Source organism: Streptomyces sporangiiformans (assembly GCF_005768555.2).
Taxonomy (GTDB): Bacteria; Actinomycetota; Actinomycetes; order Streptomycetales; family Streptomycetaceae; genus Streptomyces; species Streptomyces sporangiiformans.
The window spans coordinates 113423-169021 of record NZ_VCHX02000083.1 but is presented as its reverse complement, the minus strand read 5'-3'; the positions used below and the strand labels follow the sequence as shown (position 1 = coordinate 169021).

Genomic DNA, 55599 nt, shown 5'->3' with positions numbered 1-55599 from the left:
CTTTCCGGCGGCAGCAGCAGCCAGAGCGCCTCCTGGTCGGGGGTCAGCGCGGGCACGTACACCGTCATCGTGGTCTGTGCGAACGGCACGACGGCGGGCACCCAGTCCATCACCGTCTCCCCCACCACGAGCCCCACGATCTCCGCGACGGCCACGCGGTCGCCTTCGCCCTCGCCGACGCGCGGAATCATGGGCGGGGTGGGCGGCTCCTTCAAGGACTTCAGCACGATCACTTATGTGGCAGGCGGAGTCCTGGTCACGACGGGGGTCGTGGCCACGGTCTGGGTCCTGCGCCGCCGGTCCAAGCCTCACCGCCTCTGATGACGCCGGAGGCCCGGCTCCCTGTCGCGGACAGGGAGCCGGGCAACCCGCTCCCTTCAGGGCGGCGGCGTATCAGGAAGCCGGACCCTCCGCGGCCAGCCGGCCGAACTCCTCCAGCGCATGGGTCAGCCACTGGGTCCAGAAGGTCTCCAGGTCGATCCCGGCGCGCAGGATGAGGTGCTGGAGGCGATCCTGCGGCGCGTCTCGTCCCGGTGGGAAGTCCCGCTGCTGGATCTCCTCGTACTCCGCCAACTGCCGCTGATGCAGCTCGAGATGGCGGCGCAGGTCCGCCTCGATACCCTCCGTGCCGACCACCGCCGCGGCGCGCAGGCGCAGCAGCAGCGTGTCGCGCAGGGGCTTCGGGTCCTGGGACGCGGCGGTCCAGCGGGCGAGTTCTGCGCGGCCCGCGGGCAGGACTTCGTAGCTCTTCTTCTGCCCCCGGGCCGGCTGCTGCGACGGGAGGGCCCGGATGTAGCCCTCGGCCTCCAGTTTGCCCAGCTCGCGATAGATCTGCTGATGCGTCGCCGACCAGAAGTAGCCGATCGACTTGTCGAAACGCCGGGTCAGGTCAAGGCCCGACGACGGCTTTTCGAGCAGGGCGGTGAGGATCGCGTGCGGGAGTGACATGGAGTCATCCTAGGTACGCCGGCGAGGGCACACTCGTGCCGCCGAAGAGCGTGCGTTCGTGGACCGGAGGACCGCTACGGGGCGGCTACAGAGCCGCCGCCAGCTCCGTGCCCTGCTTTATGGCGCGCTTGGCGTCCAGCTCTGCGGCCACGTCCGCGCCGCCGATGAGGTGCACGCTGCGGCCCGCGGCGCGCAGTTCGTCGTACAGGTCGCGGCGTGGCTCCTGTCCGGTGCAGAGCACGATGGTGTCGACCGGCAGGACGGTGCTCCGCCCGTCGACGGTGACGTGCAGGCCCGCGTCGTCGATCCGGTCGTACTGGACGCCCGGGACCATGGTGACCCCGCGGTGCTTGAGTTCTGCTCGGTGGATCCAGCCGGTGGTCTTGCCGAGCCCGGCGCCGACCTTGGACGGCTTGCGTTGCAGCAGGTGGACGGAGCGCGGCGGGGCCGGCCGCTCGGGCGCGGCGAGGCCGCCGGGTGCCCGGTAGTCCATGTCGACGCCCCACTGCCGGAAGTACGTCGCCGGGTCCTCGCTGGCCTTGTCGCCGCTGTCGGTCAGGTACTCGGCGACGTCGAAGCCGATACCGCCCGCACCGAGGATCGCGACGCGGTCGCCGACCGGGGCCCCGTCGCGCAGCACGTCGAGGTAGCCGACGACGCTCGGGTGGTCGGCACCGGGGATCTCGGGGACGCGCGGGGTGACACCGGTGGCGACGACGATCTCGTCGTGGCCTGCGACGTCGTCGGCCGTGACCCGCGTGTTCAACCGCACGTCCACACCGTGCAGTTCGAGCTGTGTGCGGAAGTAGCGCAGCGTCTCGTCGAACTCCTGCTTGCCGGGGACCTTGCGGGCCACGTTCAGCTGGCCGCCGATCTCGCTCGCGGCGTCGTAGAGCGTGACGTCGTGGCCGCGCTCGGCGGCGGAGACGGCGCAGGCGAGTCCGGCCGGGCCCGCGCCGACGACGGCGACGCGCAGTCGCCGCCGCGTCGGCATGAGGACCAGTTCGGTCTCGTGGCAGGCGCGCGGGTTGACCAGACAGGAGGTGATCTTGCCGCTGAAGGTGTGATCGAGGCAGGCCTGGTTGCAGCCGATGCAGGTGTTGATGGCCTCGGGCCGCCCGTCCCGCGCCTTGCTGACGAAGTCGGGGTCGGCGAGCATCGGGCGGGCCAGCGACACCATGTCGGCGTACCCCTCGGCGAGCAACTGCTCGGCCAGTTCAGGGGTGTTGATGCGGTTGGTCGTCACCAGCGGGATCGAGACGGCGCCCATGACCTTCTTGGTCACCCAGGCGTACGCGCCGCGCGGCACGGAGGTCGCGATCGTGGGGATCCGCGCCTCGTGCCACCCGATTCCGGTGTTGATGATCGTCGCCCCGGCGGCCTCGACGGCCTTGGCGAGTGTGATCACCTCGTCGAGCGAGGAGCCACCGGGCACCAGGTCCAGCATGGACAGCCGGTAGATGATGACGAAGTCCTCGCCGACCGCTTCGCGTACGCGCCGGACGATCTCGACGGGGAAACGCATGCGGTTCTCGTACGAGCCGCCCCAGCCGTCCTCGCGGTGGTTGGTCCTGGCCGCGATGAACTCGTTGATCAGATAGCCCTCGGAGCCCATGATCTCGACGCCGTCGTAGCCCGCCTGCCGGGCGAGGCGGGCGGCTCGGGCGTAGTCGTCGATCGTCCGCTCGACCTCCTCGCCGGTGAGGGCGTGCGGGACGTGGGGGCTGATCGGGGCCTGGAGGGCGCTGGGGGCGACGAGGTCGGCGTGGTAGGCGTACCGCCCGAAGTGCAGGATCTGCATCGCGATCCGGCCGCCCTCGCGATGTACGGCGTCCGTGATGGCGGTGTGCTGCTCGGCCTCCGCCTCGGTGGTGAGCTTGGCGCCGCCCTCGTAGGGCCGTCCCGCCTCGTTGGGCGCGATGCCGCCGGTGACGATGAGTCCCACTCCGCCGCGCGCCCGGGCGGCGTAGAACTCCGCCATGCGTTCGAAGCCGCGCTCGGCCTCTTCGAGGCCTACGTGCATGGAACCCATGAGCACGCGGTTGGGCAGCGTGGTGAAGCCCAGGTCGAGCGGGTTCATCAGGTGCGGGTAACGGCTCATGGGCCCCTCCGTGCGCGGTGTCGTCACGTCTGTTGTAGACGAGGAGCCGAGCTTTATGCAACTAGTTGCACAATGATGGAGGGGGCGATGTGACCAGGGCCTCGTTCTGTGCCTTGTTCTCTGCCTCGTTCTGCGCCTCGTTCTGTGACCAGGGCTTCGTTCCGATGACGACCGTGCTGTACAGCTCCTCGGAGACGGCGAGGCGCGGGACCAGGCCGCCGTCGGCGAAGGCCTGGCGGGCGGCCGGCGCCTGGCGTTCGCTCGTCTCGACCAGGAGGACGCCGCCGGGGGTCAGCCACCGTGCGGCTTCGGCAGTCACCCGGCGCAGGATGTCGAGGCCGTCCCCTCCCCCGTCGAGCGCGCCGAGGGGCTCGTGATCGCGGGCTTCCGGAGGCAGGAGGCCGACCTCCTCGGTGGGGACGTACGGCACGTTGGCGGCCAGGACGTCGACGCGGCCGCGCAGGGCGCTCGGCAGCGGCGCGAAGAGGTCGCCCTCATAGACGTGGGCCTCGCCGACGTTCCGGCGTGCGCAGCGCACCGCGGCCGGGTCGATGTCCGCGGCGTGCAGTTCGGCGCCGGGGAGGGACGCTGCGAGCGCGGCGCCCACAGCACCCGAGCCGCAGCAGAGGTCCACGACGAGCGGGGCCTCGCGGGCGAGTGCGACGGCCTGCTGAACCAGGAACTCGGTACGACGGCGGGGCACGAAGACGCCGGGTTCCACCGCGATGCGCAGACCGCAGAACTCGGCCCAGCCCAGGACGTGTTCGAGGGGCAGGCCCGCGGCGCGGCGGTCCACCATGGCGGTGAGTTCGGCCGGAGTACGGGCGGTGGAGACGATCAGCCGCGCCTCGTCCTCGGCGAACACACAGCCCGCGGACCGGAGCGCGGCGACGACGACATCTGGAATGTCCGGAACATCAGAACAGAGCATGGAAGCCGAGAGCCTTTCGGAACCCGAAGGGCACTCTCCGGGTCACCTGGCGACGGCGACACCTCGAGGCGAGAGCACCCGAACTGACACAGCGGTAATGGGGCTCACCTCCTCGGTCCATGCGGGGCTGGGGCGGTCCGCGCCAGCCGGACGGCAACATTACACGGTGGCAGGCACCGTCACGCAGGGCCTGTCGAACCTGATGCGCCGGACAGGCCCTGGTCCCACCGGATGCCCGACGGACCGCCCCACCACAGCCTCAGCCGACGACCTCGATCACGATCTTCCCGCGTGCGTGGCCGTCCTCCACGGTCCGCAACGCCTCCGCGGCGCGGGCCAAGGGGAACGTCTGGGTGACCAACGGGTTCAACTTGCCGTCGACCACGAGTCGTGCCACCTCGTCGAGGATCGCGGCGGTACGGGCCCGGGCGACCGCGGCGCCTCCGAGTCGGCCCACGATGTCCTTGCCGCCCGCGGTGATCAACTTCGTGCGGTCGGCGAGGAGTTCCGCCGCGGCTTCGAGCACCTCGCCGCCGATCAGGTCGTAGACCGCGTCCACGCCGTCCGGTGCCGCGGCCCTTACGCCCGCCACGAAGTCCGGTCCCGAGGGCACGTGCACGGCTCCGAGCGACTCGACGAAGTCCTTCTTGCCCGCGCTCGCCGTCCCCACGACCTTCAGCCCGAAGGCGCGCGCGATCTGGGCGGCCGCCACTCCCACGCCACCGCCCACGCCCGTGATCAGCAGGGTCGCGCCGGCCGGCAGGTCGAGTTGGCGGATGCCGTCGTACGCGGTCGCCGCCGCGACCGGCAGGGCGGCCGCGTCCGTGAAGGAGATCTCCTCGGGCTTGTGGGCGGTCACCGCGACGGGCAGCAGCGCGTACGCGGCGTATCCGCCCGCGACCGGGTTGCCGAAGACCTCGTCGCCGACCGCGAAACCGGTGACCCCCTCGCCGACCTCCTCCACCACCCCGGCCGCCTCGTTGCCGAACACCGCGGGCAGCTCGCGCGCGACCTGGCCCGGGCGGGCGTAGCCGCTGCGCTGCTTCCAGTCGACCGGGTTCACGCCCGCCGCCCGTACGGCGACCAGCAGTTCGCCGGGCCCGGGACTCGGCCGTTCCTGGTCGACAAGGGCCTCGGTCTCCGGGCCGCCGAACCGCGTGAAGACGTACGCCTTGGGCATCTGCTTCCTCACTCTCCTGAACTGTCGCCGGCCGTGGGGCCGTCCGGGCAGACCACACAGACCCGGCACCAGCTTCCAAGGAAGATCGCCGGGCGGCTATTCCCCGCACCGGGGCAGGTACCGTGGAACGCGTACACAGCGATCAAGGGCCGCTGCCCGCGGCCTGGAGGCACCCACCCGTATGCATGTCACCCGAGGCTTCACCGGCCGTCCGCGCGTCTCCAACGCGGGGCTGCCGCCCGGCCAGTACGACGCGGGCGACGACTGGCCGGTCCTGTCCGCCGAGGTCACGCCCGAACTGGCGCCCGCGGACTGGACGTTCACCGTCGACGGGCTGGTGGCGGAGCCGCGCAGCTGGTCCTGGGACGAGGCACACGCGCTGCCCGCTTCCGCGTACGAGGGCGACATCCACTGTGTGACGAGCTGGTCGAAGTTCGGGGTGCGCTTCGGGGGTGTCTCGGTGGACGCGTTCCTCGATCTCGTACGCCCTGCCCCGGAGGCGACGCACGCCGTCGCGTACGCGCACACCGGCTACACGACGAACCTGCCGCTGGCCGATCTGACCGGTGGGCGGGCCTGGATCGTCTGGGAGTACGGCGACGAGCCACTGCCCGCCGAGCACGGCGGTCCGGCGCGGCTGATCGTGCCGCACCTGTACTTCTGGAAGAGCGCCAAGTGGATCGCGGGCCTGAGGATCCTCGACCACGACGAGCCGGGCTTCTGGGAGCAGAACGGCTACCACCACCGCGGCAACCCCTGGGAAGAGCAGCGCTACTCCGGTGACTGAGACCGAGCCGACCAAGACCTTCACGCCCCCGACCCGGTTCGCCGTGCCCGGCCGGATCGCTGTGAACACGGACACGGCGACCACCTGGCAGCGTGCCACGCTCACCGAGATCCGCCGCGAGACTCCTCGCGCGGCCACCTTCCGGTTCGCCGTGCCCGGCTGGCACGGTCATGTGCCCGGCCAGCACCTGATGCTGCGGCTCACGGCGGAGGACGGCTACGTCGCCCAGCGGCACTACTCGGTCGCGTCGCCGCCCGACGACGCCGGGCACATCGAGCTCACCCTGGACCATGTCGAGGGCGGCGAGGTCTCCGGCTGGTTCCACACGGTCGCGAAGCCGGGCGACACGGTCGAGGTGCGCGGGCCGCACAGCGGTTTCTTCGCCTGGACCGGGGACCGGCCCGCCCTGCTCGTCGGCGCGGGCTCCGGCGTCGTACCGCTGATGTCGATGCTCCGCCACCATCGCGCGCGCGAGCTGTCCGTTCCGCTGCGCCTGCTCGTCTCGGCGCGTGGCCCCGAGGACTTGATCTACGCGTCGGAGTACGGCGCCGAGACCACACCCGTGTTCACCCGCAGCGCTCCCCGGGGCGTACCCGTGGGGCGCCTGTCGGCCGCGCAGGTGGCCACGCTCCTGGCCGACCGGCCGGAGCGCGGGTGGGAAGCCTACGTGTGCGGCTCCAACGGGTTCGCCGAGCACGCCTCACGACTGCTGGTCGCCGCAGGTCAGCCGGTGGACCGTATCCGGATCGAACGCTTCGGCTGACCAGCGGCCCCGCCCGGGAGGACACCACCCCCGGGAATCGGACACATCTCACCCGAGTCCCTCCGCCCCTGCGGGGAACTCGGGCGGCGTACGAAGGCTGACTGCCCGGTCCGGCGCGGCACGACGAACGACGCCGGCCGGGGACGAGCGATGAGGAGGCAGGGGCATGGTCACGCGGATCCGCGGCCGGCGCCGGCGACGCAATCCACTGCGCCGCCGCTGCGACGTGGTGAAGGCGTGGACGACCTTTGTCGTCGCCGTGCTGCTGTGCGTCGGCGCCCCGCTGGCGGGGCTTGCCACGGGGCGGCACGTGTACGACGGAGCGAGGGCCGCGGCCGAGGAGCAGCGGGCCGAACGCCATCGGGTGTCGGCCGAGGTCACCGAGCACGCGTCGACCGCGGTGCCCACTTCTGAGGGCGACAAACAGCCCACCTCCCAGGTCACCGTGCGCTGGGCCGAACCCGGCGAGCGGCCGCGCACCGGCGAGGCTCTGGTTCCGGCCGGCACACGCGCCGGCGAGCGGACCGATGTCTGGCTGGACGCCCGTGGCCGGATCGTCGCGGCCCCGGCGGACAGCACCGTGATCTGGCAGCGCACGGTGGCGGCGGGTGCGTGCGCGGCCGGCGGCACCGCGGCCGTCGTCCTGGCCGCGCACTTCGTGGTCGGCCGTGTGGCCCTCCGGCACCGCATGGCCGAGTGGGAAGCCGAGTGGGCGCGTACGGGACCCGAGTGGCAGCGGCGCTGGGCTTGAGCTGCCCACCCGCCCGGATAAGGCCTGGCGGCCCGCCGACACCGCCCGTACCGTGTGATCATCCGCATCCTTGACCTTGATCCGTAAAGGCGGTCATTCATGGCCTTGTTCGACCTGCCCCTGGACCAGCTCCGGAGCTACCGCAGCGCGTCCGTCGAGCCCGAGGACTTCGACGCCTTCTGGGCCAAGACCCTGCAGGGGACGCGCGAGCATGAGCTGGACGCACGGTTCGAGCCGGTCGAGACACACCTGAAGACCGTGAAGGTGTACGACGTCACGTTCGCCGGGTTCGGCGGTCACCCGGTGAAGGGCTGGCTGACTCTGCCTGCCGGGTCGGACACGCCGCGCCCCGCCGTCGTCGAGTTCATAGGGTACGGAGGTGGACGCGGCCTGCCGCACACCCATCTGCTGTGGGCCTCGGCAGGCTTCGCGCATTTCGTGATGGACACCCGCGGTCAGGGCAGTGCCTGGGGTGGTGGCGGCGGGACACCGGATCCGGTGGGCAGTTCGCCCGCGTATCCCGGGTTCATGACCCGTGGTGTCGACGACCCCGAGGGCTACTACTACCGGCGTGTGTTCACCGACGGGGTACGGGCCGTGGAGGCGGCCCGGTCGCATCCGCTGGTCGACGCCTCGCGCACCGCGGCGATCGGCTCCAGCCAGGGCGGCGGCATCGCGATCGCCGTCGGCGGTCTCGTACCCGACCTGGCGGCGGTCGCCCCGGACGTGCCGTTCCTGTGCGACTTCCCGCGCGCGACGACGCTGACGGACCGGGACCCGTACCGGGAGATCGGCAACTACCTCAAGACGCACCGGGGCCGCACCGAGCAGGTGCGGCGCACGCTCTCCTACTTCGACGGCGTGCACTTCGCGGCGCGCGGCCGGGCGCCCGCCCTGTTCTCGGCGGCCCTGGAGGACCAGACCTGCCCGCCGTCGACGGTGTTCGCCGCGTTCAACGCGTGGCCGCACGACGACAAGGAGATCGAGGTCTACGAGTTCAACGACCATGAGGGCGGGGGCCCTTACCAGGAGGCGGCCAAGCTCAGCTGGCTGCCCTCGCGTCTTTGACGGAGAACTCGATGGAGACCAGCGAGGCGGCCGAACGGTTCGTACGGGTCTGGGAGCGGGCCTGGGCGGAGCACGACGTGGACGCGCTGCTGGCGCTGTACGCGGACGCCTGCGTCCACCGGTCGATGCCGTTCCGCGAGCCGCATCGCGGACGTGCCGAGCTCGCCGAGTACCTGCGCTGGTCCTTCGCGGACGAGCGGGTCGTCGAGGTGCGGTTCGGTCCACCGGTGATCGGCGGGCACGGCCTCGCGGTCGCCGAGTTCCGGGTCCTCGCCCAGGAGGGCGAGGACCCCTCGACGCTGGCCGGCTGTGTCTTCGTACGCTTCGACACGGCCGGTCTGGCCGTGGAGACCCGCGATTACTGGCACACCGTCTCCGGCCATCAGGAGCCCACCGGTTCGCTGTTCCTCGAATGACCCGTATCCGGCGACTTCCAACCGGCCCGACCAGTCGGTATGTTCAGGGAGGCCGGACCGATCTTCCGCGGACCCGGTCTTTCCGGCGACGACGGAGGGCCCATGTCCCAGGTTCTAGGCCACTGCGAAGCACGCTTCGAGGCGGTGCGGAACGCGTTCGAGGAGAACTTCCGCGACCGCGGTGAGCTGGGCGCGGCGGTGACCGTCACCCTCGGCGGCGCGACGGTGGTGGACCTGTGGGGCGGCTGGGCGGACGCTGCTCGCACCCGCGCCTGGGAGCGGGACACGCTGGCCAACGTGTGGTCGACGTCGAAGGGCCCGACGGCGTTGTGCGCGCACATTCTGGCCGACCGCGGGCTGCTGGACCTCGACGCGCCCGTTGCCGCGTACTGGCCGGAGTTCGCGGCCGCCGGCAAGGAATCCGTCCTCGTACGGCATCTGCTGTCGCATCGGGCGGGCCTGTGCGGACTGCGGGAACCGCACTCGATCGAGCAGCTCTACGACTGGGAGCTGACCACGAAGCGGCTTGCGCAGACGGAGCCGTGGTGGGAGCCCGGGACGGTGTCCGGGTATCACGTGCTGACGTACGGCTTCCTCGTCGGTGAAGTGGTGCGGCGCGTCTCGGGGTTGCTGCCGGGCGCGTTCCTGGAGCGGGAGGTCACCGGGCCGCTCGGTATCGACTTCCGCCTCGGACTGCCGGAGAGGGAGGCCGGGCGGGCGGCCGAGCTGGTGCATCCGCCGGCTGCGGACAGCAGCGAACAGGCCGCGATCTTCGCCCAGTTGACGCCCGCGGCACTGGCCGCCCTGGCCAATCCTCCCATCGGTGTGGACGAGGCCCACACCGCGCAGTGGCGTGCCGCCGAGATCCCGGCCGCCAACGGGCACGCCACGGCACGCGCGGTCGCCGCTCTGTACGGGATCTTCGCCGGGCGGGGGTCGTACGGCTCGCACCGCGTCCTTTCGCCGGAGGCCGCCGAGCGGGTCCGCGAAGGGCAGGGCGTCTGCCGGGATCTGGTCCTCGGTGCCGGCTTCCAGCACGACACGGAGATCGGGCTCGGCCTCTGGCTCAGCGGCCCGGGCGGCTCGTACGGCCCCAACCCGAGAGCTTTCGGGCACGACGGCTACGGCGGTTCCTGCGGACTCGCCGACCCGGAAGCGGGCGTCTCCCTGGGCTACGTCCCCAACCGCATGGGCTCACACATCGCCGACGACCCGCGGAAGATGGTGCTCATAGAGGCCCTGTACAGCGCCCTTTGACGCGGTCGCCCTCATTCGTCCGGTCCGTCAAGGGCTTTCCGAGCTTGATGGGGCGGAGGGTGGCCGTCTTGACCGCCGGCACTTGAAGTACCACATGTCGCCGGCGTCAGCTCTGTCGATACAGAATTCCGCTCGCAAAAATTTCTTTCGCCTTGACCAGCCCATGTTGGCGGGTGAACCATGGGTGACGGGTCTTTCGACGGGGTGGCGGGTGATCGGCATAAGGACGGCGGATGACTGCAGGCCCATTTCAGCAAATCCGGCTCGATGACGGTTCGACCACTGATCTGTTCATTCTGCGCTACGGCGCGAACGGGCAGCTTCTCAGTCCACAGACGGCTGAGATTCTAAGGAACAGTCTGGTCGACTCCAGTGACGTCTTCATCTTCTCGCACGGTTGGAACAACACCTTTTCCACGGCACTTGAACGCTATCGTGGATTCATTCTGGGCTATCAGGAACAGCGCCGAAAGTTCGGAATTCGCGCTGCGGCGGGATATCGGCCGACACTGGTCGGAGTGGTGTGGCCGTCGACAAGTTACGTCATGCCGTGGGAGATGGGCCCGAAAATTTCTGGGGCCCCAGATGCGAGTAGCGCGGAAGTGAACCTCGACGAGGAACTGTTGCGCTTTGTGACGGACGCCGTCGACCCGGAGACCGGTGGGCGGTTGTCGCGCCTGATTGACGGCCGTGCGGCGCTCGATCGGGGTGAGGCCCGTCAGGCGGCACAGATCACGCTGAACGTGTTGTGGTCCGAAACGGACCCGGACGCAGGCACAGCACCGCCGGAGACAGAGGAGTTCCTCACCACCTGGGCCCAGTTGGATGGCCGTGACACTCCCTCACGCATCGGCGTGGACAACTTCGGCACCGTCCGAGCCCCGAACGCGCAATCAGAGGCTGGGGTGGCGGGCGGCTACTCGTTCGATCCGCGCGGCCTGCTTCGCGCGGCCACGGTGTGGAAGATGAAGAACCGCGCCGGCGTGGTCGGGGTGACGGGGGTGGGTCCGCTCATCCAGCACATCCTGCGACACAGCGGCGCGCGGCTGCATCTGATCGGGCATTCGTTCGGTGCCCGAGTGGTGCTGGCCGCACTGGCGTCGCAGGCTCCGTCTCGTCCGGCGCATTCGATGCTGCTGCTTCAGGCCGCCGTCAACCGCTGGTGTTTCGCACAGGACGTCGCTGGAACTGGCCGAAGCGGAGGCTATCGGCCGGTGCTGGAGCGGGTGGAGAAGCCAGTGCTCACCACCTTCTCGTCGTACGACGGGCCGCTGACGCACTTCTTCCATCTCGCCCTGCGCGGCAGGCACCTCGGAGAGCCGTCGACCGCCGCGGTCGGCGATCCACACCTGTACGGAGCCCTTGGCGGATTCGGTCCCGCTGGGCTCGGTGACCTTTCGAGCACCGAGCCGGCAGCCATTCCCGGCGCGCAGGGTTACGACTTCGACGGCGGCCGTCGCGTCATCGTCATCGACGGCGGAACGCGGATCGAGGGGAAACCGGCGATCTCCGGGCATGGCGATATCAGCAACGCCACCACATGGTGGGCTCTGCACTGTCTGACCAGAACCGACTGATTCCTGTGATGTATGCGCTTGGGGGACGTCCATGGCCGAGAGACTCATACGAGATTGGCAACTGGGCGTGCTCCGGGTGCGCTTGGACCTGTCGGAGCGGGAGCCCGCCGTTGACGTCCAGTTGGTGAGTTACCCCCATGGGACAGGCGACATCATGTGGCATGGTCGTTTTTCCCCCCACGCGTTCGGGCTCGGCCACGGCGCTGAGGCCCCAACCGCGCTGAAGGTGCCGAGGTCGTTGGTCGGAGCCGTCGCGCACGAATGGAACCGGCTTCACCACACGGCCGCTCTGTGGCTTCGGCTGGTGCCACCGTACGGCTATCTCGGCGCGGCGCCCTGGGAGGAGGAACTGGCTCGCGCGACCCGTACGCCCCTGATGCGGGTGCCGGACCGGCTTCCGGCGGCAGCGGACCCAGGGAGGGTGTGGAGCCTGGCGATCGCCGTCAACGCGGCGCCGGAATCTGTCTGGTCGGCGCCGTATGTGGAAAGTTTCCTGGATGCCCTCCACCGTTCGGTCCGTTATATCCGTGCTCGAATCGACGTCCACGTCTTCGCCGACGCCACCACCTACGAGAAGCTCAGGGAGCTGCTTCCCCGCGCGGAGGCCGAGGGAGATCCACAGATTCATCTGCACGACCCGAGCGGTGCGTGGCAGGCCCATGAGGAACGCACCGAACGGGGCGTGCCGCAGTTCCGTCCGCGACGGGGCGCGCGGGGCCGAGCACCTTCCCCTCAGAACGGCTTGGTGTGGGCGGACTGGATCGCGGAAGGACTGGACGGCCGCGCCGTGAGGGCACTGCACGTGATCACCGACGCCGTGTTCGACGGGGATCGCCCGCTGCTGAGGCTGAGTCCGGATCCTGGCATACGGACCGGCCCGTCCCACTGCACGTACGTGACGGGAGACCGCGTACGGCTGCTGGCCGACACGATCGGTGCCTCCGTTCTGTCCTTCGGATCTCCCCCGGACAATCCGGGGGATGCCGCCACGCGCGTCCTGGCCGACGGAATCGGCCTGCAGCGATCGGGGCCGACCTTCTACAGTTCCCTGACGCTGGATCCCGAGGGCCTACATCTCGCTCACGCCCACGCCTTCGTGGCTGACCCCCGAGGACGGACGCCGATTCCGCGATATCCGTCTCTGTTCGCGTACCTGCAACCCGAACACGTGGAGGGCCCCTTGCGGAGGCCCTGGATCGGGTTCGACGGCCCCGTTCAACCGTGGCTGGCCGCTGACGCAGCGCCGACGGACGACGAGGCCATGGATCGCGCGCTGATGGCTCAGGCTCCCGATGTGTCGCCCGGGAACGCCGTGAGAGCGTATTACGCGTCATCGGAGTCAGTGCCGGGCTGGGTGGCCGCGTCCGAGCGGTACATCGACGCCCAAGTCGCTCGCCTGGTGCAGACCTCCTCCCCGCCGGACGTCGCCCCCGCCGCGAAGCAGTCGTACGACCTGGGCACCGCGGAGGCGCTCAGCGAACTGCGTGACCTCGTCGCCCGCCACGTGAGGCCGTCATGAAACGTACGGTTGTCGGCTTCGAACCTCTCGGCGATCAGACGGTTCTCAAACTCGTCGATGCGCCGACAGACATCCCCGGCATCGGAGAAAACGCCATCGCCCGGCTCACGATGCCCGATGGCACACTCGTCGAGCGGGGACGGGCACTTTTGGAGCAGTTGAGCCTTCATCCCCCCGTCAAGGCGGGACTCGGCGCGGCTCTTTCCCTGCCGCTGACCGCCGAACCAGCCCCGCTGTACTTTCACGTCCTCGCCGCCTGTGCGGACGAGCTGCCCTGGGAACAGCTCTATGACGACACCCACGGCTTCTGCGCTCTTGACCGCCGATGGCCGATCGGACGGATCGCCAAACGGCGCCGTCCGGTCAAGGCACGGGCGTTCGTCCCGCCGCTACGCATAGTCGCCGTCTTGTCAGCGGCCGGCCGGTCAGGAGTACCGCAACTCAACGCGCTGCTCGACGCTCTTGGATCCGAAGACGCCCGGGCGATCGACGTTCATGTGCACGTCATCAGCGGTGAACAGGCCGTACTGGATACCGCGAACGCCGCGGGGCGGGCGAATGTCAGCGCGGAACTGATCGCCCCGACCTCACCGGAACTCGCCCGGCAGATCTCGCAGGCCAAGCCTCACATCCTCCATCTGCTCTGCCACGGCGGGGCCGTTGCCGGGGTGCGGACTCTGGCATTCGCGACGCTGCCCGACTTCGACGCCGAGGACGACACGGGGTCGCTGCGTCTCAAGGTGGCTGACCTGGTGTCCGCCCTCCTGTCCTGCGACCCCTGGCTCGTCGTTCTGAGTGCCTGCGAGACGGCCGAGGCCACGGATTCCCTGGCACTGGCGCACGAGATCGTGTGCCATGGGATACCCGCCGCGGTCGGAATGCGACGTCTGGTGGACCTCACCGACACCAACCGCTTTTGCGAGGCCATGTATCCGGAGGTACTGGCCGCCGTGAGAGGTGCCGTCGGCCCCAGCCAGGTGCCGGAAGTGCGCGAGATCGACTGGGCGACGAGCTTGACCGCGCCGCGCGTCTCCATGGGCGGGGCTCATCCGTCGGAGGCGGACTCATGGTCCGACCCCGTGCTGTATGTCCAGGACGATCCGCTGCGGGTCTATCCGGGTTCTCCCTCACTGTCGACTGTCGACTACTCCCGCCTTCGCGCTCATCTGGACTTCTGGGAGGGCTACCTCGCCACTCTCGACCCACTGGCCGTCGAACCAGCCGTACTCGAGCATGTCGGAGCCCGGATAGCGGAACTCCGTAGTCAGCTGCCCCGGGAGAGCGGATGACCCTTCCGGAAACGCTCCGGCTCAATGCGTGGACCGGCGACCGTGCGGCGTCCGGCGGACTGGATGACCAGGCGGCGAAGTGGGGTGCCCGAAGGCAGGGTCTTCCGCACCCTCAGGCACCTTTGCCGTTCCAGCCGCCGGTCGACCTGGCTCGATGGGATCACCCAGACGTCGGCTACGGCATTCTGCTCCCCGACAGCGACGAAAGCGGACTGTCCTGCGCGGCAAAGGCCGCCGGCGAGGACGCCCCGGAAGCGGTGCGCGCCCTGATCGCGGCACGGCCGGGAAGCGTGATCCTGCGATGGCGACCGGAACTGAAGGACCGTTTTGTTCGCCGCTACTTCCCGGACGGGTCGTCGCAGGACCCCACCGTGGGGCTGTCGAGTTTCGGTGTGGGCAAGGGACGTCTGCCCAAGTACGTGCTGATCGTCGGAGGGCCGGACGTCGTCCCGTGGTCGGTGCAGTACGCCCTGGGCACCAGGCATGCCGTCGGCCGCCTCCCGCTGAGTGGTGACGAGCTGTGCTCCTATGTGGCGGCCATGCTGTCCGACTGGTCACGTCCCGACGCCACCTTGGACCACCGGCGAGCCCTGATGTGGACTGTCGACCACGGGGGTTCGGACATCACGAGCGAGATGCGCACGGTGATTTCGAAACCGCTCGCCGACGCCCTGACGCCTCCTCCCCTGTCGGCTCTGTGCCATCTGAGCGCCGCCGAAGCCACCGGTGCCGCACTCCTGCGCGAGTTGATCACAACCCGCCCCGGTCTCCTGGTCACATCCAGCCACGGTCGCACGGGGCCGCTGGACGACGACGCCCAGATGAGAGCCACGTTGGGGCTTCCCGTCGACGCCGACCACACTCCGATCCCCCTGACCGAGTTCTGCGAGGCGATGCCCGGCGGCGCTGTCTGGTACGCCCAGGCGTGCTGCTCGGCGGGCAGCGACAGCCATAGTCACTACTCCGGCCTGCTACGCCCCGGGACTTCGGCTCACGTGACGGTGCTGGCCGTAGCAGCTCTGGGTGAGACCGTCGCCCCGGCCGCGGTTCGGTTGCTCGGTCGACCCGATCCTGTGCGTGCTGTCTTCGGCCATGTGGAACCAACCTTCGACTGGACACTGCGTGTGGCGGAGACCGGCCAGGGGCTGGGGGGACGCATTGTCTCCGCGCTGTCGTCTCAGCTCTATGCGGGACGACCGCTGGGTCTGGCGTTCGGAGAGTACCGAGCGGATGTGGGGGAGCTGCACTCCCAGTGGGCCAACCACTACATCCAGCTGGCCAAAGGCAACACTGAGGTTCGCGAGTCGATGACCCGGCTGAGGCTTACGGCGCTGGACCGTCAAAGCTTGGTCCTGCTCGGTGACCCCACGGTCACGCTGCCTCCCGTCTCCTTCTCCTGACGCGCCGACAGCTCCCGGCGTCGCGTTCTCTGCTGCCTGACCTGGACGTCCCTCTCGACCGACCGCTCCACCTGCCGGACCGTGGCCAAGCGTCAACTGGCTAGACTACGCAGCCTCGTGCACGTGATCGTGCCACGCCGAGAACGCCCGTTCCCGAAGGGTTACGACGCTTGATAGCCATCGAAGAGGTCAGCAAGCGGTACGCCGACGGCACGGTGGCCGTCGATTGCCTGTCCCTGCAGATACCGAACCACTCCATCACCGTGCTCGTCGGGCCTTCGGGGTGCGGCAAGACCACCACCCTGCGCATGATCAACCGCATGATCGAACCCAGCAGCGGCACGATCCGGGTCGATGGCGAGGACATCCAGCACAAGCCGGTCAACGCCCTGCGCCGTTCCATGGGTTACGTCATCCAGAACGCCGGGCTCTTCCAGCACCGGACCATCCTCGACAACATCGCCACGGTGCCGCGGCTGCTCGGCTGGTCCAAGCAGCGCGCCCGGGACCGGGCGGCCGAGCTCATGGAACGGGTCGGCCTCGATCCGGTCATGGCCCGCCGCTATCCGTATCAGCTCTCCGGAGGCCAGCAGCAGCGGGTCGGGGTGGCCCGCGCTCTGGCGGCGGACCCACCGATCCTGCTGATGGACGAGCCGTTCTCCGCGGTCGACCCGGTCGTCCGCCGCGGCCTCCAGGAGGAGTTGCTGCGCATTCAGGGCGAACTCGGCAAGGCGATCGTGTTCGTCACCCACGACATGGACGAGGCCATCACGGTCGGCGACCGTATCGCGGTGATGCGCACCGGCGGCAAGCTCGCACAGTTCGCCGCCCCCGACGAACTGCTGTCGTCGCCCGCCGATCAGTTCGTGGAGGAGTTCCTGGGCGGCGACCGGGGCATCCGCGGTCTGTCGTTCCTGTCCACGCGCGACCTCGAACTCGACCGCTCCCGGGTCTTCCCGGTGGGCACCGACCGGAAGCAACTCGCCCAGAGCACCGGCCCGCAGCCACACGTCCTGATCACCGACGCCGACGGCAAGCCGCTGGGCTGGGCCGACCCCTCGGTGTGGGACGGTGACGTCGAGGCCCTGACGCCGTACGGGCAGAGCTTCGAGGTGGGCCGTGACTCACTGCGCATCGCCCTGGACCGGGCGGTCCTGTCGCCCACCGGTCATGCGGTCGCCGTGGACGGTGCGGGCCGGGTGCTGGGCACGGCGGGCCAGGAGAGGGTCGGCGCGGCGATACGCGCGGCGAGGCAGCGGCGGGCCGCGGAGTCCCCGGACGACCCGTCCGAGGACTCCGCGCAGGTGAAGGCCGTCCGATGAACGGGTTCTTCGACATCCCCAGCGACCTGCAGAGCAGCTATCTCGGTCTGGTCTCCACGCACCTGCAGGAGGCCCTGATCCCGGTGTTCGTCGGTTTCGCGCTGGCGCTGCCGATCGGTCTGCTGTGCGTGCGCGTCAGGTGGCTCTACCCGCCGGTGCTGTGGATCACCACGGTGCTGTACGCCATCCCGTCGCTGGCCTTCTTCGTGGTGCTCATCGACTACACCGGGCTGAGCCGGCTCACCGTGATGATCCCGCTGACCCTGTACAGCCTGGTGATCCTCGTCCCGTCGGTCGTCGACGGCGTCCGGTCGGTTCCCGAGGAGACGAACGCCGCCGCCGCGGCGATGGGCATCGGCCTCGTACGCCGCTATGTCCAGGTCCAACTGCCCATCGCCGTACCCGCGATCATCGCGGGGCTGCGGGTGGCCGCCGCCTCCAGCATCAGCCTGGTCAGCGTCGGCGCGCTGATCGGCAACCAGGGCGCGCTCGGCAATCTGCTGACCACCGCGATGCTCTACCAGCGCCCCGCGCTCGCCGTGAACTCGGTGGTCACCACCGCCGTCCTCGCGGTGCTGGTCGACGCCCTGCTCGTGCTGTTGCGCAAGCTGCTCACCCCCTGGCAGCCGCCCTCCGACCGCAAGGTCCGGCGCACGGCCGCGCGTGCCGCCGATGCCCCCGGGGCGACCCGCACCTCCCCTACGGCGGGCGCCGCCCGCGCACCGGAGCACGTCTCGTGAACGTACTGAACTTCATCGAGTCCTTCTTCACCAACAGCGCGCACTGGCGCGGCTACGACGGAATCCCGCAGCGCGTGTGGGAGCACATTCAGTACTCCGTCGCGGCCCTCTCGATCGCCGCGGCCGTCGGACTGCCCATCGGGCTGGTGACCGGGCACACCGGCAGGGGCGGCAACGCGCTGGCCTTCGTGTCGGCGGCGGCCCGGGCCCTGCCGACCTTCGGGCTGCTGGTGCTGATGTTCGTCTGGCTCGGGCTGGGCGTGCTGCCCGTGATGGTCCCGCTCGTGGTGCTGGCGATCCCGCCCATCCTCATCACCACCTACGAGGCGGTGCGCACCGTGGACCCCTCCCCCGTCGACGCCGCCCGAGGTATGGGCATGTCCGAGGGGAAGATCCTGCTCCAGGTCGAGGTTCCGGCGGCGCTGCAGCTGATCCTCAGCGGCCTGCGCTCGGCGGCGATCCAGATCGTGTCCACGGCGACGATCGCCGCCTATGTGAGCCTGGGCGGGGTCGGCCGCTACATCGTCGACGGCCTGTACCAGCGGAACTACGAGAAGGTGGTCGGCGGAGCCACCCTCACAGCGGTCCTAGCGCTGCTGGTCCTCGTGGTGTTCTGGGCCGTGGGCCGCGGGGCCGTGTCCCCGGGCGTGCGCAGGCGGCGGGCTGCGTGACGTGGGATTTCAGGCACGTTGCGAACACGTGGGACTGCCGCACTTGTCTCAACAGGTGATCTATTCCCCTTGACGGCTCGTTCCCGGGCTCGCTTGGATCGTTGTCCGTGTCTACCGGGCACTCTCCGCCGAACCCAGTCTGGATGAGCAACGTGACCATCGCCAGCAGCAGCACCCGAACGTCCGCAACGTACGCTGTATCCCTGCTCGTTGTAGCCGCGGTCGCCCTCACGGGCTGTGGTTCCTCCGACAGCTCCGACAAGGACGACCCCCTGCAGGGCAACGCCGAAGGCGGCGGCACGGTCGTGGTCGGTTCGAACAACTTCCCCGAGAGCATCCTGCTCGCCGACATCTACGGTGAAGCCCTGAAGTCCAAGGGCGTCAAGGTGAGTTACAAGCTGAACATCGGCAGCCGCGAGACGACCTACGGTCTGATCAAGAACGGTACGCTCACCGTCCTGCCCGAGTACAACGGTGCGCTGCTGGCCTACCTGAACTCCAAGGCGGACCCGAAGACGGCCGAGGAGACGACCAAGGGCATCGAGGCGGAACTCGACTCGAAACTCACCCTCTTGGAGTCGTCGAAGGCTCAGGACAAGGACGCGGTCGCCGTCAACGCGGCCACGGCCAAGAAGTACAACCTCACGGAGAAGTCGACGATCGCCGACCTCGCCGACATCGCGCCGAAGCTGGTCATCGGCGGATCGCCCGAGTTCCAGACCCGGCACCACGGGCTCCCGGGGCTCAAGGACGACTACGGCCTCGAGTTCAAGTCGTTCAAGGCACTGGACGCGGGCGGTCCGCTGACGGTGGCGGCCCTCAAGAGCAACAACATCCAGGCCGGGAACATCTTCACCACGGACCCCGGCATCGAGAAGAACCAGTTCCTCGTCCTTCAAGACCCCAAGAACCTCTTCGGTTTCGAGAACGTGACGCCGTTGGTGTACAAGAGCGATCTCCCGGCCAAGGGGGTTTCCGCGCTCAACGCCGTTTCGGCGAAGCTCGACACGGAGACCCTGATCGAACTCAACAGTGAGGTGCAGAACAAGAAGAAGGACCCGCTGGACGTGGCCAAGACCTGGCTGTCCTCCGAGGGACTGATCTGACGGGCAGCTCAATGCCCGTCCGGCCCGGGCCCGGTGAGTGCACGCGTACGCCGGAAGTACATGCGCACGACGGAGCCCTCGGGACCGAGTTCCTCGGTGACCAGATCGCTCAACTGCCGCACGACCCACATCCCGTGGCCGTTCACGCCGCGGGGTTCGGGAGGCAGGTGCCCGGGGAACGGTGCGGGCGGGACGGTCGTGCCCTCGTCGGAGACCTCGCAGGTCACGTAGTCGGGGGCGCTGCGCAGACGCACCACGCCGCGCCCGCCCCCGTACCGTACGGCGTTGACCACGGCCTCGTGCACGGCTGCCACCAAGTCGTACGTCCGCTGCTCGGGCAGCCCCAGACCGTGGGCGTATGCGGTGAGGGCGCGGCGGACGGCCGCCGACCGGCCGCGCGCGAAGGGGATGTCGCCGTCGTGGTTCGCGGGTGTGCCCGCGGGCATCCCGGACGGCCGGGCCGCGTCGCACTCGGCGTAGAACTCGGCCGGGGCGGCGTAGAGTCCGCTGAGTGCCGACTCTCTTGCGCCGAGGGCGAGTTCGGGGTGGGTACGGATCGCCGTGCCGACGATGCCGGCCGGGAGGTCACCGGCGTCGTAGGGGCACAGGATCCAGTGACCTGTCTCGGCGAAGGCCACGTTGAGCAGCGATTCGTAGCGCATCCACTCGCGGGCCTCGAAGTCCGTGCGGCCCGACCAGACCGGTTCGCCGATGATGCGGACCCGGCGTGAGGCGCCCGAGGGACCGATGCCGTGGTCGGCGCAGTAGGCGTTGTACTGGCCCATGGTGCGGGAGGGCCAGCCGTACCAGTCGTCCGCGTCGATGAACTCGACGTCGCGGGAGCGGTTGCCGAGCGCCTCGTCGAGAAGGGTGATGTTGCGGGACTTCACGACGGCGAGCACCGCGTCACCGGCGTCCAGGCCGTCGTGGACGAAGGTGAGGGTCCCCTCCAGAAACTCGTCGTCCGAGCCGTAGCACAGCGCCTGATGGACGAACCCGGCGCGGGTCACGGCCCTTCCTCTTCCCCGTTGGCCCGCCGCTCCCCCGACGCTTCCGTCTCCCCTCGCTTCCCTTTCTCCACGCGCAGACCGGGTACGCGGTCCCACCCCGTGACCCGCATCAGCCGCTGCACATGGGGGGCGACGCCGTGCAGCACGAGGGTGCCGCCGGATTCGTACAGGCTGAGCGCCGAGAAGACCAGCAGGCGCAGCGCGCCGACGTCGACGAAGCGCAGCTCGTGCAGGTCGAGCCGGGTGCGCACGCCGTTCGCGGGGCGGGCGAGGGCTCGGGTCGTCTCGGCGTGCAGGGCGCGGGCCACGGCGGTGACGTTCGTGTCGTCGATCTCTCCGGCCAGGGCGAGCCCGGGCGGGGCGAAGGTGCGGGTGATGGACAGGAGTTCGTCCTGCCAGACGAGGTCGGCGGCGACCCGGCCGTGGTGGAGCCCGTCGAGCGGGGCCAGTTCACCCTCGTCGAAGACGCGGCGGTCGTACTGGCAGATGCCTAGGACCGGCAGTGACGCGAAGACGGGGTCGAGGAGGAGTTCGCTGTCGTGCAGCGTCTTGAGGCTTTTGCCCGCGTGGCGTCGCAGGATTTCCATGCTGACGCGCAGCCCGAGGTAACCCTCGGCAACCGCGCGGCGCGCCTCGCGACGGATCATCTCGTCCAGGTCCCACAGGCCCTCGGGCGTCGCGAGGTGCGGGTCCACGGCCAGCCGCCCGGCGGCGAGTTCGTCGTCGACGGCGCAGCCGTGCGCCTCCAGGAAGGTGAGGGCGAGGCTCGCCGGCAGGTCGGCCGGCGGCAGGACCAGCCCGCGGTGCCCGCTGGCCAGCCCGTCGAGGAGGAACGCGGCGAGTACGGTCTCCCGCTCCTCGTCCGTGTCATAACCGAGGAACAGATGGTCTCCGGCGCGCATCTGTCCCACTGCTCTCAGGGCGGGCACGGCTTCCATTCCCCCGCACCTCCCAAGATCGCCGCTCGGCGTGCCGGGTTCTTTCCACGCTACGCCCTCAGCGGGCTCGGTGTGAGGGGATGTGTCCGATTCAGGGTCACCCGACCGGGGGTCAGACATGGGCTCGTAACGGAGTTAAGGTGACCGCCATCGGTCGGTTGAGGGGGAGCGATGGCGTCCTCAGTGCGCAACGGCAGCACCGGCAATCTTCCAGCCGAGGCCAACGCATTCATCGGACGCGCATCCGAACTCACCCGAATCGCCGGCCTGCTGGGCACGGCACGGCTCGTCACCCTCACCGGCCCCGGGGGTGTCGGTAAGTCACGGCTCGCGCTGCGCGCCGCGCATGACGAGAGCGACGCGTTCCGGGGCGGGGTGTGGCTGGTGGAGCTGTCGGAGCTGAAGAACCCCGACCTGCTCACGAACGCGGTGGCCGAGGCGGTCCGGCTGACCGAGCAGACACTGCGGCCGCTGCTGGACGCGGTCTGCGAGCATCTCACCGTGGGGCCGCTGCTGCTCGTCCTGGACACCTGCGAGCACGTCCTCGACGAGTGTGCGCGCGTGGTGCAGGAACTCCTGGCGAACGTACCGGAGTTGAGGATCCTGGCCACCAGCCGGCAGCCGCTGGGTGTGCCGGGCGAGCATCTGCTGTCCGTGGCGCCGCTGCCGCTCGGGGAACGCGACGACGCCGTGGCGCTGTTCGCGGCGCGCGCCACGGCCGCCGTGCCGTCGTTCGCACTCACCGACGCCAACCGGACGCACGTGGCGGCGGTCTGTGCCCGCCTCGACGGGATTCCGCTGGCCCTGGAACTGGCGGCGGTACGGCTGCGCGGTTTTCCGCTCGACCGGCTCCTGGAGGGTCTCGACTCCCGTTTCGACCTGCTTGTCTCGCCTGCCCGGCCGCGGCTTGCCCGGCACCAGACGCTGCGTACGGCGATCGGCTGGAGCCACGAGCTGTGCACTCCGCTGGAGCGGCTGCTGTGGGCCCGCCTCTCGGTCTTCGCTGGCGGATGGGACGTGGAAGCGGCCGAATTCGTCTGCCACGGCGGGCCGTTGGACGCCGAGGAGATCCTGGCGCTGCTCGCTTCCCTCACCGAGAAGTCGATCGTGACACGCGAGGGTGACGGTGTGGCCGGGCGCTACCGCATGCTCGACACCGTGCGCACCTTCGGCGCCGAGTGGCTCGAGGGCCTGGGCGAACGGGACGCCGTGCGCCGCCGTCACCGTGACTACTTCCGCTGGATCGCCCGTCAGGGAGAGGCCGAGTGGCTGGGCCCCGGGCAGCGGATGTGGGCCGAGCGGCTGACCGTGGAGCACGCGAACCTGCGGCTCGCCCTGGAGGAATGCCTGGTGGCGCCGGCACCCGAGACGGCGCTCGAACTGGCGGGGACACTCTGGTACTTCTGGTTCGCCTGTGGTTTCGCCGAGGAGGGGCGCGGCTATCTGGAGCGGGCGCTGCGCCGGGCACACGACCCGGGTCCCGAGCACGCCCTGGCGATCTGGGCGCACCGCCTGGTCACCGTCGTCCCGGACGATCTGGACGCGGCCGAGTCCGTCAGCGCCGCGTATGTATGGCTCGCTCAGGAGCGCCAACTGCCCGTGCCTGCACTGCCCTTGACGGGCGCGAGTCTCGCCGTGCGCGGTGAGTCCGCGCGCTCCGCCGTGCTGTACGGCAGCAGTTCGCGGGGGCCGGGCGGCGGGGGCGGAGCGGAGTTCTTCCAGCTGCTGACGCTGGCGTTGCAGGCGTATCTCCTGGCCGGGCAGGGGGCGTTCGAGCGGTGCGCGACCGTGGCCGAGCGGCTGCGCGCCGACTGCGCGAAGCGCGGCGAGGTGTGGATGCGGGCCTGGGCCGACTTCTTCGTCTCCCTGGCCGGGATCGGCCTGGGGCTGCCGGACGAGGGGCTGCGCTCCGCGCGGGAGGCGCTGGCCGCCAAGTGGCGCGTCCACGACCGCCTCGGTGTCGCGGCCGTCGCCGATCTCCTGGTCGCCGCGCAGGCCTCCCGCGGCGAACCCGAAACCGCCGCGCGGCTCCTGGGCGTCGGCACACGCCTCTGGTACGCGGCCGGTCTGCCTCAGCTCGGTGACTGCGAGGCCACTGTCTTCCGCAGGGAGTACGCCCGACATCTGCGCACGGTGCTCGGCGAGACCGCGTTCGCCGAGGCGGTGCGCGCGGGACAGGAGCTGGGGCCGGACGAGGCGATGCGGCTCGCGCTGGGCGGCGCCCTGGAGGACCAGGCGGACCTCTGACCGGCCGGGCGCGTTCTAGTGTTCGGGCCGGTTCTCGTTTCCGGGCCGGTTCTGGTGTCCCGACGGGGCCTGGACCACGCGGGCCTGGCGGGCGAGGGCCAGGAGCCGTCCGTCGGCGGAGCCCTCGCTCTCGTCGAGCGCCCAGCCGTGGCCCGCCTGTTCGGTGCGCATCCGTACCAGCGCCCAGCCCTCCGCCGGACCCGTCCAGCGGGTCGGTGAAGTGGACGGTCAGCTCCGCGGTCGGTACGGGACGCGCGGTGCGCCAGCGGGCGTACAGCCCGGGCGGCAGGGCGTCGGTGAGGATCGCGACCGCCAGGGGCGATTCGAGGAGCTTGCGGTCCTCCGGTCCGGGGGGGTGGAGGCGCGGCGCCGGGCCGACGGTACGGCGACGGACAGGTGCAGGGAGCCGGCCGCGGCGGGCGCGAGGAAGTTCGCGGTCAGGGCCCGCACGGGGCGGGCTCCACCGCTTCCGGAGGCAGACTCACTATGGTCATGTGGGTTGGGAAAGCAAACTCACTCACCGGCTCACCATCCCGGGCGCGTGGCCACCACCATCCGGCAGCGTGGGCTGCCGTCGCTCCTGTGGCCGAACTCGGGGAGCGTGTGCAGGTCCACCTCGAACCCGGCCCGTAGCAGTTCGCGTCGTACGTCGCTGAGCCGGAACGCCCGGTAGTACATGACGAAGGGAGGACGCCACACCGCGTTGCGTACGCGCATCGCCGTGTCGAAGGCGAGCAGAGCCCAGTAACCGAGGGAGCCGGGCCGGGCGGGGGCCACGACGGGGAAGGCGAACCGCCCGCCGGGGCGGAGCGCCGAGTGCACCTGGGCGAACAGCCCCGGCACCTCCCGCGGCAGGAAGTGCCCGAACGCCCCGAAGCTGACCACCAGGTCGAAGGCGGGCCCGAACGGCAGGGCGCGGGCGTCGCCGCGCACCCACGCGACCGGAGGCCCGCCGGGGCGCCCACGTTCCCGTGCCCCTTCCGCTGCGTTGTCCCGTGCGTTGTCCCGTGCCACGGCGAGCATGCCCGAGCTGATGTCGACGCCGATGACATGCTCGCGGCACACCGCGCGCAGCACGTCGATGCCGGCACCGGTGCCGCAGCACAGGTCGAGCCCGCGGTCGAACGGGCCGATCCGGTCCAGCGCCCGCGCGACGGAGCGCAGGATCGAGTCCGGCGTACGGAACGGGGTGTGGTCGAACTTCGGCGCGAGCAGGTCGTAGCCGTGCTCGACGGAGGACAGCGCCTGAACGGCGAGCTCGCGGAAGGTAGGGCCCTCAGGGGTGAACATCATGGTCAGCTTAGCCATGTCGAAGCCCTTGCCATGAGGCGGACTTTTCGGACGTGCCCCGGGGCTGTCACCCTCGAAAGTGTCGGCGTGGGTCCCCAGATCTCGTCGGCCGCGCCGCTCCATGTCGAAGTGCTCCTCAGGAAAGGCCGTAGTCAACCTCATGACCTCTTTCCGTCCCGCACCCGCCTGGCTGGCCGACGCCGTCTTCTACCAGATCTATCCGCAGTCGTTCGCGGACTCGAACGGCGACGGCATCGGCGACTTCAACGGGATCACCGAGCGCCTCGACCACCTCGCGTGGCTGGGCGTCAACACCGTGTGGATCAATCCCTGCTTCGTCTCACCGTTCCGTGACGCCGGATACGACGTCTCCGACTACCTGAGCGTCGCGCCCCGCTACGGCACCGGCGAAGATCTCGCCAAGCTCGTCGATCTCGCGGGCCGGCGCGGCATCCGCGTGCTGCTGGACCTCGTCGCCGGCCACACATCCGACGAGCACCCCTGGTTCACGGCCTCGGCGAACGATCGCGACGACCAGCGCTACATCTGGACGTCCCAGGGCTGCCCCGACGGCTTCGTCCCCTCCCCCGGCAGCCGCCCTGGCGCGTATCTGCCGAACTTCTTCGACTCCCAGCCGGCCCTCAACTTCGGCTACGCGCGCGAGAACCCGGCCGAGCCGTGGCGCCTGCCCGTGGACGCCGAAGGCCCGCGAGCCAACCGCGAGGCACTGCGCACGATCATGGACCACTGGGTGCGGCTCGGTGTGTCGGGCTTCCGCGTCGACATGGCCGCGTCACTGGTCAAGGACGACCCGGGCAAGGTCGCGACCAGCGCGCTGTGGACGGAGCTGCGCCACTGGCTGGACCGTACGCACCCGGAGGCGGTGCTCCTCGCGGAGTGGGGCGAACCGGATGTCTCCGTACCAGCGGGCTTCCACGCGGACTTCTTCCTCCACTTCGGCGGCCCCGCCGACGGGCTCGCCCTGCGCTCGCTGTGGAGCAACCGCGAGGGCACGGTCAACGAAGACTGGGACCCGCTCGACTGTTTCTTCGACGCGATCGGCAGGGGTTCGCCTCGCCCCTTCATCGAGGCGTATCACCAGGCATCCACCTCGCTCGGCTCCAGCGGGTTCATCTCCCTGCCCACCGCCAACCACGACTTCTCCCGCCTCAACTGCGGACCGCGCACGGCCGAACAGCTCCCGGTCGCCTTCGCCTTCCAGCTGACCTGGCCCACGCTTCCGGCGATCTACTACGGCGACGAGATCGGCATGCGCTACGTCCCGAACCTCCCCGACAAGGAGGGCAGCGTGATCGGCCCCCACTACAACCGCGCGGGCTCACGCACCCCCATGCAGTGGGACGACGGCCCGAACGCCGGTTTCTCCACGGCCCCGGCGGACGCCCTCTACCTCCCGCTCGACCCGTCCCCCGACCGCCCCACCGTCGCCGCCCAGCGCGCCGACGAGACCTCCCTCCTCCATCGCGTGCGCCGCCTCATCGCCCTGCGCGCCCGCACACCGGAGCTGGGCTCGGGCGCAGCGGTGGAGGTCCTGCACTCCGGATATCCCTTCGTGTACGTACGCGGCGGACGCTGTCTCGTCGTCGTCAACCCACAGCGGGACGAGGTGAGGCACGCATACGACGGCCCCGTCGTCGGCCGGCCGCTGGAAGTGTCGGGAGTGACGGTCGACGGCGGCACGATCACGGCGGACGGGTTCGGATTCGGGATCTTCGAGCTCGCCGAGGACCGCGAAGTCACGCTCTCGTAGCCCGTCACGAACGCTCCGGGCGCGAGGCGACCACCGCTTCGCGCCCCACCGCTTCGCGCCCGGCCGCCGTGCGCCGCTTCGACGGGCGGCCGGGCCCTCGCAGCAGGAGCAGCGCGCAGGCCATCCCGACCGCCGCGAGGACGACGCACGCGGTGAACGCCGCCTGGTGGCCCTCCGTCAGGGCAGCGAGCCGATCGGCGCCGCCGGTGTACGAGAGGGCGACGGACGCGACGACGGCGACTCCGAAGGCACCGCCGATCTGGAAGGCCGCGGTGTTGATGCCGGAGGCCACGCCCGACTCCCGTTCCCCCACCCCGGTCAGTGCGGCGATGGATCCGGCGACCGCGCAGGCGCCGAGCCCGGGTCCGAAGATGAGGAGTCCCGGGAAGAGGTCACGGACGAAGCCACCGTCCACCGGCACTCCGGCCAGCAGCAGGCTGCCCGCGCCGACCAGCGCGAGGCCGCCGGCCGCTACCGGGCGTGGCCCGATGCGGGTGACCAGGGCCTGGCCGGCGTACGAGCCGATCACGGCCGTCGCGGGCATCACCACGTTGTAGAGACCGAACCGCAGCGGCGAGTAACCGAGAACGCCCTGTCCGTACTGGGAAAGGGCGTACGACATGCCGAAGGCAGAGCTGCCGAGCAGGAACACCACCAGGTTAGCGCCGCTCACGGACTTGGAGCGCAGCAGCCGCAGCGGAACCAGTGGTGACGCCGAGCGTGCCTCGATGCGTACGAAGAGCAGGGCCAGCGCGGCGGCGGCGATCAGCAGGCCCGCCGTCTGGACCGACAGCCATCCGGCGCGGGGCGCCTCGACCACGGCGTACACGCACGCGACGAGCGCGGAGGTGGCGACGAGGGCGCCACCGGGGTCGTACGAGCGGGTGCGTGCTTCGGTGCGGCTCTCGCGCAGGAGCACCGGGCTCAGGGAGAGGAGCAGGAGCGCCACCGGCACGTTCAGGAAGAAGATCCACTCCCAGCCCAGCACATCGGTGAGCGGTCCGCCGATCAATAGTGCGGCCGTGGCGCCGAAGCCACCGCTGCCCGACCAGATGGCGAGGGCCTTGTTGCGTTCGGGACCCTCTTCGAAGGTGTTGAGGAGGATGGACAGCGCGGTGGGCGCCATGACGGCGGCCGAGACGCCTTGCACGGCGCGCGCCGCCACCAGCACACCCGCCGTCCAGGCGAAGCCGCACAGCAGCGAGGACACTCCGAACAGCAGCGTGCCGGTCATGAAGACGCAACGGCGCCCCAGCAGGTCGGCGGTGCGGCCGCCGAGGAGCAGCAGCCCGCCGAAGCTGAGCAGGTAGGCGCTCATCACCCACTGGGCACCGCCCGCGGAGAAGCCGAGCCCGTCGGCGATGGACGGCAGCGCGAGGACGACGATCTGCGCGTCGAGGATCACCATGAACCCGGCCAGGCAGAGCAGCGTGAGGGCCTGCCAACGGCGGGGATCGGGGGCGGTGACGGGTGGGGCTCCGGATGTGCCGGCAGTCATATTGCTCAACCCCCCAGCCGGGGGCCGGCCAGCCACACGTCCGGTGTGCCCGGCCCCTGGTCGGCCGGGGCGCCGGGTTCGCTGCGCGGCGACGGCTGCCGACGCGGGTGCGGGTGCGGGTGCGACAGGCGTGGCAGGCGCGACCGGCGAAGCAGGTGCGACAGGCGAAGCAGGCGCGGCAGCCGGAGAACCGTCCGGGTGCGGCGTGCGGGAACGATGGCGGTCATGGGCCTCTCCCGTGTCGTAGGGGTACCTTCACCCCACCGACGAAGGGCCTCTAAGCCGATCGACACTCCGCGAGCCGTTTTTCGAGGAACCGTCGCTCGGCGTCGTTCTCCACCAGCTCCAGTGCCCGCGCGTAGCCCTCGGCCGCCTCGTGGGCACGCCCCATGCGGCGCAGCAGGTCCGCGCGGGTGGCGGGCAGCAGGTGGTAGCCGGACAGGTCGCCCTCCTGCTCCAGCTCCTCCACCAGGGCCAGTCCGGCCTCCTCGCCCTCGGACATGCCGACCGCCACGGCTCGGTTCAGCCGCACCACAGCGGACGGCACGAACCGCGCCAGCTCCCCATAGAGCGCCGCGATATCTGCCCAGTCCGTCTCCTCGGCCGTGGCCGCGGTGGTGTGACAGGCCGCGATGGCGGCCTGGATCTGGTATGGGCCGACGCGGCCGCGGCGCAGGGCGGTCTCCAGCAGGGCCGCGCCCTCATCGATCGCGGCGCGGTCCCAGGCGGTACGGTCCTGGTCCTCCAGCGTCACCAGCTCCCCTGCCGCGTCCACACGCGTGTCCCGGCGGGCGTCGTGCAGCACAAGCAGCGCGAGGAGGCCGAGTACTTCGGGCTCGTCGGGCATGAGCCGGGCCAGAACGCGGGCGAGGCGGATGGCCTCCGCGCACAGGTTCGTCCGCACCAGATCGGCGCCGGACGTGGCGGCGTACCCCTCGTTGAAGAGCAGGTAGACCACGCCCAGCACGCCCGTGGTGCGTTCGGGCAGCAGATGCGCGGGCGGCACGCGGTACGGGATGCCGGCGTTGCGGATCTTCCGCTTGGCCCGCACCAGGCGCTGCGCCATCGTCGCCTCGGGTACGAGGAAGGCGCGGGCGATCTCGGGCGTGGTCAGCCCGGCGAGCGTCCGCAGTGTCAGGGCCACGCGGGCTTCGATGGGCAGCGCGGGGTGGCAGCAGGTGAAGATCAGCCGCAGCCGGTCGTCCCGGACGCCGCTGTCGTCCTCGTCATCGGGGTCGTACGGTCCCTCGTCCCGCGCCAGCACAGCCGCCTCCCGCAGCTTCTGGGCCCCCACCGCCTCGCGCCGCAGTACGTCGAGGGCTCGGTTGCGCGCGGTCGTGGTCAGCCAGGCGCCGGGGCGACGCGGCACTCCGTCGCGCCGCCACCGGTCGAGGGCCTGGGCGAAGGCGTCCTGCGCGCACTCCTCGGCGAGGTCCCAGTCCCCGGTCACCCGGATGAGGGTGGCGACGACCTGACCCCATTCCTCACGGAAGGCGGCGGCGACCGCCGCCTCCACGTCGTTCACTCCCAGACCGGCCGCACCTCCACCGAGCCGCCGCCCAGTGCGGCGGGATGCCGCGACGCGATCCCGAGGGCCTCGTCGAGGTCGGCCACCTCGATGATGTCGAAGCCCGCGACATACTCCTTCGACTCCACGAACGGCCCGTCGCTGAGCAGCACTTCGTCGCCCTGCACGCGCACGGTGGTGGCGTCGGTCGACGGCCGCAGCCGCGCTCCGCCCTTGACGACGCCGCTGCCTCGCATCTCGTCGATGTACGAGGTGAAGCGGGGGTCCTTGGCGATCTCCTCGGGGCTGAGCTCCTCGCCGCCCACGGGGGTACAGATGAACAACACGTACTTCATGACCGATCCTCCTCAGCCTGCGGCGCCGTCGGTGAGTCCGGCGTCGAACGGGACGGACAGGTGTTGGTGGATGATCTGCCAGCGGTCGCCCGCCGCACGATAGCCGGTGGTCACGCGCACCGTGCTGTCCAGCGGCTCGCCGGTGGTGAGCGTGGCGCGCATCCGGACGAGCGCGTGGCTGAACGCGACGCTCTCGTCCACCCGGACGCGGAAGTCGAGCACATCACGGCTCACGGGGCCGGTCACGGTGGAGAACCACCACTCCTGAGCCTTGCGGAAGGCGTCGATCCCGCGCTGCTCCAGACCGCTCATGGGGTGGAACACCTCGACGTCCGGGGCGTAAGCGGCCACCAGCCGGTCGATGTCCCGGTCGCGGGTGGCCCGGGTGATGTCGGCGTCGACGCGGCGGATCTCGGCCTCGGCGTCCTCGTCGTACCAGAACGCGCGCACCTCCATGGCACCGATGGTCGCCACGGGATGCTTCGCGGCCGCCTGGATGGCCTCCTCCATGCTGTCGCACTCGAGGATGTCGAACCCGGCGATGTACTCCTTCGTCTCCGCGAACGGCCCGTCGGTGCGCAACACCTCGCCGTCACGTACCCGTACGGTGACCGCCTCCGCGGGCAGCCGAAGCCGGTGGCCGTGCAGCCGTACGCCCTTCTGGACGCCCAGCTCCTCGACCCAGGGCTCGACGGGCGCCATGCCGGAGGCGTCGGCGGTGTCGTCGCCGCAGACCAGCAGCATGTACTTCATGGTTCCTCCTGGTGCTCATGGGATCCCTGCACCCCACCGACGAACGGGCCCGCGCCGAATCGACACCCTTCCACCTTCTCGTGCGGGAGACAGGGCCCGCAGGCTCAGATCCGCACCGGAAGCGTCCGCACGCTGTTGCCCACGAAGCTGGAGTGACGGGAGAGCTCCGCTTCGGGCAGGGCGAGGTCGAGGCCGGGGAAGCGGGCGAACAACCGCTCCAGGGCGATCGTGGCTTCCAGGCGCGCGAGCGGCGCTCCGAGGCAGTAGTGGGCGCCGTGCCCGAGCGAGAGGTGCCGGACGGTGCCGGGGCGGCCGGGCCGTGTGACATCGAACCGGTCGGCGTCCGGTCCGTGCGCGGCGCGGTCGCGCCCCGCGGCCGAGTAACCGGCGAGCACCGGTGTCCCTCGGGGGATCACGGTGCCGTCGACGGTCAGGTCACGCACGGGATAGCGGAAGGGGAAGTAGCTGACGGGCGCGTCCCAGCGCAGTGTCTCCTCGACGACGTCCGCCCAGCTCGCATCGCCCTTCCGTACGAGGTCGAGCTGGTCGCGGTGGCCGCACAGGGCTCGGACGGCATTGGTGATGAGGTGCAGCGTGGTCTCGTGACCGGCGATGATCATCAGGACCAGGGTGCCGATGAGTTCCTCCTGGCTGAGCCGGTCGCCGCCCTCGTCGCGGGCCTCGATCAGCGCGCTGGTGAGGTCGTCGCCCGGCCGCTCGGCCCGCGCGGCGGCGATCGCGCCCAGGACGGCCACCAGTTCGCGATTGGCCGCGACCGCCTTCTCCGCGGCGATGTCCGTGGCGACCACCTGGTTGGAGAGGTGGTGCAGCCGGTCCCGATGCTCGACATCGACGCCGAGCAGTTCGCTGATCACCCCCAGCGGCAGTGGCAGCGCGAAGTGCTGCCGCAGATCGGCGACCCCGTTCCCGTCCTCGACGGCGCGGCCGAGACCGTCGAGCAGTTCGTCGGTCAACTCCTCGACGCGGGGCCTCAGTTCCTCCATCCTCCGGGCCGTGAACGCCTTGCTCACCAGGGACCGCAGACGCCGGTGGTCGTCGCCGTCGGCGGTGGTCATCCCCCGCACGGTGGCGAAGGTCGTCAGCGGCCAGCCCTCGGCGATCCGCCCCTCCCGCAGCGCGGTGAAGTGCCGCGCGCCCTTGGCGACATCCGGATGCGCGAGGAACTCCTTCAGCGCCTCGTGCCCGAGCACCGCCATGCCCTCCACCTCACCGGGCAGCACCACCTCCGCGACAGCACCGCGTGCGAGCAGCCGCGCGTTGTCGGCGTGCGGGCAGCCTCCGGTCGGGTTCATCCGATACGGAGTGGCGGGCGTACTGTCCACCGGGACCTCCTGACTGCGAGACGAACGATGGCCGCTGCGATCGTACGATCAACCAACCATCCTGGAACGCCAGTTGGGCCACTACTTCGAGCCACCTCATCGCGGCAGTACGGTGCCCTGATCACGCCTCGTTGCGATGGGATGTCCTCATGACCGATGCGAGCATGCGACAGGAGCCGCTGGACCCGGCCGCGGAGCGGATGATGCGGGCCAACCAAGCGAACTGGGACGCCCGGACACCCATCCACCTGGTCAGCCGGTTCTACGGCCTGGACCAGTCCCTCGACCCGGCCCGCTGGTTCGCCGACTGGGAGTGGGACGACCTCGGCGAACTGTCCGGGCGGGATGTGGTGCACCTCCAGTGCCACCTCGGCACCGAGACGATCGCCTTCGCTCAGCGCGGGGCCCGAGCGGTCGGCCTCGACATCTCCGAGGCCTCGGTGAGGGCAGCGGCCGGCATCGCCCAACGCGCGGGCGCCGAGGTCGAGTACGTACGGGCCAATGTGTACGACGCCGTCGAGGCTCTCGGTGAGCGGCGTTTCGACGTCGTCTACACCGGCAAGGGCGCGCTGTGCTACCTGCCCGACCTGGACCGCTGGGCCGCGACGGTCGCTCGGCTCCTGCGCCCGGAGGGTCGGCTGTACATCGCCGAGTTCCATCCGCTCCTCAACTCGCTGGGGCCCAAGCCCGCCGAGGGCGAAGGCTCCGAACTCGTGCTGCGCCACGACTACTTGGGGCGCGGGACGGCCGTGCACCGGGACGCCAGGTACACGTACACGGACGGCCCGGCAGTGGCGGGCGCCACGGACAGTTTCGAGTGGATGCATGGCCTCGGCGAGGTCGTCGACGCCCTGGTGGGGGCAGGCCTGCGGATCGAGCGGCTCCGGGAGAGCGACGAACTGCCGTGGCCCCGCTGGCCCGAGATGCACCGCACCCCGTCCGGCTGGTGGCGCCTGCCGGACAGCTCCCCACGCATCCCTCTCCTGTACGGGCTCCTGGCCCGCCGCTGAACGCCTTCCGGGACCTCTGGGCGGGCACGACCGCCGCACGCCACACGCCGCACTCCACCGGGACGCGGCACCCGGGAACAAACCGGGACCGGACAGCGCTGCCCGTAATACCGCCGCAGGGATCAAAAGGGGCAGAACCTCTCGTCGGAGCCCGACGCAGAGGCCCGGGAAGGGTGTGAGACCGATGACGACGTCAGGGCAAGGGCGAGCTCGTCCGGCAGGAGAGGCGCCGCTGGTGACGTCCTGCGGTCGGCGGATCGCCGTGAAGTGCCTGCGGCTGAAGATCTCGGAACGGCCGATCAACCGGATCGCTCTGGACGTGGGCCCCGACCGGTCCGGTGAGCATGGCCTCTGGGCCTCGTTGACCGCGGCCGAGGCACGCGATCTGGCCCATCGGCTCCTCGCCCAGGCCGCCTTGGCCGAGCCGAGCGCCTCGGCTCAGCCCAGCACACCTCCTCCGTCCGCACCGCCCGGCTCCCCCGGCCCGTGAGTTCCAGCCCCGGGTATCTGCCCGCTACGGCCTGGTGATGTGAAGAGGCGTGCCGCTGCGGTCAGGCCGCCCTCACCGACACGACATCATGCGGCTGCCCGCCGAGGACGACCTTGATCGCGCCGGTGTCGGCCGCCCGGGAGAAGACGTCGTACGCCTCCTCCATCTGCTCCAGCTGGAAGATGTGGGTGACCAGGGACGACCCGGGAAGCCGGCCGGCGGCCATCATGCGCAGCAGGATGGGCGTGGAGTACGTGTCGACCAGTCCGGTGGTGATCGTCACGTTCTTGATCCACAGCTCTTCGAGGTGCAGTGTCACGGGCTTGCCGTGCACGCCGACATTGGCCACGCGCCCGCCGGGGCGCACCATGCGCAGGCACGCCTCGAAGCTTTCCGGTACTCCCACCGCTTCGACGACCACGTCGGCGCCAAGCCCTTCCGTGAGGTCGGCGACCAGCAGCTCGGGCTCCTCCATCGCGTCGACCACGGCGTCCGCGCCGAGGCGTTTGGCCGCGTCGAGCCGGGTGGGCGCGAGGTCGACCGCGATGATCCGTTCGGGCGAGTACAGCTGAGCCGCGACGATCGCGGCGAGCCCGATGGGACCGGCCCCGACGACGGCGACGGTGTCCCCCGGCCGTACACAGCCGTTCAGCACCCCCACCTCGTAGGCGGTGGGGAAGATGTCGGCCAGCAGCACGGCGTCCTTGCTGTCCACGGCGCCGGGCAGCAGGTGCACGGACAGGTCGGCGTGGGGCACACGGACGTACTCGGCCTGCGCGCCGTTGATCAGGTGGCCGAGGATCCATCCCCCGCCGCCGAGGCACTGACCGTAAGCGCCGTCCCGGCAGAAACGGCATCGGCCGCATGCCGTGATGCACGAGACCAGGACCCGGTCGCCTGGCCGGACGGTGCGTACGTCACTGCCGATCTCGACGACCTCGCCGACGGCTTCGTGCCCGAGGACGGTGCCGGGGGGTACCTCCGGTACGTCGCCCTTGAGGATGTGCAGGTCGGTACCGCAGATCGTGGTGGTGTCGACGCGGACGATCGCGTCCGTGGCGTCCTGGAGGCCCGGGTCCGCGACGTCCTCCCAGGCGGACTCTCCGGGGCCATGGAAGACCAGTGCTTTCACGACGATGCCCTTTCCTCGGTTCCTCGGGCGGAGCAGCCTCACCTTCCATCCTGACCCGAACAGACGACATCGGCATGGGCCGGTCGGTCCCGTCGCCGGACCGGCGAAGCTTGGGCCGGTCGGCCCCTGGCGGTTGCGGGGGCGGTGTGGTGTGCTGGATGTGGCGGGAAGGACTCGACAAAAGACGCGGGGAAGCGGCCCAGAGCCGTGCACCGCGCAATCGGGATCCGCGAGAAGTGGATAGGGCCCTTCCCGTCCTTTCCTTTCCTGGCGCGCCTCTGCCGCACGGAAGTGATCATGATGGAAGCCAAACAGTGGACCGTTCAGATCTTCATCACTGAAGAAGGCGACGACACCCGCGCACGGGCTGTCCTGACCACCCAGGACACGTCGACGGTCACGGGGAGGGGCGAGGCGCGGCGCAACCCGATCGATCGCCCCATTCCGGAGATCGGCGACGAGCTCGCGGCCAGTCGTGCCCTGGAGGATCTGGCCATCCGGCTGCACGACGTCGCCTCCGACGACATCGTGCAGCTGACCGGCCCTGCCGATCCGCGCACGCCCAGCCGCTGAGCCCCCGCCGTCAGCGCACCGCCGTCAGCGCACCGCGGACGCGCCCGCGATCTCGCCGGCGGTGCGCGCCGCCCACCGCTCGATCTGCTCGAAGTCACGGAAGTCCCCGCCCTTCCCGGAGGCCACGATCTTGCGGGCGATGAACCCCTTCGCGCCCTCCTCCAGGCAGCCCCCGAAGGTGACGTGCCCCTCGGCCCCGAGCCGGACCATGGCCCGATGGACGCCGGGCACGGGCGGGATGTCCCGCTCCGAGGCGGAGGCATCGAGCGGGCCGCTGCTGAAGAACCACAGTGGGCGCTCGGCCAGGGCGGTGTGGTGACGGCGGACGAACCGGCGGGCGTCCTTGTGCCAGCGCCCGGCGTACAGTCCGCCGCCGACGATCACGGCGTCGTACGGCTCCACACTTGTCACGGACCGGGCGGGCAGCGCCTCGGCCGTCATTCCGTCCTTGCGCAGGACCTCGGCGATGACCTCGGCGATGCGCGCGGTTGATCCGTTCGTCGTTCCGTAGGCGACCAACACGTTGTTCGGCATGGTGGTCCTCCTTCTCTCCCCCTTCCCCTTCCCTGTTCCCTCTTCAGCGGAGCCGACGCGGACAACGGCACAGGGACCTGCGCGGCAGCAAGGCGGATACGCAGGACACGTACCTGGTCGTCCGGGGTGCGTGCGTCCTGGTCGGTCAGTACGGTGCTGTCCAGGTGTTCGACCCCGTGCATGGTGGCTCCGTACGTCATCGACGTAGGTCATCGAGCGGAGGAGGCGGCATGGCCGACAAGAAGGCGGCAACCCTGCCGCGCAAGGTGTACGAGCAGGAACTGCTGCGCCTTCAGACGGAGTTGGTGAAGCTCCAGGAGTGGATCCGGGTCGAGGGCGCCCGGCTCGTCGTCGTGTTCGAGGGCCGGGACGCGGCCGGCAAGGGCGGCACCATCAAGCGGGTCGCGGAGCACCTCAACCCGCGGGTCGCCCGGATCGCGGCCCTCCCCAAGCCGACGGAACGTGAACGCACGCAGTGGTATTTCCAGCGGTACGTCGAGCATCTGCCGGCCGCCGGGGAGATCGTGCTGTTCGACCGCAGCTGGTACAACCGCGCCGGCGTCGAGCACGTGATGGGTTTCTGCACGAAGGAGGAGTACCAGCTGTTTCTGCGCCAGTGCCCGATCTTCGAGCGGATGCTGGTGGAGGAGGGGATCCTGCTGCGCAAGTACTGGTTCTCGGTGAGCGACGCGGCGCAGCAGGAGCGGTTCCGGCGCCGGCTGGAGGATCCGACGAAGCGCTGGAAGCTCTCCCCGATGGACCTGGAGTCGATCACTCGCTGGGAGGCGTACTCCCGGGCGAAGGACGAGATGATGGTGCACACCGACATCTCGGAGGCGCCATGGTTCGTCGTCGAGAGCGACGACAAGCGCCGGGCCAGGCTGAACATGATCGCTCACCTGCTCGACTCCGTGCCCTACCACGAGGTGCCGCCGCCGGTGCTCGAGCTGCCGGACCGGCCGGCGTCGACCGGCTATGAGCGCCCACCGCGTGACCTGCAGACGTACGTGCCCGATCACGCGGCGAGCCTCTGAGCCGCCCTCGGCGAGAGCCTCGGGGACGCGTCACGGCGTTCATGCCGGCTGGGGTACGACGGCGACGGGGCAGGCGGAGTGGTGCAGGACCGTGTGGGCGACCCGGCCGAGCTGGAGCCCGAAGTGCCCGTGGCGCCGCCGCGCCCCGACGACCAGCAGATCCGCATGGGCCGAGGCGTCGAGGAGCACCCTTCGGGCGGTCCCTTCGACCGTGCGCCGGTGCAGTTCCACCGACGGGTGGGGTCGGTGGCGGCGTCGAGCAGCGCCGCCTCCAGGGGTCTGTGCGGCCCGCTCCTCGTGGAGACGGGCGGGGGCTCCGGCGAGCAGGGGATGGCCGGCGTTCTCGTGCGCGGGGCGGCGCCAGGCTCGTACGGCTTCCAACGGGACGCGCCGTTCCTCCGCCTCCCGGAACGCGAAGCGCACGGCCGCCGCGTGGTGCGGTTCCCCGCCGACGCCCAGCGCGATGCGCTGCCGTATTCCGGTCCTGGCCTGGTTGTCGTGGCTGCCGCGCAGCACGATCACCGGGCAGTGGGCCCGGGCGGCGACCGCGAGGCCGACCGAGCCGAGCAGCAGCTCCGCGATGCCGCTGCGGCCGCGCGCGCCGACGACCAGCGCGGACGCGTTACGGCCCGCGCGCAGCAGAGCGGGCACCGGCTCCTCGGGCAGCACCTCGGTGGCGACCTTCAGGTCCGTCGCGCGGCGGTGGGCGCGGCGCGCGGCGACCTCGACGATGTCGTGGGGCAGTTTCCGCTCGGAGGATGCGTCCAGTCCTTCGGCGAGCGCCGCGCCCTCGTACCGCGCCCACAGCGAGGCGTACACCAGGCGCAGCGGTATCCCGTGCAGAGTGGCCTCGTCCGCCGCCCAGTCCACGGCACGCATACCGGCTTCGGATCCGTCGACGCCCACGACCAGGGGCAGCTCCATCGTCCTCACCGTCCTCTGGTTCTTTTTCTACTCCTGCCTGCGCCGGAGCGCTGAAGCCGTGGACGCTGTGCGCCACCCACACCGGGTGCCGTCAACGAACGCCAGGAGACGACGGCGGTTGGGTCTGCGTCTGTGTGGCCCGCAGGTCGGCGAGCAGTTCCGCCTGCCCGGCCAGGACTCCGGTCAGGATCGTCCGCGCGACCCTGAGCAGCTCCGCCACATGCGGAGTGGTCATCGAGTAGTACACGGTCGAGCCCTCCTTGCGGGTCACGACCAGGTTCGCCCGCCGCAACACCGCCAGCTGCTGCGACAGATGCGCGGGCTCGATCCCCACCTCGGGCAACATCTCGGCGACCGAATGCTCGCGCTCGCTCAGCAGTTCGAGGACGCGGATACGGGCGGGATGCCCCAGCGTTTTGAAGAACTCGGCCTTCAGTTGGTACAGGGGCGCGGTCACTGTGCCACCCCCTCCCCGGCACAGGACCGCGGCCTCAACGGCTGCCCCTGCCCAACCTCGCCCCGTCGCATCCGCCCACCCGTCGAAGACATACGGCCCATCCTTGCGTGCGACCCGAGCCAGACGGGCATCGCACAACAGCGGGCCGCCCGGGACCAAGGACGACAACGAGTGACGATGTCAAGAATTGCTAAAATTAGCAAGTCCATAGGACAGTTGAGCAAGATTTGGCGCGCTTCACCGGCCGCTCGAGGGAAGGCGGGCTGACGAGGATGGGTCGCTGTGCGCCGCCCATCCGCTCGCGACCCGTCATCCCTCCTTCGAGGCCACGTCCTACCATTGGGCCTGCGTATCGAGGTGAATAAGGGAGCGGGAGCGACCATGCGGCGGCTGGGGGAACTCGAGGCGGAGATCATGGACCGCCTGTGGCGATGGAAACGCCCGGCGACGGTGCGGGAGATCGTCGACGACATCAACACGCAGCGGCCGCTCGCCTACACCACCGTGATGACGGTGGCGAACATCCTCTACAACAAGGGCTGGCTGCTGCGCGGGAAGCAGGGCCGCGCCTGGGTGTACACACCGGTCCGCACGCGCGAACAGTACTCGGCCGCGTTGATGGAGGAGGCGCTCGGCGCGAGCGAGGACCGGCCCGCGGCCCTCGCCCACTTCGTCGAGCAGATGTCTCCCGAGGAAGTCGGCGCCCTGCGCAAGGCACTGAGCTCGATGCGGGCGCCGGACGCCCCCAATTGACCCCGATCCAGCGGGCTCCCCGATCGTTAGGTACCGTCGGAGAGCGGAGATCAGCAGCCGGCGATCCGGAAGGTCGGGCATTGAACGTGAGCCGATACGTTCGAACAGCAGGCGCCCTCGGGCACTTGCTGCTCGTCGTCGTGCTCGCGCTCGGCGTGTTCGTCATGCACACGTTGGGACACCCCGACGACTCGCATGCCGATGAGATGAGCACGGCATCCCATGCACCGGCGACGGTGCATTCGGCTGCCGGGAGCGACGAACCTGCCGCTGCTCGAGCCCCCATGAGGGCGGAGCACACAACTGCCTCCGCACGCTCGTCGTCCGCCGATATGCCCGTCATGGCGATGGACATGATGTCGCTGTGCGTGGCCGTCCTGCTCGGTGCCTGGGTGCTTGCCGCGCTCGTACGCTCGGCTCTCGCCCGCCGGCCCGACTGGCTGGCGAACCTTCTCGCCCAGGTCGCCGCGTTCTCGCGGCCCAACCCTCCGCCGCGCGGCCCCGATCTCACTCAGTTGTCGGTCCTTCGGCTGTAGGCCGAGACGCCCTCGCGGGCGCGCTTTCACGCGCGTTCCCGCGGTCTCGCGTACGCCAAAACAGCCAGAAGAACAGACACATGAGGTGAATCGACCATGACTGCCTTCACGCGTGCCCAGCGCCACGAGCCCGGCCGCCTTCCCGCCCGCCAGTCGTCGCCCCGCAAGTCCGCCCGCCTTATCGCCGCCGTGGGCGCCGTGGCGGCGGGAGCCCTGCTGCTCTCCGCCTGTGGCGGCGACGACATGAGCGGCATGGACCACGGCAGCGGCAAGTCGTCGGCCAAGGAGACCACCGGCTCGGGGAAGAGCGCTGCAGCCAAGGACTTCAACGACGCGGACGTCACGTTCGCGCAGATGATGATCCCGCACCACGAACAGGCCCTGGCCATGGCCAAGCTGGCCGACGGCCGCGCCTCCGACTCGGAGGTCAAGGACTTGGCGGCGCAGGTCGAAAAGGCCCAGGACCCCGAGATCAAGACGATGAAGGGATGGCTGACGTCCTGGGGCAAGCCGGCCGAGATGGAGTCCATGCCCGGGATGGACCACGGCGGCGACGGCATGATGTCCGACGGGGACATGAAGGAGCTCAAGGCCATGAAGGGCAAGGAGTTCGACAGGATGTTCGCGGACATGATGATCGACCATCACGAGGGCGCGATCAGCATGGCCAAGGACGAACAGAAGAACGGCAAGAACGCCGACGCCAAGCAGCTGGCCGGCGACGTCGTCAAGGGCCAGTCGGCCGAGGTCAAGCAGCTCCGTAGCATCCTCGATCGGCTCTGATTCTTCCTCCTCACCCGCTGACCGTTCCGGGCTCCGAGGTGCGTCCGAGGAGCCCGGGCGGCAGCGCCCGCACCCCAGGTGGCCCTGGCGCGGGCGTCACCGTCCCCGATGGGCGGTCACCCTGCGCCGGATGCCATAGGCGGCGGCGCCTGCCACCAGCACCACCGCCCCGGAAACCACCGAGGAGAGGGGCAGGGCGAACGCGAGTACCAGGCAGCCGCCCAGTCCGAACAGCGGAATGACCCGCGCCGGGCGCCCCTCGTCGGGGCTGAGGGTCCAGGCCGAGGCGTTGGCGATGGCGTAGTACGCGAGAACGCCGAAGGAGGAGAACCCGATCGCCCCGCGCACGTCGGCCGTCGCGGCGAGCACGGCCACGGCCGCGCCGACCGCGAGTTCGGCATGGTGCGGCACCTTGAACTTCGGGTGGACGGCGGCCAGTACATGCGGCAGGTGGCGGTCGCGCGCCATGGCCAGGGTCGTCCGGGAGACACCCAGGATCAGCGCGAGCAGCGAGCCGAGCGCGGCCACGGCGGCTCCGACCCGGACCACCGGCACGAGCCAGTCGGCGCCCACGGCCCGTCCGGCGTCCGACAGCGGCGCGGTCGCGTCCGCCAGTCGCTGCGGTCCCAGGACCGCGAGGACGGCGATGGCGACGACGGCGTAGACGACCAGGGTGATGCCGAGCGCGAGCGGGATGGCGCGGGGGATGGTGCGGGCGGGGTCGCGTACCTCCTCGCCGAGGGTGGCGATCCGCGCGTATCCGGCGAAGGCGAAGAAGAGCAGACCCGCGGCCTGGAGCACTCCGCCCAATGCGGCGTCCGAACCGATGTCCAGCCGGGCGGCGTCCGCCTCGGCGGAGGTGAGGGAGGCGACGACCACGGCGGCGAGCACGGCCAGGACCACGGCGACGACGGCGCGGGTGAGCCAGGCGGACTTCTGCACCCCGGCATAGTTCACCGCGGTCAGCGCCACCACCGCGGCGACCGCGACCGCGTGGGCCTGACCGGGCCAGACGTACGAGCCGACGGTCAGCGCCATCGCCGCGCACGAGGCGGTCTTGCCGACCACGAAACTCCAGCCCGCCAGGTAGCCCCAGAAGTCACCGAGCCGCTCGCGGCCGTAGACATAGGTACCGCCGGAGGCCGGGTAGCGGGCGGCCAGTCGGGCCGAGGACGTGGCATTGCAGTAGGCCACCACCGCTGCCAGGGCCAGGCCGAGCAGGAGACCGGACCCGGCCGCGCGGGCGGCCGGAGCGAGCGCGGCGAAGATACCCGCGCCGATCATCGACCCGAGACCGATCACGACCGCATCGGGCACCCCTAGCCGCCGCTGCAACTCCTGTGGCGTCGCGGCGGTCGACGGCCTGCTCATGTCCCACTCCCTCGACTGTGCGAGCCCTCAGCCCATGGGCCTCGATGCTTCGGGTGACGATATATGAGCCGCCCGAAACAGCGGACAGTGGTACAGTCACCTCAGCACTTGTGTACGCCCGTTCTCGGGCGCCAGTGCCGGTTTCACCTCACTCAGCTGATCCGCGGTCTTCTCTTGACCGGCGAAGCAGCTTCTCAGCACCACCTCCTGACGTACGGCCGTGGGCGTTTTCCGTCCGGCGTGCGCGAGGTGATGTCTCCGCCGTGCCGGGGCGTGACCATGCCGCCCCTTCCCGGCCTCTCCCCTCCCTCTCTTCCTTCTCTGATGACCTCATGAATTCGTCCCCTGAAAGGACTCCCCACACGTGACCACCACACTCGAACGTCTTCCCGCCTCGCTCACCCAGGAGCGGGCCACCGGCGTACTCGACATCTCCTCCGACGGGCAGGGCCACCTGCGGACCGAGAGCTGCCTGCCCGAGCCCACCGATCTCCAGGTCTCCCCCGCGCTGGTGCGCCGATACGGCCTGCGCAAGGGAGATCTCGTCGAAGGCGTACGCGGCCGGCAGCGTGCGCTGACCGAGATCGAGCGCGTGGGCGGCCGCACGCCCGAAGAGCTGCGCGGCCGCCCGCACTTCCGTGACCTCACCCCGTTGCACCCACATGATCGGCTGCGGCTCGAGCATCCGGCGGGCGGTCTGACCACGCGGGTCATCGATCTGGTCACACCGATCGGCAAGGGCCAGCGCGGCCTGATCGTCGCCCCGCCGAAGACCGGCAAGACGGTGCTGCTCCAGCAACTGGCCGCCGCCGTCGCCGGCAACCACCCCGAGTGCCATCTGATGGTGGTGCTCCTCGACGAGCGCCCGGAGGAAGTGACCGACATGCGGCGCTCCGTACGCGGTGAAGTGCTCGCCTCGACCTTCGACCGGGCGCCGAAGCAGCACATCGCGCTCGCCGAACTGGCCGTGGAGCGCGCCAAGCGGCTCGTCGAGGCGGGCCAGGACGTCGTGATCCTCCTGGATTCGCTGACCCGGCTGTGCAGGGCGCACAACAACGCGGCCGCCGCCGGCGGCCGTACCCTCAGCGGCGGTGTCGACGCCGCCGCGCTGCACGGTCCCAAGCGGCTCTTCGGTGCCGCGCGCCTCACCGAGGAGGGCGGCTCCCTCACCATCCTCGCCACGGCCCTGGTGGAGACCGGCTCCCGCGCCGACGACTTCTACTTCGAGGAGCTCAAGAGCACCGGCAACATGGAGCTGCGCCTGGACCGCACGCTCGCGGCCCGGCGGACTTATCCGGCCGTCGACATCACACCGTCCGGCACCCGTCGCGAGGAACTGCTGGTCCCCTCGGGTGAGTTGACAGCCGTACGAGCACTGCGGCGGGCCCTGCACTCCCGCGGGGACGCGCAGGCCGGACTCGAATCCCTGCTGGACAGGATGCGGCAGACCCCGGACAACGCGGCGTTCCTTCGGCAGGTCCAGTCGACGGTGCCCGGCGCCCGGTAGCCACTGCGCCCAGCAGCCCGCGCGCAGTGGCCCGGGCGGCCCGCGCCGCCGACCGGACGGGCAGCTTGCGGCATCCGGGTGCTCGATGCCGCCACTCGGCCCTGACACCCGGCGATGTGACCTGCGCGTTCCTACGTTTGCGATATGACTATCGGATTTTCATCCCGCACCGTCATCTGTTGCTCCGCCGCCTGTGTGGTCGGTGCGTTGGCCCTCGCGCCGAGCCCTGCCCTGGCCCGCACCGGAGCCGAAGCGGCCGCAGACGTCGAAACGGCCGTCGCACAGACCGACGCCGAGTCGGTCGCGCAGGCCTCGCCGCTCCCACCGAGCCCCTCGGCCTCCCGGTCCTCGGCGCTGTACCGGCCCGGAACGCACGTCCATCCGCGGGCCGGAGCACCCAAGGTGCCCAAAAATGTCTCCGCCCGGTCATGGCTTGTCGCCGACGCGGACACCGGTGACGTGCTGGCCGCGCACAACGCGCACCTCAAGCTGCCGCCCGCCAGCACCTTGAAGACCCTCTTCGCCCTCACCGTGCTGCCGGTGATGCCCGCGGCCGTCCGGCACACCGTCACGGAGCGGGAGTTGGCGGGAGTCGGCGACGGAAGCAGCCGGGTCGGGGTCGCGGCGGGGAACACCTACCGCGCGTCCGATCTGTGGCGGGGTGTCTTCTTGAACTCCGGCAACGACGCCGTGCACGTGCTGGCGGCGATGAACGGTGGCTGGCGTGCGACGGCCGCCCAGATGCAGGCCAAGGCCCGTACGCTCGGTGCCCGCGACACGCGGGTCGTCTCGCCCGACGGCTACGACGCGCCCGGGCAGGTTTCTTCGGCGTACGACCTGGCGGTGTTCGGGCGGGCCGGGCTGCGCAATCCGGACTTCGCAGGGTACTGCGCCACCGTGGAGGCCAAGTTCCCGGGCGATGGGCGGCCTTTCGCCATCCAGAACACCAATCGCCTGCTGACCGGGGCCGATGGGGTCAAGCCCTATCCGGGGCTCCTCGGCGTCAAGAACGGCTACACCTCCCACGCGGGCAACACGCTGGTCGCCGCCGCGCGCCGCGGTGGGCGCACCCTCGTCGTCACGGTGATGAACCCTCAGTCGAACGAGCACTTCGCCGTCTACGAAGAAACGCGCTCGCTGCTCGACTGGGGTTTCCGGGCAGCCGGGCGCGTCGACCCCGTGGCATCGCTCGACCCGCCGCGCGCCGTGGCGCAAGCGGGCCCGACCGCGACCGCGCGGCCGGCGACGGCGGCGGTCGGTGCGAGCTATGCCTCGTGGACGGATGCGGGGGCGGTCGCGGGCGCGGCCGGTCTGGGGGCGGGGGCCGTGGCACTGGTCCTGAGGCTCCTGCGCGGTCGGTTCACCTGGGAGTGACCCACGGGCAGCCCGAGCAGCAGACCGAGGGTGATCCACACGTACGTGTTGCTCCCGAGGAACCCGTCGACACCGGACGCGTCGTCGAACCACAGCCACACCACGCTGCTGCACAGCAGCACGTACAGGACGCCCACCACCCACAGCAGCCGCCGTCGCCGGAGACCTGACTCGGTCAGGATCGCCAGCGACGGCAGCAGCCACACGAGATGGTGCACCCAGGTGATCGGGCTGAGGAGGCAGGCGGCCAGTCCGGTGAGGGCGAAGGCGCCCAGCAGGTCGTCGTCGGCGGCTGCGCGGCGGGCGCGCCATGCCCAGATGCCCAGGACGGCGAGTGCGACCAACAGCCAGGCGGTGCGGCTCGGTTCGGCGGGTTCGGCGAGCCGGGCCAGCACACCTTGCAGCGACTGGTTGGAGACGTAGGCGAGGCGGCCGATGCGGGTGGTGTCCCAGACCGCCTCGGTCCAGTAGAAGCGGGAGGCGCCCGGCGCGGTCCAGGCCGCGAGGGCGGTGGCGGCCGCGGCGACAGCCGTGGCGATGCCGGCGGCGCGCGGGCGTCGGGCGAGCAGCAGCAGGACGATGAAGATCGCGGGCGTGAGTTTGATCGCGGCGGCGAGCCCGATGCCGACGCCCGCCCACCGGCCGCGGCCGGTGGACAGCAGCCAGGCGTCGCCGAGTACCAGCGCCAGCAGCAGGAGGTTGACCTGGCCGAAGCTGAAGGTGTCGCGGACCGGTTCCAGCAGGGCGAGCAGACAGACGACCACGGCGCAGCCGAACCAGCCGTGCCGCATGAGCCCGAGCGGGGCCAGGATGCGCAGGACGACGGCGGTCGCCGCGAGGTTGAGCAGCAGCCCGACGGCGATCGCGGTGTGCAGTCCGCACAGCGCCATCGGCAGCATGGTGACCGCCGCGAACGGCGGATACGTGAAGCCGTACGTCGTTCCCGGCACCCGGTAGTCGTATATGCGGCCACCGTGGTGGATCCAGGCGTCGACGGCGCCGTAGTACACGCGCAGGTCGAAGAAGTCCCGCAGCAGCGGCACCGTCGCGGTGAACAGGGCCACGGCGGTGGCGAGCAGGAGCACGCACAGCGCTCGCCCGCGATCGGTACGCGGAAGCCTCATGCCGTCCGCTCCAGCACCGGTGCGTTCGACATCTGACGCGCCTGACGGGCCTGCCAGAGCACGATCACAGCGAGCACTCCGCCCGACACGGCCAGGACCAACTGCCCGGCGTCCGGCGGGTCTCCACTGGGCAGGACGCCGAGCGCGAGGACCCCGGTCACGGCTGCGGCCCGGTGCCGTACCGAGGTGCTGGGCGCGGCCGCGGCGATGAGGAACAGTCCCCACAGCGCGTACCAGGGACGGACCGCCGGGCCCAGGAAGGCCACCGCGGCCAGGCTGAGTCCCAGCGCGTAGACGGGGCTGGGGGTGGGGCGGCGCAGCCATATGACGAGTAGGGCGACGGCGGTGGCCGCGAGGCCGAGGGCGTGCCAGGCGGGCAGGGCGAGCGGGGCGAGGCCGCTGCCGAGATCCTTGAGAACGGATGCGGTGGCCCGGCCGAGAACACTCGTGGGCGACCAGTTGTGCGGGGAGACAGGCGTCTTCAGCGCACCGGTCCAGCCATACCCCGTACCGGCGACGGCCGTGGCCACGACGGTCGTGGCGAGGGCGACCGCCGTGGTCGTCAGGGTCGCCTTCCACACCTTTCTGCCCGCTCGCGCCTGGAGTGCCACGACGGCCGCGAGGCCGAGCACGGCAGGCACTTTGACCAGGGCGGCGAGCGTGACGAGCACGGCGCCCAGGATGGGCCACCGGCCGAGCGCCGCCACCAGACCGGCCCCGAGCAGCCCCAGCATGATGGCGTCGTTGTGCGCTCCCGCGACGAGGTGCAGCAGCACGAGCGGGTTGAGCGCTCCGAGCCACAGGGCGGCGGCCGGGTCGGCGCCGCTGTGCCGGGCCAGCCTCGGCAGCGCCGCCGCCATCAGCGCCACTCCGAGCAGCGCGACGACCCGCATCCCGAACAACCCGGCCGGCACCTCGCCCCGCGTGAGAGCGGACAGCGAGGAGGCGACGGCGAGGAAGACGGGACCGTACGGCGTCGCCGTCTGCTGCCACACGGGCGCCACCTCGTCCGCGAGGGGCCCGCCGAGCCGCGCGGGCCCGTACGTGTAGACATCGATGTGCGCGTCGACCATGGCGCCCTGGGCCAGATAGCTGTAGACATCCCGGCTGAACAGCGGCGGCGCGATCAGTAACGGCGTGGCCCACACCGCGAGCACCACGAGCAGCTGCCGCGGACTCGGCGGCTCGGGCCCTCGGAGCACCCGGCCCAGCAGAGCCCAGGCGGCTATGAGCAGCACCAGCCCGAAGTACACGCCGACCAGGCCGAGCGCCGCCTGTCCCGACGCCGGGGACGGCAGCTCGCGCACCGGCAGGGCACCGGCCGTCTTGCCTCCCGCCACGAGAAAGCCCGAACCCGCGAGCCCGAGCAACTGGCAACGACGCACATCGACAGAGGAACCCATGGCCAACACTCGGGCAGCCTGTCAACGCCGGGTGGCCGGAAAGCGACGCACGCCCCTCTGAGCGGCAGCCACAGCATGTCCGCCGTGTTACCGGACGTCCGCCACGTGGGACGACGTGGGCCGACCGTCAGAACACCGACAGTCCCGTCAGTGTCGTGAAGCGCTCCAGGGCCGCGACGCCGGCCACCGAGTTGCCCCGTTCGTCCAGGCCAGGGCTCCACACGCACAGGGTGCAGCGGCCGGGCACAACCGCGATGATGCCGCCGCCGACGCCGCTCTTGCCGGGCAGGCCGACCCGGTACGCGAACTCGCCCGCGGCGTCGTAGGTGCCGCAGGTGAGCATGATCGCGTTGATCTGCTTGGCCTGACTTCGGGTCAGCAGGCGGGTGCCGTCGGCGCGTATGCCGTGACGGGCCAGGAAGCCGGTGGCGAGGGCGAGGTCGGCGCAGGAGGCCTCGATGGAGCACTGGTGGAAGTACTGGTCGAGGAGGACCGGGACCGGGTTGACGATGTTTCCGTACGCCGCCATGAAGTGGCCGAGCGCGGCGTTGCGGTCGCCGTGGGCGGACTCGGAGGCGGCGATGTCCTTGTTGATGGCGAGGTGTGTGTTGCCGCTCTCCGCGCGCAGGAAGCCGAGGAGAGCGCCGACCGCGTCGCCGGTCTGGGCCTGGAGGCGGTCGGTGACGACGAGCGCGCCGGCGTTGATGAACGGGTTGCGCGGGATGCCGTTCTCGTACTCCAACTGCACCAGCGAATTGAAGGCGTTGCCGGAGGGCTCGCGGCCGACGTGCTCCCACAAGGGATCGCCCTGGCCCGCCAGAACGAGCGCGAGAGTGAAGACCTTCGTGATGGACTGGGCGGAGAACGGCTGCCGCCAGTCCCCCACCCCGTACACCGTGCCGTCCGGTTCCGCGACGGCCATGCCGAACCGGCGCGGGTCGCGCGCGGCGAGCGCCGGGATGTAGTCGGCGGGTCGGCCACGCCCGGGCGTGTTCTCGATCTCGGCCGCGATGCGTTCGAGGACCGGTTGAAAGGTCGGGGACGACGAAACCTCTGCCATGATCACCATTCTGCCCCTCGGCCTCGGCGCCGAGGACGATCCCAACGAGCCGATACCGCTCCGAGCCACCAAGCCGGGCAGCGCGGCGCGCGTCTCCGCGGCCGCACCGATCCCGACGGGGTGCGAGAGCCGGCGCCCCGCGAAGCCCACACCGATCCCGGCAAAGCGCGAGAGCGTGCGCCCCGCGAAGCGCGATGCCGGTCCCTTACGCAGACCCATGGGTGAGCACGGGTGCCCGCGCCATCATCGTGCGCCCGACCCTGCGCACCACGGGCACCCGCGCGACTCAGCCGGCCCGTGAACCCGCGAGCACCTCCGGCCGCAGCAGGGCGGCCAGCCGGTCGGCGGGCAACAGGCCCTTCTCCAGGACGAGTTCGGCCACGCCGCGACCGGTGGCGAGGGCCTCCTTCGCGATGCCGGTGGCCGCCTCGTACCCGATGTGCGGGTTGAGCGCGGTCACCAGCCCGATGGAGTTCTCGACGGCTTCGCGCAGCACGTCCTCGTTGGCCGTGATACCGGCGACGCAGCGCTCGGCGAGCGTCAGGCAGGCGGCGCGCAGATGCGTGAGGCTCTCCGACAGGGCGTGCAGGATGATCGGCTCGAAGGCGTTGAGCTGGAGCTGACCCGCCTCGGCGGCCATCGTGATGGTGACGTCGTTGCCGATCACCTCGAAGGCGACCTGGTTGACCACCTCGGGGATCACCGGGTTCACCTTGCCGGGCATGATGCTCGAACCCGCCTGGACCGGCGGCAGGTTGATCTCGTTCAGGCCCGCGCGTGGTCCGGACGACAGCAGCCGCAGGTCGTTGCAGCTCTTCGAGAGCTTCACCGCGATCCGCTTCAGCACCCCGGACATCTGGACGAAGGCCCCGCAGTCCTGCGTGGCCTCGACGAGGTTGACCGCGGTGACCAGCGGCAGCCCGGTGATGTCCGCGAGGTGCCGGCGCGCGGCCTCGGCGTACCCGGCGGGCGCGTTGAGCCCGGTGCCGATCGCCGTCGCGCCCAGGTTGATCTCGTGGATCAGCTCGACGGCCTCAGCGAGCCGGCTGCGGTCCTCCTCCAGCATCACCGCGTACGCCGAGAACTCCTGACCGAGCGTCATCGGCACCGCGTCCTGCAGCTGCGTACGCCCCATCTTCAGTACGTCGCGGAACTCGACGGCCTTGGCGGCGAAGGCGTCCTGCAACACCGCCATCGCCTGGAGCAGGCCGCGCACCGCGAAGACCGTGGCGACGTTGACGGCGGTCGGGTAGACGTCGTTGGTCGACTGGCCGAGGTTGACGTCCTCGTTCGGGTGCAGGAACTCGTACTCGCCCTTGGGGTGGCCGAGCAGTTCCAACGCCCGGTTGGCCACGACCTCGTTGGCGTTCATGTTCGTCGAGGTCCCCGCGCCGCCCTGGATCACGTCGACGACGAACTGGTCGTGCAGCTTCCCGTCGCGGATCTCCCGGCAGGCCTCGATGATGGCCGCCGCCTTGCGGGGCTCCAGCAGGCCGAGTTCCTCGTTGGCGCGGGCGGCGGCCTCCTTGACGGCGGCCAGTGCCACGATGAGGTGCGGGTAGGCGGAGATGGAAGTGCCCGTGATGGGGAAGTTCTCCTTGGCGCGCAGGGAGTGGATCCCCCAGTACGCCTCGGCGGGAACATCGCGGTCGCCGAGCAGGTCGTGCTCTCTGCGGAGGGTCATGCTGCGACCTCTTCTTTCTGAAGGTGGGGACGATCAGACCTGCGGGAGCGGTTCGAGTGCACGGGCCGGCCGGATGCTCCCGACCACCGCGCCACCCCCGAGCAACGGCGCTTGAACGAACTCGGCGAGCGCGTCCGCGTCGACGCCACAGCGCGCCAGGGCCGCCGCGACCACGGGCACACGGGCCCGGTCCGCCCCGTCGGCGATCTTCACGGCGACGGCACGGCCATCGGGCAGTGCCGCGACGTGTACGCCTTCGAAGCCGTCCTTGGTGAGCAGCCCCGGCACGGCCCGCATCAGCGCGGCCACGTCGCGCCCCGAGCCGGACACCATCTCGGCGTGCTCGCGCATCGCGTCGGCCACGCGCGCTTCGGGGGTGCCGGGCGGGGCGGTGGCTATCCGGGCCGCGGCGCGCGCGAGCCCGTGCAGCGAAACGGAGAACAGGGGCGCCCCGCAGCCGTCGACGGACACATGCGCGACGGCCTGCCCGGTGAGGTCCTCGACGAGCTCCGCTATCGCCTGCTGGAGCGGATGCGCGGGATCGAGGTAGTCGTCGAGCGACCAGCCGTTCAGCCGCGCCGCGTACACCATCGCCGCGTGCTTGCCCGAGCAGTTCTGGGCGAGCCGGGACGGCAGCCGCCCCGCGCGGATCCAGTCGTCCCGGACGACCGGGTCGAAGGGCAGGTCCGGCACGTTGCGCAGGTCGTCCTCGGCGAGCCCGGCCAGCTCCAGGATCCGCCGGGTTCCGGCGAGATGCCGCTCCTCGCCGGAGTGGCTGGCCGCGGTGAGCGCGAGCAGCTCCCCTTCGAGCGGCAGTCCTGCCCGCAGCAGCGCCGCGGCCTGTACGGGCTTGAGCGCCGAGCGCGGATAGAAGGCCGCCTCGATGTCACCGATCTGCAGGTCCACGTTTCCGTCGGCGCCGAGTACGACGACCGAGCCGTAGTGGATGCCCTCGATGACACCGCTGCGCACGAGATGCGCGACGGGCGCGTGCAGCGGTTCGCGGACAGCGGGCGCCTCTGCGAGTGAACTGCCGTACTCGGCGAGCGTGTTGAGGCTCAAGCGTCCACCTCCGGCTTTCGTACGGCCGCGACCCGGCCGCGCACCGCGTACCAACCCGCCACCAGCGCCGCCACGATGATCGGCAGACACAGCACCGTCGTACGTCCCGGTCCTCCGTCGGCGTACATCAGCACGAGCACGGAGGCGAGGAAGAACAGCGTGACGAGCTCCGTCCAGGGCGAGCCCGGCAGCCGGTAGCTCGGCCGCTCCAACTGCCCGTCCTGCGTCTTCCGCCAGAACACCAGGTGACTGATCATGATCATGCCCCAGGTGGCGAGGATGCCGATGGCCGCGAAGTTCAGCACGATCTCGAAGGCGTCCGCGGGGACGACGAAGTTCAGGCCGACACCGAGCACACAGATGCCACTGGTGAGCAGGATCCCGCCGTACGGGACCTGGCTGCGGCTCATCACCCCGGTGAACTTCGGCGCGGAGCCGGACATCGCCATGGAGCGCAGGATGCGGCCGGTCGAGTAGAGCCCGGAGTTGAGGCTGGACATGGCGGCGGTCATCACGACCAGGTTCATCACACCGCCAGCGGCCGGGATGCCGATGTTGGAGAGCACGGTGACGAACGGGCTCTCCCCGGCGGTGTACTTGTTCCAGGGCAGCAGCATCGACAGCAGGAGCACCGAGCCGACGTAGAAGAGACCGACGCGCCACATGATGGAGTTGATGGCCTTCGGCATGACCTTCTCGGGGTTCTCCGTCTCGCCCGCGGCGACACCGACCAGCTCGACGGAGGCGTACGCGAAGACGACGCCCTGGACGATCAGCAGCATCGGCAGCAGGCCGTTGGGGAAGATGCCGCCGTTGTCAGTGATCAGCGAGGGGCCGGGGGTGGTCCCGTCCACGGGCTGCTGGGTGACCAGCAGGAAGATCCCGATGAGCATGAAGGCCACCAGCGCGCCGACCTTGATGATCGCGAACCAGAACTCCAGTTCGCCGAAGATCTTCACCGAGATGAGGTTCACGGTGAGCACCACGGCGAGCGCGATGAGCGCGATCACCCACTGCGGGATGTCGGAGAACATGCCCCAGTAGTGGGTGTAGGTGGCGACCGCGGTGATGTCGGCGATGCCGGTGGTCGCCCAGTTCAGGAAGTACATCCAGCCCGCGGTGTACGCGCCCTTCTCACCGAGGAACTCCCGGGCGTACGACACGAAGGCGCCGGACGACGGCCGGTACAGGACGAGTTCGCCGAGGGCTCTGACGACCAGGAAGGCGAAGACACCGCAGACGGCGTACGCGATGAAGAGCGAAGGGCCGGCGTCGGCGAGGCGGCCGCCGGCGCCGAGGAAGAGTCCGGTACCGATCGCGCCGCCGATGGCGATCATGTTGACGTGCCGGGACTTCAGGGACTTGCTGTACCCCTCGTCTCCGGCGTCCACGTGACTGGCCGGCTTCCTTAGCTCTTCGTGGAGGGACTGCTCACTCACGCCGGGGTCTCGCCTTCTGTGGGGGTGTTCGTGTTCGTGTTCGGGTTCGTGTTTTCGGGGCGGTCAAGACCCTCAGGGCGCACGATCGCGGTGAGGGTCGTCTCGACGCGGTCGAGGTGATGGGCCATGGCCTCGGTGGCGTCATGTGCGCTGCTGTCGATCAACGCCTCGACGATGGCCCGGTGTTCGCGATTGGACTGCTCGCGTCGGCCGCCGAGTTCGTTGAGGAACGCCGACTGGCGGGCCAGCGCGTCGCGAATCTCCTCGATCACGCGCCGGAAGACCGGGTTCTGCGCGGCCTGCGCGACGGCGAGGTGGAAGAGCGTGTCCATGGCCACCCAGGCGGTGGTGTCGGTCTCGCGCTCCATCCGGTCGAGCAGGTGGGCGAGGTGGTCGAGGTCCTCGGGCGTGCGGCGCACGGCGGCGTAGCCCGCGACGGGGATCTCGACATGGCGCCGGACCTCTATGAGATCGCTGGCCGCGTAGTCGCCGAAGGTGGGGTCCACGACCGGCCCGGTGGAGACGACGAACGTGCCCTTGCCGGTACGGGAGACGGTCAGGCCCATCGTCTGCAGGGCCCGCAGAGCCTCCCGCAGCACGGGCCGGCTCACCTCGAGGCTCCGGCACAGTTCCGCCTCGGAGGGCAGCTTGTCCCCGACGGCGTACTCGCCACGCTCGATCGCACTGCGCAGATGACTGAGCACCGCTTCCATCGCACTGACGCGACGCGGCATCGAGCCACCTGTCTGGCTGTCTGACAGGTTCACGCAGGTGATCCTGGGGGGAATAGGAGGTGACTGTCAAGGGTTCGCGGGCAACCCACCCCGGACGGTCAGAGCACCCCGGCGGCCAAGAGCCCGAACAGCACCACTCCTGTCGCGAGTCGGTAGACCACGAAGGCATTGAAGGAGTGGCTGGTGACGAACTTCAGCAGCCAGGCGATGGAGGCGTACGCGACCACGAACGAGACGGCCGAGCCCACGACCAGTGGAGCGGTGCCCACGCCCGCGCCCAAGGCGTCCTTGAGTTCGTACAGGCCGGCGCCGGTGAGTGCCGGGATGCCGAGGAAGAAGGAGAGCCGGGTGGCCGCAACCCGGTCGAGGTCGAGCATGAGCGCGGTGGACATCGTCGCGCCGGAGCGCGAGAAGCCCGGGAAGAGCAGGGCCAGGATCTGTGAACCGCCTACCAGCATCGCATCCTTGAACGAGGTGTCATCCTCGCCCCGCTTGTGCCGGCCCGTCCGGTCCGCCGCCCACATCACCCCGCTGCCGACGATCAGCGAACCCGCGACCACCCAGAGCGAGGCGAGCGGCCCCTCGATGAGCGGTTTGGCGGCGAGGCCGACGGCGACCACCGGGATCGTCGCGCAGATCACCCACCAGGCGAACCTGTAGTCGTGGTGGTGGCGCTCCTCGCGGTCGGTGAGGCCGCGGCACCAGGCGGAGACGATCCGCGCGATGTCCTTGGAGAAGTAGACGAGCACCGCGGCGATCGCGCCGACCTGGATGAAGGCGGAGAAGCCGACGACGGCGTGGTCGTCGACGGGGATGCCCATGAGTCCTTCCGTGATCTTGAGATGGCCCGTGGAGGAAACGGGGAGGAATTCGGTCACCCCCTCGACGGCTCCGAGGACGACGGCCTGACCGACGGAGATGGCGCTCATGGGATCCAGTTCTGCTGCGGGGAGGGCGGCGGAGCCAGTCGTACTACGCGCAGGTGAGCCCGCGGACTACGCCCACAGGGCTTCAGCGATCGAAACCCCGGCAAATGCCGCGCCGAGCCCCGCGACCACGCTCGCGATCACATTGACGGCGGCGTAGAAGCGGGCCCCGTCCTCGGCCAGCCGCAGGGTCTCGTACGAGAAGGTCGAGTACGTGGTGAGCGCTCCGCACAGACCGGTGCCGAGCAGCAGCTGGAGGTGCGAGGAGGCCGCTCCCGCCGCGGCCGCACCGGTCAGTGCACCCAGGATCAGACTGCCGACGACGTTCACGGTGAAGGTGCCCCAGGGGAAGACCGTGTCGTGCCGGGACTGCACCGCCCGATCGGTGAGATAGCGCAGGGGTGCGCCGACCATTCCGCCGGCGATCACCAACAGCCAGTTCACGAGGACTTCTTACCTTCCTCACGGCCGACATACCGGATGACCTCACAGTCGTCGAGCATCACCAGCCCCTCCCCCACCAGCTCGTCGAGCTCCGGCAGAAAGGCCCGCACACGTTCCTCCGTGTCCACGATGACGACGGCCACGGGCAGGTCCTCACTCAGCGACAGCAGCCGCGAGGTGTGGATCAGTGAGGACGCGCCGAATCCCTCGACGCCCCGGAACACGCTGGCGCCCGCGAGCCCTGCCTCGCGCGCCCGGTGCACGATCTGCGAGTACAGCGGCTTGCGGTGCCAGGTGTCGTTCTCGCCGATGAAGATCGTCAGGCGCAGGGCGCTGCCGGTGAGCCTCGTCATCGCCGTCTCCATTCCAGTACCCGGCGCGTCGCCGTCACCGCGAGCCATACCGCCGCGAGCGCGCCGACGAGGGTGGCGGCGAGATATCCGAGGCCGGCCCGGGGACGGCCCGCGTCGACCAGCTTCTGGATGTCGACGACATACGTCGAGAAGGTGGTGAAGCCGCCAAGCACCCCGGTGCCGAAGAAGGGACGGACCAGCCGATGGGCCGCCCACACGTCAGTGATCACGACCATGAAGACACCGATCACGGCACACCCGGAGACGTTGACCCAGAACGTCGCCCACGGGAACGCGCCCGTCTGCGCGGGCCAGATCAGCGACGCCGCGTACCGGGCGCTCGCGCCGAGCGC

General features: G+C 70.4%; 56 protein-coding genes (2 of these 56 only partly in view). 26 read left to right on the top strand and 30 right to left on the bottom strand.

Translation table 11 applies throughout. The features are described 5' to 3' along the window. Positions 1 to 321, top strand: partial view of a hypothetical protein gene (locus FGD71_RS48615; protein WP_119099961.1) — the 3' portion only. Its footprint begins 222 nt before the window's first position; only the last 321 of its 543 coding nucleotides appear in the window; its start codon lies off the left edge, out of view; its stop codon occupies positions 319 to 321. Between the two features lie 72 nt (positions 322 to 393). On the opposite strand, the gene FGD71_RS09590 is transcribed toward FGD71_RS48615, so the two are convergent. The 4 genes from FGD71_RS09590 to FGD71_RS09575 form a co-directional block, all read right to left on the bottom strand. After that, positions 394 to 948, bottom strand: coding sequence for a PadR family transcriptional regulator (locus FGD71_RS09590; protein ID WP_119099960.1), 555 nt, complete (start codon positions 946 to 948; stop codon positions 394 to 396). Between the two features lie 85 nt (positions 949 to 1033). Continuing rightward, positions 1034 to 3049 (bottom strand): NADPH-dependent 2,4-dienoyl-CoA reductase, encoded by a 2016-nt coding sequence (locus FGD71_RS09585; protein ID WP_119099959.1) that lies wholly within the window; start codon positions 3047 to 3049, stop codon positions 1034 to 1036. A gap of 61 nt (positions 3050 to 3110) precedes the next feature. After that, positions 3111 to 3980, bottom strand: coding sequence for a putative protein N(5)-glutamine methyltransferase (locus tag FGD71_RS09580; protein WP_119099958.1), 870 nt, complete (start codon positions 3978 to 3980; stop codon positions 3111 to 3113). 259 nt (positions 3981 to 4239) lie between these two features. Next, positions 4240 to 5160: an NADP-dependent oxidoreductase gene (locus tag FGD71_RS09575; RefSeq protein WP_119099957.1), complete on the bottom strand. Its 921-nt coding sequence runs from the start codon at positions 5158 to 5160 to the stop codon at positions 4240 to 4242. A gap of 181 nt (positions 5161 to 5341) precedes the next feature. Here FGD71_RS09575 and FGD71_RS09570 point away from each other — a divergent pair, with 181 nt between their 5' ends. From FGD71_RS09570 to FGD71_RS09505, 14 genes are all read left to right on the top strand, one after another. Continuing rightward, positions 5342 to 5947 carry a sulfite oxidase-like oxidoreductase gene (locus tag FGD71_RS09570; RefSeq protein WP_119099956.1) on the top strand — a complete coding sequence of 202 codons (606 nt, stop codon included), beginning with the start codon at positions 5342 to 5344 and terminating at the stop codon, positions 5945 to 5947. Continuing rightward, complete coding sequence (locus tag FGD71_RS09565) at positions 5940 to 6710, top strand: ferredoxin reductase (protein ID WP_240436488.1); 771 nt, start codon at positions 5940 to 5942, stop codon at positions 6708 to 6710. The genes FGD71_RS09570 and FGD71_RS09565 overlap by 8 nt, the downstream gene beginning before the upstream one ends. Before the next feature lie 166 nt (positions 6711 to 6876). Further along, on the top strand, positions 6877 to 7461 hold the full coding sequence (locus FGD71_RS09560) for an Rv1733c family protein (RefSeq protein ID WP_119099955.1): 585 nt from the start codon (positions 6877 to 6879) through the stop codon (positions 7459 to 7461). Positions 7462 to 7560: 99 nt separating this feature from the next. Continuing rightward, the gene (locus FGD71_RS09555; RefSeq protein WP_119099954.1) at positions 7561 to 8529 is read left to right on the top strand and encodes an acetylxylan esterase; all 969 of its coding nucleotides are present in this window, start codon (positions 7561 to 7563) and stop codon (positions 8527 to 8529) included. An 11-nt stretch (positions 8530 to 8540) separates the two neighbouring features. Further along, the gene (locus tag FGD71_RS09550) at positions 8541 to 8945 is read left to right on the top strand and encodes a nuclear transport factor 2 family protein (protein WP_119099953.1); all 405 of its coding nucleotides are present in this window, start codon (positions 8541 to 8543) and stop codon (positions 8943 to 8945) included. A gap of 102 nt (positions 8946 to 9047) precedes the next feature. Beyond that, positions 9048 to 10202 carry a serine hydrolase domain-containing protein gene (locus FGD71_RS09545; RefSeq protein WP_119099952.1) on the top strand — a complete coding sequence of 385 codons (1155 nt, stop codon included), beginning with the start codon at positions 9048 to 9050 and terminating at the stop codon, positions 10200 to 10202. A 233-nt stretch (positions 10203 to 10435) separates the two neighbouring features. Further along, positions 10436 to 11779 (top strand): alpha/beta hydrolase, encoded by a 1344-nt coding sequence (locus FGD71_RS09540; RefSeq protein ID WP_140935852.1) that lies wholly within the window; start codon positions 10436 to 10438, stop codon positions 11777 to 11779. A 238-nt stretch (positions 11780 to 12017) separates the two neighbouring features. Then, positions 12018 to 13298, top strand: coding sequence for a hypothetical protein (locus FGD71_RS09535; RefSeq protein ID WP_119099950.1), 1281 nt, complete (start codon positions 12018 to 12020; stop codon positions 13296 to 13298). Further along, the gene (locus tag FGD71_RS09530; RefSeq protein ID WP_119099949.1) at positions 13295 to 14587 is read left to right on the top strand and encodes a CHAT domain-containing protein; all 1293 of its coding nucleotides are present in this window, start codon (positions 13295 to 13297) and stop codon (positions 14585 to 14587) included. Before FGD71_RS09535 ends, FGD71_RS09530 begins: the two co-directional genes overlap by 4 nt. Then, positions 14584 to 15987: a hypothetical protein gene (locus tag FGD71_RS09525; RefSeq protein WP_119099948.1), complete on the top strand. Its 1404-nt coding sequence runs from the start codon at positions 14584 to 14586 to the stop codon at positions 15985 to 15987. Before FGD71_RS09530 ends, FGD71_RS09525 begins: the two co-directional genes overlap by 4 nt. Positions 15988 to 16157: 170 nt before the next feature. Further along, positions 16158 to 17309, top strand: a complete 1152-nt coding sequence (locus tag FGD71_RS09520) for an ABC transporter ATP-binding protein (protein ID WP_119099947.1) — start codon at positions 16158 to 16160, stop codon at positions 17307 to 17309. Then, positions 17306 to 18049: an ABC transporter permease gene (locus FGD71_RS09515; RefSeq protein WP_119099946.1), complete on the top strand. Its 744-nt coding sequence runs from the start codon at positions 17306 to 17308 to the stop codon at positions 18047 to 18049. Before FGD71_RS09520 ends, FGD71_RS09515 begins: the two co-directional genes overlap by 4 nt. Then, entirely contained in the window at positions 18046 to 18720 is a 675-nt protein-coding gene (locus tag FGD71_RS09510) for an ABC transporter permease (RefSeq protein ID WP_119099945.1), read from the top strand. Before FGD71_RS09515 ends, FGD71_RS09510 begins: the two co-directional genes overlap by 4 nt. 143 nt (positions 18721 to 18863) lie before the next feature. Continuing rightward, positions 18864 to 19826: an ABC transporter substrate-binding protein gene (locus FGD71_RS09505; protein ID WP_119099944.1), complete on the top strand. Its 963-nt coding sequence runs from the start codon at positions 18864 to 18866 to the stop codon at positions 19824 to 19826. An 8-nt stretch (positions 19827 to 19834) separates the two neighbouring features. Here FGD71_RS09505 and FGD71_RS09500 read toward each other — a convergent pair whose 3' ends face one another. Beyond that, positions 19835 to 20836, bottom strand: coding sequence for a sensor histidine kinase (locus FGD71_RS09500; protein WP_140935851.1), 1002 nt, complete (start codon positions 20834 to 20836; stop codon positions 19835 to 19837). Continuing rightward, the gene (locus FGD71_RS09495; protein ID WP_162931079.1) at positions 20833 to 21774 is read right to left on the bottom strand and encodes an MEDS domain-containing protein; all 942 of its coding nucleotides are present in this window, start codon (positions 21772 to 21774) and stop codon (positions 20833 to 20835) included. Before FGD71_RS09495 ends, FGD71_RS09500 begins: the two co-directional genes overlap by 4 nt. A 171-nt stretch (positions 21775 to 21945) precedes the next feature. Here FGD71_RS09495 and FGD71_RS09490 point away from each other — a divergent pair, with 171 nt between their 5' ends. Beyond that, complete coding sequence (locus FGD71_RS09490; protein ID WP_119099941.1) at positions 21946 to 24021, top strand: ATP-binding protein; 2076 nt, start codon at positions 21946 to 21948, stop codon at positions 24019 to 24021. A gap of 15 nt (positions 24022 to 24036) precedes the next feature. On the opposite strand, the gene FGD71_RS48610 is transcribed toward FGD71_RS09490, so the two are convergent. Then, positions 24037 to 24192 (bottom strand): hypothetical protein, encoded by a 156-nt coding sequence (locus FGD71_RS48610; protein WP_240436487.1) that lies wholly within the window; start codon positions 24190 to 24192, stop codon positions 24037 to 24039. Between the two features lie 354 nt (positions 24193 to 24546). Then, the gene (locus FGD71_RS09480) at positions 24547 to 25311 is read right to left on the bottom strand and encodes a class I SAM-dependent methyltransferase (RefSeq protein WP_119100044.1); all 765 of its coding nucleotides are present in this window, start codon (positions 25309 to 25311) and stop codon (positions 24547 to 24549) included. A gap of 160 nt (positions 25312 to 25471) precedes the next feature. On the opposite strand from FGD71_RS09480, the gene FGD71_RS09475 reads away from it, so the two are divergent. After that, on the top strand, positions 25472 to 27082 hold the full coding sequence (locus FGD71_RS09475) for an alpha-amylase family glycosyl hydrolase (protein ID WP_119099940.1): 1611 nt from the start codon (positions 25472 to 25474) through the stop codon (positions 27080 to 27082). A gap of 4 nt (positions 27083 to 27086) precedes the next feature. Here FGD71_RS09475 and FGD71_RS09470 read toward each other — a convergent pair whose 3' ends face one another. The 6 genes from FGD71_RS09470 to FGD71_RS09445 all read right to left on the bottom strand — a co-directional run bounded on the left by FGD71_RS09470 (position 27087) and on the right by FGD71_RS09445 (position 32509). Further along, on the bottom strand, positions 27087 to 28580 hold the full coding sequence (locus FGD71_RS09470; protein WP_119099939.1) for an MFS transporter: 1494 nt from the start codon (positions 28578 to 28580) through the stop codon (positions 27087 to 27089). Between the two features lie 5 nt (positions 28581 to 28585). Then, on the bottom strand, positions 28586 to 28807 hold the full coding sequence (locus FGD71_RS47315) for a hypothetical protein (protein WP_162931078.1): 222 nt from the start codon (positions 28805 to 28807) through the stop codon (positions 28586 to 28588). 50 nt (positions 28808 to 28857) lie between these two features. Continuing rightward, positions 28858 to 30111 (bottom strand): RNA polymerase sigma factor, encoded by a 1254-nt coding sequence (locus FGD71_RS09460; RefSeq protein ID WP_119099937.1) that lies wholly within the window; start codon positions 30109 to 30111, stop codon positions 28858 to 28860. Further along, entirely contained in the window at positions 30102 to 30443 is a 342-nt protein-coding gene (locus tag FGD71_RS09455; protein ID WP_119099936.1) for a YciI family protein, read from the bottom strand. The genes FGD71_RS09460 and FGD71_RS09455 overlap by 10 nt, the downstream gene beginning before the upstream one ends. 12 nt (positions 30444 to 30455) lie before the next feature. Then, a complete protein-coding gene (locus FGD71_RS09450) occupies positions 30456 to 31196 on the bottom strand; it encodes an SgcJ/EcaC family oxidoreductase (RefSeq protein WP_119099935.1) in 741 nt (246 codons plus the stop codon). A gap of 104 nt (positions 31197 to 31300) precedes the next feature. Further along, positions 31301 to 32509 (bottom strand): cytochrome P450 family protein, encoded by a 1209-nt coding sequence (locus tag FGD71_RS09445; protein WP_181359164.1) that lies wholly within the window; start codon positions 32507 to 32509, stop codon positions 31301 to 31303. 179 nt (positions 32510 to 32688) lie between these two features. Between FGD71_RS09445 and FGD71_RS09440 the strand changes: the two genes are divergently transcribed. Together FGD71_RS09440 and FGD71_RS09435 are read left to right on the top strand one after the other, a co-directional pair. After that, a complete protein-coding gene (locus tag FGD71_RS09440; RefSeq protein ID WP_240436486.1) occupies positions 32689 to 33549 on the top strand; it encodes a class I SAM-dependent methyltransferase in 861 nt (286 codons plus the stop codon). A 235-nt stretch (positions 33550 to 33784) separates the two neighbouring features. Further along, positions 33785 to 34039 (top strand): hypothetical protein, encoded by a 255-nt coding sequence (locus FGD71_RS09435; RefSeq protein WP_119099933.1) that lies wholly within the window; start codon positions 33785 to 33787, stop codon positions 34037 to 34039. A gap of 61 nt (positions 34040 to 34100) precedes the next feature. On the opposite strand, the gene FGD71_RS09430 is transcribed toward FGD71_RS09435, so the two are convergent. Beyond that, positions 34101 to 35171, bottom strand: a complete 1071-nt coding sequence (locus FGD71_RS09430; RefSeq protein WP_119099932.1) for a zinc-dependent alcohol dehydrogenase family protein — start codon at positions 35169 to 35171, stop codon at positions 34101 to 34103. 297 nt (positions 35172 to 35468) lie between these two features. Between FGD71_RS09430 and FGD71_RS09425 the strand changes: the two genes are divergently transcribed. Then, positions 35469 to 35744 carry a DUF1876 domain-containing protein gene (locus FGD71_RS09425; protein WP_338120046.1) on the top strand — a complete coding sequence of 92 codons (276 nt, stop codon included), beginning with the start codon at positions 35469 to 35471 and terminating at the stop codon, positions 35742 to 35744. Positions 35745 to 35768: 24 nt separating this feature from the next. On the opposite strand, the gene FGD71_RS09420 is transcribed toward FGD71_RS09425, so the two are convergent. Next, entirely contained in the window at positions 35769 to 36278 is a 510-nt protein-coding gene (locus tag FGD71_RS09420; RefSeq protein WP_119099931.1) for a flavodoxin domain-containing protein, read from the bottom strand. Between the two features lie 230 nt (positions 36279 to 36508). Here FGD71_RS09420 and ppk2 point away from each other — a divergent pair, with 230 nt between their 5' ends. Next, entirely contained in the window at positions 36509 to 37312 is an 804-nt protein-coding gene (gene ppk2, locus FGD71_RS09415) for a polyphosphate kinase 2 (RefSeq protein ID WP_119099930.1), read from the top strand. Positions 37313 to 37351: 39 nt separating this feature from the next. On the opposite strand, the gene FGD71_RS09410 is transcribed toward ppk2, so the two are convergent. Then, positions 37352 to 38236, bottom strand: a complete 885-nt coding sequence (locus FGD71_RS09410; RefSeq protein ID WP_119099929.1) for a universal stress protein — start codon at positions 38234 to 38236, stop codon at positions 37352 to 37354. Positions 38237 to 38327: 91 nt separating this feature from the next. Then, complete coding sequence (locus FGD71_RS09405; RefSeq protein WP_119099928.1) at positions 38328 to 38693, bottom strand: ArsR/SmtB family transcription factor; 366 nt, start codon at positions 38691 to 38693, stop codon at positions 38328 to 38330. 381 nt (positions 38694 to 39074) lie between these two features. Here FGD71_RS09405 and FGD71_RS09400 point away from each other — a divergent pair, with 381 nt between their 5' ends. From FGD71_RS09400 to FGD71_RS09390, 3 genes are all read left to right on the top strand, one after another. Next, complete coding sequence (locus FGD71_RS09400) at positions 39075 to 39446, top strand: BlaI/MecI/CopY family transcriptional regulator (RefSeq protein ID WP_119099927.1); 372 nt, start codon at positions 39075 to 39077, stop codon at positions 39444 to 39446. 86 nt (positions 39447 to 39532) lie between these two features. Beyond that, positions 39533 to 39982, top strand: a complete 450-nt coding sequence (locus tag FGD71_RS09395) for a DUF6153 family protein (protein ID WP_338120045.1) — start codon at positions 39533 to 39535, stop codon at positions 39980 to 39982. Positions 39983 to 40078: 96 nt separating this feature from the next. Beyond that, a complete protein-coding gene (locus FGD71_RS09390) occupies positions 40079 to 40765 on the top strand; it encodes a DUF305 domain-containing protein (protein ID WP_119099925.1) in 687 nt (228 codons plus the stop codon). 96 nt (positions 40766 to 40861) lie between these two features. On the opposite strand, the gene FGD71_RS09385 is transcribed toward FGD71_RS09390, so the two are convergent. Continuing rightward, the gene (locus FGD71_RS09385) at positions 40862 to 42136 is read right to left on the bottom strand and encodes an APC family permease (protein WP_119099924.1); all 1275 of its coding nucleotides are present in this window, start codon (positions 42134 to 42136) and stop codon (positions 40862 to 40864) included. A gap of 364 nt (positions 42137 to 42500) precedes the next feature. Here FGD71_RS09385 and rho point away from each other — a divergent pair, with 364 nt between their 5' ends. Together rho and FGD71_RS09375 are read left to right on the top strand one after the other, a co-directional pair. After that, on the top strand, positions 42501 to 43643 hold the full coding sequence (rho, locus tag FGD71_RS09380) for a transcription termination factor Rho (RefSeq protein ID WP_119099923.1): 1143 nt from the start codon (positions 42501 to 42503) through the stop codon (positions 43641 to 43643). Between the two features lie 144 nt (positions 43644 to 43787). After that, a complete protein-coding gene (locus FGD71_RS09375) occupies positions 43788 to 45017 on the top strand; it encodes a D-alanyl-D-alanine carboxypeptidase family protein (protein WP_119099922.1) in 1230 nt (409 codons plus the stop codon). Here the strand turns inward: FGD71_RS09375 and FGD71_RS09370 are convergent. The 11 genes from FGD71_RS09370 to crcB (FGD71_RS09320) form a co-directional block, all read right to left on the bottom strand. Then, positions 44909 to 46141: a glycosyltransferase 87 family protein gene (locus FGD71_RS09370; RefSeq protein ID WP_119099921.1), complete on the bottom strand. Its 1233-nt coding sequence runs from the start codon at positions 46139 to 46141 to the stop codon at positions 44909 to 44911. The two genes, FGD71_RS09375 and FGD71_RS09370, sit on opposite strands and share 109 nt — an antisense overlap. Next, on the bottom strand, positions 46138 to 47544 hold the full coding sequence (gene mptB / locus FGD71_RS09365) for a polyprenol phosphomannose-dependent alpha 1,6 mannosyltransferase MptB (protein ID WP_119099920.1): 1407 nt from the start codon (positions 47542 to 47544) through the stop codon (positions 46138 to 46140). The genes FGD71_RS09370 and mptB overlap by 4 nt, the downstream gene beginning before the upstream one ends. 127 nt (positions 47545 to 47671) lie before the next feature. Then, positions 47672 to 48613 (bottom strand): glutaminase, encoded by a 942-nt coding sequence (locus FGD71_RS09360; RefSeq protein WP_119099919.1) that lies wholly within the window; start codon positions 48611 to 48613, stop codon positions 47672 to 47674. Positions 48614 to 48890: 277 nt separating this feature from the next. After that, positions 48891 to 50288: an aspartate ammonia-lyase gene (gene aspA, locus FGD71_RS09355; RefSeq protein ID WP_119099918.1), complete on the bottom strand. Its 1398-nt coding sequence runs from the start codon at positions 50286 to 50288 to the stop codon at positions 48891 to 48893. Between the two features lie 33 nt (positions 50289 to 50321). After that, positions 50322 to 51350 (bottom strand): asparaginase, encoded by a 1029-nt coding sequence (locus tag FGD71_RS09350; protein ID WP_119099917.1) that lies wholly within the window; start codon positions 51348 to 51350, stop codon positions 50322 to 50324. Beyond that, positions 51347 to 52789 (bottom strand): amino acid permease, encoded by a 1443-nt coding sequence (locus tag FGD71_RS09345; RefSeq protein ID WP_119099916.1) that lies wholly within the window; start codon positions 52787 to 52789, stop codon positions 51347 to 51349. The genes FGD71_RS09350 and FGD71_RS09345 overlap by 4 nt, the downstream gene beginning before the upstream one ends. After that, positions 52786 to 53556: a FadR/GntR family transcriptional regulator gene (locus tag FGD71_RS09340; protein ID WP_240436485.1), complete on the bottom strand. Its 771-nt coding sequence runs from the start codon at positions 53554 to 53556 to the stop codon at positions 52786 to 52788. The genes FGD71_RS09345 and FGD71_RS09340 overlap by 4 nt, the downstream gene beginning before the upstream one ends. 65 nt (positions 53557 to 53621) lie before the next feature. Further along, positions 53622 to 54452 (bottom strand): undecaprenyl-diphosphate phosphatase, encoded by an 831-nt coding sequence (locus tag FGD71_RS09335; RefSeq protein ID WP_119099915.1) that lies wholly within the window; start codon positions 54450 to 54452, stop codon positions 53622 to 53624. Between the two features lie 66 nt (positions 54453 to 54518). Next, positions 54519 to 54893 carry a fluoride efflux transporter CrcB gene (gene crcB, locus FGD71_RS09330; protein WP_119099914.1) on the bottom strand — a complete coding sequence of 125 codons (375 nt, stop codon included), beginning with the start codon at positions 54891 to 54893 and terminating at the stop codon, positions 54519 to 54521. Further along, positions 54890 to 55246, bottom strand: coding sequence for a DUF190 domain-containing protein (locus FGD71_RS09325; RefSeq protein WP_119099913.1), 357 nt, complete (start codon positions 55244 to 55246; stop codon positions 54890 to 54892). The genes crcB (FGD71_RS09330) and FGD71_RS09325 overlap by 4 nt, the downstream gene beginning before the upstream one ends. Beyond that, positions 55243 to 55599, bottom strand: partial view of a fluoride efflux transporter CrcB gene (gene crcB, locus FGD71_RS09320; RefSeq protein WP_119099912.1) — the 3' portion only. Its footprint extends 117 nt past the window's final position; the window shows 357 of its 474 coding nt (coding positions 118–474); the start codon falls outside the window, past its right edge — the gene reads right to left on this strand; it ends in the stop codon at positions 55243 to 55245. Before crcB (FGD71_RS09320) ends, FGD71_RS09325 begins: the two co-directional genes overlap by 4 nt.

Bases quoted from the DNA above. Each gene is read 5' to 3' on its own strand.
- FGD71_RS09470 (WP_119099939.1), bottom strand. From the start codon at position 28,580: ATGACTGCCGGCACATCCGGAGCCCCACCCGTCACCGCCCCCGATCCC.
- FGD71_RS09515 (WP_119099946.1), top strand. From the start codon at position 17,306: ATGAACGGGTTCTTCGACATCCCCAGCGACCTGCAGAGCAGCTATCTC.
- FGD71_RS48610 (WP_240436487.1), bottom strand. From the start codon at position 24,192: ATGCGCACCGAACAGGCGGGCCACGGCTGGGCGCTCGACGAGAGCGAG.
- FGD71_RS09425 (WP_338120046.1), top strand. From the start codon at position 35,469: ATGATGGAAGCCAAACAGTGGACCGTTCAGATCTTCATCACTGAAGAA.
- FGD71_RS09540 (WP_140935852.1), top strand. From the start codon at position 10,436: ATGACTGCAGGCCCATTTCAGCAAATCCGGCTCGATGACGGTTCGACC.
- FGD71_RS09450 (WP_119099935.1), bottom strand. From the start codon at position 31,196: ATGAAGTACATGCTGCTGGTCTGCGGCGACGACACCGCCGACGCCTCC.
- FGD71_RS47315 (WP_162931078.1), bottom strand. From the start codon at position 28,807: ATGACCGCCATCGTTCCCGCACGCCGCACCCGGACGGTTCTCCGGCTG.
- FGD71_RS09570 (WP_119099956.1), top strand. From the start codon at position 5,342: ATGCATGTCACCCGAGGCTTCACCGGCCGTCCGCGCGTCTCCAACGCG.
- FGD71_RS09420 (WP_119099931.1), bottom strand. From the start codon at position 36,278: ATGCCGAACAACGTGTTGGTCGCCTACGGAACGACGAACGGATCAACC.
- FGD71_RS09495 (WP_162931079.1), bottom strand. From the start codon at position 21,774: ATGGAAGCCGTGCCCGCCCTGAGAGCAGTGGGACAGATGCGCGCCGGA.
- FGD71_RS09475 (WP_119099940.1), top strand. From the start codon at position 25,472: ATGACCTCTTTCCGTCCCGCACCCGCCTGGCTGGCCGACGCCGTCTTC.
- FGD71_RS09505 (WP_119099944.1), top strand. From the start codon at position 18,864: ATGAGCAACGTGACCATCGCCAGCAGCAGCACCCGAACGTCCGCAACG.
- FGD71_RS09545 (WP_119099952.1), top strand. From the start codon at position 9,048: ATGTCCCAGGTTCTAGGCCACTGCGAAGCACGCTTCGAGGCGGTGCGG.
- FGD71_RS09455 (WP_119099936.1), bottom strand. From the start codon at position 30,443: ATGAAGTACGTGTTGTTCATCTGTACCCCCGTGGGCGGCGAGGAGCTC.
- FGD71_RS09390 (WP_119099925.1), top strand. From the start codon at position 40,079: ATGACTGCCTTCACGCGTGCCCAGCGCCACGAGCCCGGCCGCCTTCCC.
- FGD71_RS09550 (WP_119099953.1), top strand. From the start codon at position 8,541: ATGGAGACCAGCGAGGCGGCCGAACGGTTCGTACGGGTCTGGGAGCGG.
- FGD71_RS09555 (WP_119099954.1), top strand. From the start codon at position 7,561: ATGGCCTTGTTCGACCTGCCCCTGGACCAGCTCCGGAGCTACCGCAGC.
- FGD71_RS09490 (WP_119099941.1), top strand. From the start codon at position 21,946: ATGGCGTCCTCAGTGCGCAACGGCAGCACCGGCAATCTTCCAGCCGAG.
- FGD71_RS09480 (WP_119100044.1), bottom strand. From the start codon at position 25,311: ATGTTCACCCCTGAGGGCCCTACCTTCCGCGAGCTCGCCGTTCAGGCG.
- FGD71_RS09585 (WP_119099959.1), bottom strand. From the start codon at position 3,049: ATGAGCCGTTACCCGCACCTGATGAACCCGCTCGACCTGGGCTTCACC.
- FGD71_RS09525 (WP_119099948.1), top strand. From the start codon at position 14,584: ATGACCCTTCCGGAAACGCTCCGGCTCAATGCGTGGACCGGCGACCGT.
- aspA (WP_119099918.1), bottom strand. From the start codon at position 50,288: ATGACCCTCCGCAGAGAGCACGACCTGCTCGGCGACCGCGATGTTCCC.
- FGD71_RS09560 (WP_119099955.1), top strand. From the start codon at position 6,877: ATGGTCACGCGGATCCGCGGCCGGCGCCGGCGACGCAATCCACTGCGC.
- mptB (WP_119099920.1), bottom strand. From the start codon at position 47,544: ATGGGTTCCTCTGTCGATGTGCGTCGTTGCCAGTTGCTCGGGCTCGCG.
- FGD71_RS09385 (WP_119099924.1), bottom strand. From the start codon at position 42,136: ATGAGCAGGCCGTCGACCGCCGCGACGCCACAGGAGTTGCAGCGGCGG.
- FGD71_RS09580 (WP_119099958.1), bottom strand. From the start codon at position 3,980: ATGCTCTGTTCTGATGTTCCGGACATTCCAGATGTCGTCGTCGCCGCG.
- FGD71_RS09325 (WP_119099913.1), bottom strand. From the start codon at position 55,246: ATGACGAGGCTCACCGGCAGCGCCCTGCGCCTGACGATCTTCATCGGC.
- FGD71_RS09410 (WP_119099929.1), bottom strand. From the start codon at position 38,236: ATGGAGCTGCCCCTGGTCGTGGGCGTCGACGGATCCGAAGCCGGTATG.
- FGD71_RS09370 (WP_119099921.1), bottom strand. From the start codon at position 46,141: ATGAGGCTTCCGCGTACCGATCGCGGGCGAGCGCTGTGCGTGCTCCTG.
- FGD71_RS09335 (WP_119099915.1), bottom strand. From the start codon at position 54,452: ATGAGCGCCATCTCCGTCGGTCAGGCCGTCGTCCTCGGAGCCGTCGAG.
- FGD71_RS09375 (WP_119099922.1), top strand. From the start codon at position 43,788: ATGACTATCGGATTTTCATCCCGCACCGTCATCTGTTGCTCCGCCGCC.
- FGD71_RS09445 (WP_181359164.1), bottom strand. From the start codon at position 32,509: ATGAACCCGACCGGAGGCTGCCCGCACGCCGACAACGCGCGGCTGCTC.
- FGD71_RS09590 (WP_119099960.1), bottom strand. From the start codon at position 948: ATGTCACTCCCGCACGCGATCCTCACCGCCCTGCTCGAAAAGCCGTCG.
- FGD71_RS09440 (WP_240436486.1), top strand. From the start codon at position 32,689: ATGACCGATGCGAGCATGCGACAGGAGCCGCTGGACCCGGCCGCGGAG.
- FGD71_RS09360 (WP_119099919.1), bottom strand. From the start codon at position 48,613: ATGGTGATCATGGCAGAGGTTTCGTCGTCCCCGACCTTTCAACCGGTC.
- FGD71_RS09530 (WP_119099949.1), top strand. From the start codon at position 13,295: ATGAAACGTACGGTTGTCGGCTTCGAACCTCTCGGCGATCAGACGGTT.
- FGD71_RS09400 (WP_119099927.1), top strand. From the start codon at position 39,075: ATGCGGCGGCTGGGGGAACTCGAGGCGGAGATCATGGACCGCCTGTGG.
- FGD71_RS09575 (WP_119099957.1), bottom strand. From the start codon at position 5,160: ATGCCCAAGGCGTACGTCTTCACGCGGTTCGGCGGCCCGGAGACCGAG.
- ppk2 (WP_119099930.1), top strand. From the start codon at position 36,509: ATGGCCGACAAGAAGGCGGCAACCCTGCCGCGCAAGGTGTACGAGCAG.